Genomic DNA, 52,936 nt, shown 5'->3' on the forward strand with positions numbered 1-52,936 from the left:
AACTCCGCCCGCAGACGGTTCACTTCATGTGCGTCCACACATCCAACATGCTCCTGATCAGCCTCAACGAACAGACCTAACGAAGCACTACTAGGCCGATGGGCTACCAGGCCCCGTTTACCCTGGTCGTCATGCCGCTCGAGATCAGCGCCACCAACCCCGAGCACCCGGTGCTCCTGCTCGCCCTGCCCTGGCACATCCCGCTGGAGGAGTGGCCCGAGGAGCACCTGGTGCCGCTACCGCGCGGCATCTCGCGGCACGTGGTGCGCTACGCGCGCGCCGGGGACGAGGTCGTCGCCGTGAAGGAGCTGGCCCAGCGTCCGGCGCTGCGCGAGTACGAACTGCTGCGCACGCTCGACCGGTTGGGGATCCCCGCTGTGGACCCGCTCGCGGTCGTCACGGGCCGCGAGGACCCCGCGGGGAACCCGCTCGAACCGGTGCTGATCACCCGGCACCTGGGCGGTTCGCAGCCGTACCGTTCGATGTTCGAGACGACGCTGCGGCCGACGACCGTGCACCGGCTGATGGACGCGCTCGCCGTGCTGCTCGTGCGGCTGCATCTCGCCGGCTTCGCCTGGGGCGACTGCTCGCTGTCCAACACCCTCTTCCGCCGGGACGCGGGCGCGTACGCCGCCTACCTGGTGGACGCCGAGACCGGCGAGCTGCACCCGCGGTTGAGCGACGGGCAGCGGGAGTACGACATCGATCTGGCGCGGGTGAACATCGCGGGCGAGATGCTCGACCTGGAGGCGTCGGGCGCGCTGCACCCTTCCATCGACCCGATCGAGTTCGGCACGGAGATCGTGCAGCGGTACACGAACCTGTGGACCGAACTGACCCGCACGTCGGTGTACCCGGCCGGCAAGCACCACTACATGGACCGCCGCATCCGCCGCCTCAACGATCTGGGCTTCGACGTGGCCGAGATGCAGATCTCCCGCTCTCCGCTGGGCGACACCGTCACGTTCGTCCCGAAGGTCGTCGACGCGGGCCACCATCAGCGCCAGCTGCTGCGCCTGACCGGCATGGACGCCGAGGAGAATCAGGCGCGGCGACTCCTTGCCGACCTGGAGAGCTGGATGGCGACGCAGGAGGACGCGGCCGACGCCCGCCCCGAGGTCCTCGCCCACCGCTGGGTCCGTGACGTGTTCCGCCCCACGGTGCGCGCCGTGCGTGACCGGGTATCGACGCCGATGGACCCGGCGGAGCTGTACCACCAACTCCTGGAGCACCGCTGGTACTTGTCGGAGCGCGCCCAGCACGACATCGGTCTCGACGCGGCGGCCGACGACTACGTGCGGAGTGTGCACAAGACCGGACAGTGACCGGGACCGGGCGCGGCCGGTGCCGTGGCCGCTACGTGATGGCGAGTGACGGCACCGACCGCAGCCAGTGACCTCCACCGGCCGCCCGGACGAGTGTGGGCGTTTGCGTCTCACAACGCATTTTCCGGCCACATCGAACGCAATTGGTGGCCCGGCCCCACTCGCACCTGCGTGAACGGCCGCAGAGGCTTGTGGGTTACCCGCAGCGGGAAATTTCAGCCATTTTCGAGTGGCCCGGCACATGTGCCGCAACGCCGCGCCCACATGTGCACGAACGAGGAAACCAGCAGGTGGGCAACCCAACTCCACCCATGATGACGCACCGTCTGATCGTTTTCTTCGGGCAATGTTTATTACCAAAGACCTTAGGACTATTTAGACTGCTCACGCTCAACTCGGCGTGAACAACGAGGGATTACCCACCATGAACAAGACGGCGCTTCGCGCCCTGCTCCGTGAACGGCGCGCCCTCATAGCCCCCGAATCCCACGGCTTCAGCAGACCGACGGGACAAGGGCGCCGCGCCCCCGGCCTCTCCCAGCACCAGGTCGACCAACTCCTGCACCGCACGCTCGGCACGTACCACCGCCTGGAGTCGGGCACATACCCGAACGCCCCGGCGGAACTGCTGCGCGATGTGGCGCGGCTGTTCGGACTGAACGAGCAGGAGTGGGTGCTGCTGTGCCGCTACGCGCTGCTGCAGGACCCGCCGGGACCGCTGTACCCGACGTCGGGCAAGGAGATCCCCGGCGTGTGGCAGGAGGCGGTCGACGGCATCGACCACATCGCGTACGTCTCGGACTCGTCCTGGGACCTGCTGGCCTGCAACCGGGCGTTCACGGAGCTGTTCCCCGACCACCGGCCCCCGGCGAACACCATGCGCTGGATGCTGCTCGACCCGCACGCCCGGCACATGCTGGTGGACTGGCAGAGCGCGTGGGCGCCGCTGCTGCTGCCCCAGCTGCGCGCCGCCCTCGCCGCGCGCCCCGACGACGACACGCTCGCGCAGATCGAGAAGGAAGTACTGGCGGACCCCGAGGCCGCCCCGATCTACCGTTCGGGCGGTTCGGCCATGCACCCCGACGGCGACGAACGGCCGCTGCTGCACGCGCGGCTGGGCCCCGGCTGGGCGACGATGTGCGCCGCGCAGCCGCTCACCACGCCGGGCGCGCGGCTGATGATCCTGGTCTTCCACCCGGGCGTGCACCGCGCGCACCCCAGGAAGCCCGCCCTGCGCGCAGGCTGATTTCCGCCCCTCGCGTCACACCTCCCGTGTCAGAAGAGTCAAGGCGTCGTAAATTGAGCGGGCCCCCCACAGCCACCTCAGCCCCGTGGGAGACACCCATGCCCGCCTACGTCTCGATGCCGCACACCGTTCTCGGTGCCCACAAGGTGACCACCGACGAGATCGCGGACGACATACGCGCACGCCACCCGGGACACCCCCGGATCGCCGCCGCGGTGCGCGCCGTCCAGGGGTGCGGCGTGCGCACCCGCTACTTCGCCCGGCCGCTCGACTCCCCCACCGTCGCGGGCGAGGCGGGCATCGCCGAGCGGGCCCGGACCGCGTTCGCGGACGCGCTCGAACTCGCCGAGCAGGCCGCCGCATCGGCCATCGAGGCGGCCGGGCTGAGAGCGGCGGACCTGGACGGCATCGTCACCACGCACTCCACCGGCTGGGCAGCGCCCAACCTGGACGTGCACCTCATGACCCGGCTCGGCCTGCGCCCCACGGCCCGCTCCCTCGCCCACACCACGCTGGCCTGCACCGGGGGCACCAAGTCGCTGATCCGGGCGGCGGACATGGTGGCGGCCCGCCCGGGCGGCAAGGTGCTCGTGGTCGCCGCCGAGGTGATCTCCGCCGTCTACCACCACAGCGACACCGGCATCGACGCGATGATCTACAAGGCGCTGTTCGGCGACTCGGCCGGTGCGGCCGTGGTCAGCGACGAGCCGCTCGGTTCCGGTTTCGCGTGCGAGGACGACTTCGAGCACGTGCTGCCGGGCACCGCTGGACAGCTGGGTGGCCGGATCACCGCCGACGGCCTGCACTTCGACGCCACCAAGCAGGGCCGCGCCGCCTTCACCGAGACCCTGCCGAGCCTCACCGGCTGGCTCGGCGCGCGCCCCACCGGCTTCGCCGTGATCCATCCGGGCAGCCCCCGGATCATCGCGGACACGGCCACGGCCCTGGGCCTGACCGCGCACGACACCCGCCACTCCACGGCCACGCTCACCGACGAGGGGAACCTGGGCGGCGTGAGCGTCCTCCGCGTCCTCGAACGCACCCACCAGGACCCGCCCCCCGCCGGCAGCCGCGGAACGATGGTCGCGTACGGCCCCGGCTTCACGACCGCCGCGCTGCACGGGCACTGGCACGCCTGACGGCCCGGTCGGCCACCTCTCACAAAAATGTCCCACCGGGACGTGTGTCCCATTGAGACATTCGGGTGTACGGTCGAAGACATGAAGGCGAACGAGGCCACCAGCCCCCGGCCCGCCGGCGACCGCCGGCAGGCCAAGGCCCTCCGGACGCGCGAGGCGCTCACGGAGGCCGCCGTCGAGCTGGTGCTCGAGCGCGGGCTCGGGGACGTGACCGTGGAGGCCATCGCCGACCGCGCGGACGTCACCCGCCGCACCTTCAGCCGGCACTTCGCGGGCAAGGAGGACGCGGCCCTGGACTTCACGCGGGCCGACGGCGCGGCCATCAACGCGGCGCTGCGCGCCCGCCCCGCCGCCGAGCCCCCGCTGCTCGCCTACCGGCGCGCGGTCGCGGACTACCTCGCCGACCGGGAGACCCCCGGCTGGCACCACCGCCCGCGGCTGCGCGAGCTGTACGCGGTCGTGGACACGGAGCCCGCCCTGTTCGCCGCGTACGAACGGATCCGGGTCGACGCCCAGGACGAGTCCGTACGCATCATCGCCGACCGGCTCGGCACCGACCCGGCCCGGGACCCCCGTCCCGAGGCCGTCGTCGGCGCCGCCGCCGGAGTGCTGACCGCCGCGCTGCGCACGTGGGCGCGCGGCGCTGGCACGGACGCCGAAGACCTCGCCGAACTGGTGGCGCGGGCCTACGACGCCCTCATCGAGGAGGCCGCCCGCGCGGCGGCCCCCGACGTCGCTACCAGAAAGTGAATCGCACCATGAGCACCACCCCCACCACCGGCAACGTGACCGACTACGCCGCCGAGTTCGCCGGGAAGACCGCCCTCGTCACCGGCTCCGCCTCCGGCATCGGCCTGGCCACCGCCCGCCGCCTGGGCCGCGGCGGCGCGAACGTCGTCATCGCCGACTACAACGAGAAGGGCGCCCAGGAGGCCGCAGAGACGCTGAAGGCGGAGGGCCTGAAGGCCGCCGCGGTCGCCGTCGACGTGACCGACCCGGCCTCCGTCGAGGCGGCCGTCCGCTTCTCCGTCGACACCTTCGGCGGGCTCGACCTGGCCGTGAACAACGCCGGCATCGGCGGCGCGAGCGCGCCCACCGGCGAGTACGACATCGATGTCTACAACCGCGTGGTGCGAACGAACCTCGACGGCGTGTTCTTCAGCATGCGCTACGAGATTCCCGCCATCGAGGCCGCGGGCAACGGCGGCGCCATCGTGAACGTCGCCTCGATCCTCGGCTCGGTCGGCTTCGCAGGCTCCCCCGCGTACGTCGCCGCGAAGCACGGCGTGGTCGGCCTGACGAAGACGGCCGCCGCCGAGTACGCCGCGAAGGGCATCCGCGTCAACGCGGTCGGCCCGGGCTTCATCGAGACCCCGCTCCTCAAGGAGATGGACAAGGCCGCCCACGACGGTCTCGTCGCACTGCACCCGGCGGGCCGCCTGGGCACCTCCGAGGAGGTCGCCGAGCTGATCGTCTTCCTGCTCTCGGACCGGGCCTCGTTCATCGCGGGCAGCTACCACCTCGTGGACGGCGCATACACGGCGGTCTGACCCGCCACGCCGCATACGCCACTTGTGTCACACCTCCACTCATGGAACGGTCTGCGACGGGTACCGGGCAGGGAACCCGGACCGTCCCGACGTGGAGGGCGCGGCGAACGCAATGGCAGGGCAGGCACGCGAGTCGTACTTCGACAACGTCAAATTCCTGACGATCGTCCTCGTGGCCTGCGGGCACGCGTGGGAGCCGCTGACCTACGGCTCCCGTGCGGTGACGGCGGCGTATCTCGCCGTCTACGCCTTCCACATGCCGGCGTTCGCTCTGGTGTCGGGGTATTTCTCCCGCAGCTTCGACATGGCGCCGCACCGCCTGCGGCGCCTGGTGACCGGCGTCGTCGTGCCGTACGTCGTCTTCGAGGTGGCGTACACGCTGTTCTACCGGTGGGCACAGGACGATCCGGGCTATCCGGTCAGCCTGCTGGACCCCTGGTATCTGATGTGGTTCCTGGTGGCCCTGTTCGTCTGGCGGCTCTCGACGCCGCTGTGGCTGCAGTTGCGCCACCCGGTACTCGTGTCGCTGGCCGTGGGCACGGCCGTGTCGATGTGGCCCGGCGCGGGCGGCGACCTGGCGCTCCAACGGGTGCTGCAGTTCCTGCCGTTCTTCGTGGTGGGCCTGGTGCTGCGGCCCGAGCACTTCGCGCTCGTGCGCACGTGGCGCGTGCGGTGGGTGGCGCTGGGCGTCACGGGCGCGGCCCTGCTCGCCGCGTACTGGGCGGCGCCGTGGTTCGACGCGGGCTGGTTCTACCACCGGGGCAGCGTGCAGGGGCGGGGCGTGCCGGGGTGGGCGGGACTGTTCGCGACGCCCGCCCTGTTCGCCCTCGCGCTCGCGCTGACCGCGTGCTTCCTGGCGTGGGCGCCGGGCCGCAAACTGTGGTTCACGGCCCTGGGCACCGGGACGATCTACGCGTATCTGCTGCACGGTTTCGTCATCAAGTCCTCCCGGTTCTGGGGCTGGTACGACCACCCGTGGCTGCACAGCCCGCTCGGCGAGCTGGCCGTGACAGCGGCGGCCGTCGCGCTCATCACCGCACTGTGCACGGAACCCGTGCGGCGGGTGTTCCGCTACGTCGTCGAGCCCCGCATGGACTGGGCGTTCCGGCGGCCGGCGGAGCGACGGTCCCTGCCCGAACAGACGGCGCCCCGCGAGAAGGTCACCTCCGGCGGCGGCTGACGGTCTGCGCCGAGGCGAGCAGGTGGTGCATGCGTTCGGTGAGCGACCCCAGGTCGTCGGCGGGCCGGTGGAAGGCGAGCCGCACGTCGGCCTGGCCGCGCACCCGCTCCAGACGCAGCGTCAGCCCGTGCCGGTCGACCGCGAGCGGCTGGACCCGGACGACGCCGTGCAGGCTGTCGGGGGCGATGAGCCGGGTGAGCTGCTCGACGGCCTCGGGGTGGGCGTCGGCGAGATGGGTGAGCAGGCGCGGCTCGGCGAGCGCGAGCGGATCGGGCGCGGCGGCGGCGAGTTCGTCGAGCTCGATGCCGGTGCGCCCCGCCCGGGTCTGCAGGACCGCCCGTTCGGGCCGCAGCACCAGCTCGTCGCCGTCCGGGACCAGCTCGCCCGACAGCCACACCCGGGCGCGCACCCGGTCGCGTACGGGGACTGGCGCCGCGTCGGCGAACTCCAGGAGCGTGGTGGGCCGTCCGTGCGGTGAGCAGAGCACGGCGGCCGCCAGCACGCTGTCGGGCGGCGGCACGATGCGGACCGTGCCGTCGTCGTCGACGCAATGCGCCCCGACGAGGTCGTCCTGCCCCACATCGGTGGTGACGCCGCAGGTCCATGCGGCGGCGAGCACGGAGCGTGCGTGGGCCGCCGTGCTGGGCACGGCGGCAGCGATCTGTCGGACACCCATCCCGAACCTCCATTAGGTAAGCCTTGCCTAACTTATCGGAGGTGATCGCCGACGGTCCACCCCACCCCGCCTCCCTCTTCCTGTGTCGCCCACCGGCGAGGGCCGCCCGGTGCGATTGACTCGACGGGTGCGCAGATTCGTCGTGTTCCTCGCCGCCGTCGCCGGAGCGCTCGCCGCCCTGGCCCTGTCCCTGCTGCTCTCCCCGTGGTGGTGGTTCGCCGCCGCCCCGCTCCTCGCGCTCGCGGTGCTCGGCGTGTGGGACCTGACCCAGTCGCGCCACTCCGTGCTGCGCAACTATCCGGTCCTCGGGCATCTGCGGTTCCTGATGGAGTCGCTGCGCCCCGAGATGCAGCAGTACTTCGTCGAGCGCGACTACGACGGCCGGCCCTACGACCGCGACGTGCGCAGCATCGTGTACGAGCGGGCGAAGGCGGTGGAGGCGGAGGAGCCGTTCGGTACCGAGCGCGACGTGTACGCCTCGGGTCACGAGTTCCTGGTGCCCTCGCTGCGCCCCGTCGACCCGCCCGAGCGGCCGGCCACCGTCCGCGTCGGCGGCCCCGACTGCACCAGGCCGTACGACATGGCGCTGCTCAACGTGTCGGCGATGAGCTTCGGCGCCCTGTCCAGCCACGCGATCCGCGCGCTCAACAAGGGCGCGGCGCTCGAGGGTTTCGCGCACGACACCGGAGAGGGCGGCCTGTCCGACCACCATCTGGCGCACGGCGGCGATCTGGTGTGGGAGATCGGCACCGGCTACTTCGGCTGCCGCACGAGCGAGGGCCGCTTCGACCGCGCCGAGTTCGCCGACAAGGCGGCGCACGAGCACGTCAAGTGCGTCTCCCTGAAACTGTCCCAGGGCGCGAAGCCGGGCATCGGCGGCGTCCTGCCCGGCGGCAAGGTCAACGCGGAGATCGCGCGCGTACGGGACGTACCGGAAGGGCAGACGGTGGTGTCGCCGCCGTACCACCGGGAGTTCGCGACGCCGCGTCAAATGGTGTTGTTCCTGGCGGAGTTGCGGCGGCTCGCGGGCGGCAAGCCGGTCGGGTTCAAGCTGTGCGTGGGCTCGCGCTCGCAGTTCCTCGCCGTGTGCAAGGCGATGGTCGCGGAGGACGTGACGCCCGACTTCGTGATCGTGGACGGATCGGAGGGCGGCACGGGCGCGGCACCCCTGGAATTCGCCGACCACCTGGGCACTCCGCTCACCGAGGGGCTGATCACGGTCCACAACGCGCTCGTCGGCACCGGGCTGCGCGACATCGTCCGGGTCGGGGCGAGCGGCAAGGTCGCCACCGGCGCCGACATCGTCAAACGCCTCGTCCAGGGCGCCGACTTCACGAACGCGGCGCGCGCCATGATGTTCGCGGTCGGCTGCATCCAGGCCCAGCGCTGCCACACCAACACCTGCCCGGTGGGCGTCACGACGCAAGATCCACGCCGTGTGCGTGCCCTGAACGTCGCCGACAAGGCCGAACGCGTACGCCACTACCAGGGGTCGACCGTGCGCAGTGCGGCGCAGATCATGGCCGCGATGGGCGTACAGGATCCGCGCGAACTGCGCCCGTCGCAGCTCATGCGGCGCACCACGGCGGACATGCCCGTCTCCTACGCGCACCTCCACGACTGGCTGGAGCCGGGCCAGTTGACCGAGCGGCCGCCCGCGACCTGGGCGGCGGACTGGGCGGCCGCGGATCCCGACCGCTTCTGAGGGCCGCCCTTCCCGCGCGCGCCATCGAACAACGCCAACTCCACGCGAACGGGGGGTGAATATGCCAACCGCCCACGCGGCGCGATACGGGGCGGCATCATGCCGACATGGACGGTAGTACTGCGCTCCTACGGGAGCTCTTCACGTCGGATGAGTACGCCGCGGTACGCAGTCATGCGGACCACCTGGGCGTGACACTGGCCGAGTACGTACGCTCCTCAGCCGCCGAACGGGCCCTGGAGCGGCTCCATTTGACGCGGGCCCTGGAGTCCCGTGCACCACATCTGGGCACGCTGCCGATACCACAGGTGGAGCGCTCCCACGGCTCCGACGGGGCGCCCTCGTCCTCCTCCCCCGCCATCGACCGGTTCCTCGACACGCTGGCGCACCCGCACCCCACCGAAAGCGGCTGACCCCGCGTGAAGCGGCGGGTGCGGGGCACCCGGTGCACGAGGTCAGGGGTGAGCCCGCGGCAGCGCGGGAATGGGGACCGTCACCGACGGAACGAGCCACGCACAATCGATCACGAGAGGGAGTGGTTGTCATGCGTGCGTCGAGGGGCGCCGACCGGCGTGCCGCGCGCGTGGAATTCCTGATGCCGCAGGGGTCGGGCGCCGCCCGCTGGGCCCGGCGGCTGACCCGCCGGTTTCTCGCCGGACATACGGGCGAGGGGGCGACGGACGCCGAGCTGGTGGTGTCGGAGCTGGTCGCCAACGCCACCGAGGCGCGGAGCCACAGCTGCCGGATGAGCCTGTGCCTGCAGTCGGGTGAGCTGACCGTGGCCGTGCACGACGACGCGCCCGGACTCCCCCGCCTCGTACCGGATTCGCAGACGGCCGAGTCCGGGCGGGGCATCGCACTGGTGCAGGCGCTCGCCCGCCGCTGGAGCGTGCGCGCCGATCCGAGGGGCGGAAAGACGGTCTTCGCGGTGCTGACGCCCTGCTGAACGGCACCCCGGCCGGGGCGACGGTGAGTCGCCGCCCCGGTCGGGACAGGGGATCAGTGCCCGCGCGCGATCCATTCGTCGAGGTTCGGCGCCTCCGCGCCGATCGTCGTGCTGTCACCGTGTCCGGTGCGCACGACGGTCTCGCCCGGCAGCGTGAGCAGCCGGTCCTTGATCGACTCCACGATGGTCGGGAAGTCGCTGAAGGTCCGCCCGGTCGCGCCGGGACCGCCCTGGAAGAGCGTGTCCCCGGTGAACACCGTGCCGAGCGCGGGAGCGTACAGGCTGACCGCGCCGTGGCAGTGCCCCGGCGTGTGCAGCACCGTCAGCTCGACGCCCGCGACGGCGATCTTCTGCCCGTCGGCCAGTTCCCCGTCCGGGGCGCGGTCCGGGTGCGTGCGCTTCCACAGCTCGGTGTCGGCCGGGTGCAGCAGAATCGGCGCCCCGGTGCGCGCGGCGAGCGCGGGCGCGGCGTCGATGTGGTCGTCGTGGGCGTGGGTGCACACGATCGCGACGAGCCGGCGCTCGCCGAGTGCCTCGGCGATGGCGTCGGCGTCGTGCCCGGCGTCGATGACGATCGCCTCGCGGTCGTCCCCGACGATCCACACGTTGTTGTCGACGTCCCACGTGCCCCCGTCGAGGGAGAACGTGCCGGACGTGACGAGGTGGTCCACGCGTGCCGTGTTCTCGCTCATCAGAACACCACCACCGAACGCAGCACGTCGCCGTGGTGCATCCGCTCGAACGCCTTCTCCACGTCGTCCAGGGCGATCGTCTCGGTCACGAACGCGTCCAGGTCGAGGCGCCCCTGCAGATACAGGTCGATCAGCATCGGGAAGTCCCGCGAGGGCAGACAGTCGCCGTACCAGGACGACTTGAGCGCGCCACCACGCCCGAACACGTCCAGCAGCGGCAGTTCGAGCTTCATCTCCGGAGTCGGCACGCCGACGAGGACGACCGTGCCCGCCAGGTCGCGCGCGTAGAAGGCCTGCTCGTACGTCTCCGGGCGGCCGACCGCCTCGATGACGACGTCCGCGCCGAAGCCGCCGGTCAGCTGGCGTACGGCCTCGATCGGGTCGGTGGAGCGGGAGTTGACGGTGTGGGTGGCGCCCAGCTCGCGCGCGGTGGCGAGCTTCTTGTCGTCGATGTCAACGGCGATGATCTTCGCGGCGCCGGCGAGGCGGGCGCCGACGACGGAGGCGTTGCCCACGCCGCCGCAGCCGATGACGGCGACGGAGTCGCCACGGCCCACATTGCCCGTGTTGATGGCGGCGCCGAGCCCGGCCATCACACCGCAGCCCAGCAGGCCCGCGGCGGCCGGCGAGGCGGCCGGGTCCACCTTGGTGCACTGCCCGGCGGCCACGAGGGTCTTCTCGGCGAAGGCCCCGATGCCCAGCGCCGGCGACAGCTCGGTGCCGTCGGCCAGGGTCATCTTCTGCTTCGCGTTGTGGGTGTTGAAGCAGTACTGGGCGCGTCCGCGCTGACAGGCGCGGCACTGCCCGCACACCGCACGCCAGTTGAGAATCACGAAGTCACCGGGGGCCACCTCGCTCACCCCGTCACCCACCGATTCGACGACACCCGCCGCCTCGTGACCGAGCAGGAACGGGAACTCGTCGTTGATCCCGCCCTCCCGGTAGTGCAGATCGGTGTGGCAGACCCCGCACGCCTGGATCTTCACGACGGCCTCGCCCGGACCCGGGTCCGGCACCGTGATCGTCGCGATCTCCACGGGGGCACCCTTGGCCCGCGCGATCACGCCCTGCACCTGCTGTGCCATGACGGTCAGCCCTCTTTCTCAATCGCGGCAACTTCACGCTTTGTTACCCGCCCATCCTCGCTCACCGGTCGAGCGGAGAACAGCACCGGTGCCCAGGTCGGGGCGCTCTACTGTGTTCCCGTGCACGTTCGAACCCAGGCGGCGGCCGGCCTCCTTCCCGTCAATGGAACTCTCGCGGCGGTGCTCGTCGTTCTCCTGGTGATCGCGGCAGCGATCACGGCGGTGTACCGCCTGTCCCCGGACGGGTCGCGGCGCCGGTCCCGCGACATCGCCGTCGCGGGCGTGCGGGCGGCGGTGCAGTTGGCTGTGGTGTCGCTCCTGATCGGCTGGGTGGTGCGGCACGGGGCGGCGCTGCTGGCCTTCCTGCTGCTCATGCTGGCGGTGGCGGCGCGTACGGCGGGCCGCCGGCTCACCCCGAACCGGACCTGGATCTGGGCCGCCCTGCCGATCGCGGCGCCGGTGACCCCGCTCGTCGCGGCGCTGATCGCCTGTGGCCTGCTCCCGCTCCGCGGCATCGCCGTGATCCCGGTGACGGGCATCCTCATCGGCGGCGGGCTGACGGCGACGGTACTGGCGGGGCGCCGCGCCCTCGACGAGCTGACCGCGCGCAAGGGCGAGGTCGAGGCGTGTCTGGCGCTCGGCCTGCTCCCCCACGAGGCCCGCCTGGAGATCGCCCGCCCCACCGCCTCCGACGCCCTCCTGCCCGGCCTCGACCAGACGCGGACGGTGGGCCTGGTGACGCTCCCGGGCGCCTTCGTCGGCATGCTCCTCGGTGGGGCGTCACCGGTGACCGCCGGGGCGGTGCAACTCTTCGTCCTGGTGGCGCTGCTGGCCGTCCAGGCGATCGCGGTGGCGACGACGGTGGAGCTGGTGGCGCGGGGGCGGCTGCACCGCGAGCCGTCGGGGGCGTAGGGGTGACCGCCGCAGCGCCTGTAGCCGGGGGTGGGCGTGGAACGGTGCGGCATACTCGCCCCCATGAACCCCGGCACCACTCCCGTACCGCCCGGCACTTCAGTGGATGTCCGGCACAACGGTCACGCGCATCTGGTGGTCGTCCACCCGCCGTTCGCCGCCCCGCTCACGCCGGGCGAGCGGCCGCGGGCCACTGCCCACGACCCCGAAGCGGCGCGGGCGGCAGTGCTGTCCCTTTCGATGGTCGCGTCGGTGCGCCGCGAGGACACCCCGGCCCGGCTCGCGCTTCCGGGGAGCCCCGCCCTGCGGGAGCACCTGGACGAGGTGAGCGTGGCCGTGTGGGGCTCCACGGTGAAGATCACCGACCCGGCGCTCGTCGAGGACGGGCTGGGCGGGGCCCTGGACGACGAGTTCCAGGCGCAGCGGAAGCGGTTCCCCGACGCGCGGATCGTCGCTGTCTGCGAACGCGACTTCGGCGCGGCGTACTTGAAGGTCCTCGCGGCGGTGCCGGGCGCCCCGGACCTGCTGATCGAGGGCTTCGGCGACCTGGACACCATCGGCGACCCGCGAGCCACGCTGGCCGCGGCGGGCGTCGATTCCGGAGAGGCCGCCGCGGCGTATTTCGAGGACGACACGGACGACGAAGACGACGAGGACGGCGGAGCGATCGCGGACTTCCACGCGTTCCTCCACACGCTCACCGGCGGCGCCCTGAGCGTCTACGCGCACGAGGAGCGCTACGAGTCGACGTTCCTGGTCGAGCGGACCGAGCAGGGTGAGAACAGCATCGACGCGGTCTGGTTCCCGTAGACCGGTCCGAAAGCGAAGACCCTAGTCGTCCATGACGGCCAGGAGGCTGGACAGGACACGCAGGCAGGTGTCGATGTCGGCCTCGGTGAGGTCTCCGTCGGCCCCGCGCAGCGTTTCCCGCTCGCGGTCGAGCACGGCGCCGATGACGCTGCGGCCCTCCTCGGTCAGCCGGATCAGCGAGGACCTCTTGTGGGCGGGGTTGGGGACGGCCTCGACGAGCCCGCGCGCCGCGGCGTCGTTCACCATCCGCTGCACGAACTGGCGGCTCAGCGCCTGAAAGCGCCCCATCTGCGGGACCGTCATGCGGCCCCGGCCGTGCAGCATGCTGAGCACGGCCCGCACCCCCACCGACAGCCCTTCGGCGGCGACGTCCCGCTCGACTCTCGCGTACGCGCGCCGGTACAGCGGCCCCACGAGGTCGAACACCTCGGAGAGCCGGTCCGTCACGTTCGCGGGCGCCGGATCGCGGCCTGTCTTCTCGCTCACCCGGCCATCATGGCATGACACCCCAGTTGCCATTCTGCTTGTGAGCGCATGCCTGACATGACACCCTGGTTGTCATGTCAGACCTCTTCTGGATCGACGCAGGCAAAGACACCGGCTGCCCCCTGGTTCTGCTGCACGGCGGCTTCCTCGACCACCACATGTGGGACGACCAGATTCCGCACCTGACATCGGACCACCGTGTCATCGCGCCCGACGCCCGGGGCCACGGCCGGTCCCCCAACGCCACGGGACCGTTCCGGCACACCGACGATCTCGCCGCGCTGCTGCGCCACTTGGACACCGGCCCGGCGACCCTGGTGGGCGTCTCGATGGGCGCGAGCATCGCGATCGACACCGCGCTCGAGCACCCGGAACTGGTCGCCGGCGTGGTCACCAGCGGCGCCGGCACCAGCGAGCCGTACTTCACGGACCCCTGGACGACCGGGATCTGGGCCACCTGGCAGTCGGCGATGGCCGCGGGCGACGTGGCCGCCGCGGTCGAGGCGTTCACCGCTTTCGCGTCGGGACCGCACCGTACGCTCGACGACCTCGACCCCCAAGTCGTCGAACGGCTGCGCGCGATGACGTGGAGCACGATGTCGAAACACACGGCGGAGGAACCCGACTGGAGCGTCCCGCTCCAGGACACGTGGGCCCGCGCCGCCGGACTCACGGTCCCGGTCCGCGCCATCAACGGCGCCCTCGACTCCCCCGACCACATCGGCATGGCGGAGCGCCTGACCGGCAGCATCGCCGACGGGCGCGCGGTGTCGATCCCCGACGCCGCGCACTACCCGAACATGGAGAACCCGGAGGCCTTCAACGGGGCGCTCGCGGACGCCTTGCGCTCCATGTGACACCCGCACGCCGCCTCCCTCCGGCGCGCGCGCCGCACCGCGAGCCACCGCACACCCGCGGCGAGGCCCGCCACGCCTCCCGAGATGGCCAGCCCGAGCAGCGCGCCGGTGAACGGCCCACCGGCGGCGATCCCGCCGAGCACCCCGACCCCCGTCGAGTACGAGGCCCAGACCCCTTCGGCGATACCCGAGGCAACCAGGAACCGGCTCAACCGGAAGTCGACGAGCCCGGCCGCGACCGCGCCGACGAATCGCCCTGTGGGCAGGAACCGGATGCCGATGACGAACGGGATCCCGTGCCGGCGCACCCGCACGGCAGCCCAGTCGAGGAGCGCGGCACGCCGTCGCTTGCGCCGCAGCCGACGCAGCACCGGCCCGCCGAAACGGCGCGTGGACCGGTACACCAGCAGGTCCCCGAGGACGGCGGCGCCCGACACCACCAGCAGTACGACCGCGAGTTCGAGACGGCCGTCGGCCGCCATGGCCCCGGCGCCGACGAGCAGCCACGAGTTCGGCACCAGTGGAGGCACGACGCACAGGACCAGCAGGCCGTACATCAGGTAGTCGGGCATACCTACAGATAACGGGAGGGAAGTGAACAAAACTAGAGGAGTTGGCGTATCTCGGGGAAACCTCTGGGAGCTCCCCCTAAGGGACTCGGGGGCGTGTTTCCGCAGCCCGAACCGCCGACGGATCGAGGTCACCACGATGCCCGCAACCGACGCCCCGCGCCCTGGGGCTGCCCTCCGTATCCGGGCTGGGGCTATCCCCCGTCGCCCTCGACCTCGTATTCGTGCGCCCGTCCACCGCGCCACTGGATGATTGACGCGTCCCCGGACACCAGTTGATCGGCATCGTCGAGCCCGGCCCGACGCAGGAATTCGATCAGGTCGTGGTCGCCCCGGGCAAGTCCGAAGTCCACACCGCCGACGGTGACCCGCCGTCCTCCGCTCGACGCCGACGGCCGGTGCACGACTATCAGGCGCGGCGTCACACCCGCCCCCGCGCCCGCCGGCGCAGCTCCGCCTTCTGCGTCGGGGTGAGCTTCTCGCCCGCCAGCACCCGGGAAAGATGCAGCAGACGCCGCCGCAGAGCGGTACGACCGGGCCGATCGGCGAGCTGCCGGTAGGTCGCGTCCCACTCCCGCTGTGTCTGCACCAGGTCCTCAGTGATCGTGTTCCGCATGAGACCGATTAGAGCGCGTGTTCGATTTCCCGCGCAAGCTGACACACGGGGCAGGGGTTATGTGTGTCGTCCTGTGAGCCTCGCCCCCGGATCTCAAGGCAGTTGACAACCTCGCGGGTCACGTCACCCCTTAGGCGCGTGACCAACGCGAGTGCCCGGCGTTGTCTCGATCATGAACCTTCGTCGCATCACCACCGCGCTCGGCACCACCGCAGCGGCGGCTCTCGTCGCCCTGTCCGTTCCCACCTCCGCTTACGCAGCCGAAGGCATCCTCGAGGTCAATGGCGTGGCCCACGAGAACCCGAGCGGCTGCTACCCGATGGACTGGTTCCCGTCCTCCATCACCAACAACACCGACGCCATCGCGGAGGTGCACTCGGGCCCCGACTGTGCCGGCCAGGTCGAGTGGCTGGTCTATCCCGGCGAGACGTACCACACCGAGACCGCGCAGAGCGTCTTCGTTCTCTGAGGCACAGGCACAGCCGGAGCCGGGGCGCGGTCGCCTCGCTGTCGGAGTCCCGGCGTACGCTCCGCAGCATGACCATTTACGACGCAGTGCAGATCGACAACCTTCAGGGCGGCGCCGCCGACCTCTCCCAGTACCAGGGCAAGGCCGTCCTGATCGTCAACGTTGCCTCCAAGTGCGGGCTCACGCCGCAGTACACCGCCCTGGAGGAGCTCCAGAAGCAGTACGCGGCGCGCGGGTTCACGGTTCTCGGCGTGCCCTGCAACCAGTTCATGGGGCAGGAGCCCGGTACCGCCGACGAGATCTCCGAGTTCTGCTCGGCGACGTACGGCGTCACGTTCCCGATGACGGAGAAGGTCGACGTCAACGGCGAGGCGCGGCACGCGCTGTACGCGAACCTCGTGGACACGGCGGACGCCGAGGGCCACACCGGCGACATCCGCTGGAACTTCGAGAAGTTCCTGGTGGGTCGCTCCGGTGACGTCGTCGCCCGCTTCTCGCCGCAGACGACTCCGGACGCCCCGGAGGTCGTGGCGGCCATCGAGCGGGAGCTGTCGGCGGAGAGCTGAGGGTCTGTCAGCCAACGGCCGGCTCAGTCCGTGACGGGCAGGCACTCGGCGAGCAGGTCGACGACGTCCCGCCAGGCTCGCCGCGCGTGCAGCGGGTGGTAGCCGACCCCGGGGCGCACGACGTGCTCGACCGTTGGGTGATGGAAGGCGTGCAGGGCGCCGCCGTAGACCGCGAGGCGCCAGTCGACGCCCGCGGCCTGCATCTCGGCGGTGAACGCGTCCCGTTGCGCGGGCGGCATGATCGGGTCCTCCGACCCGACCCCGGCCCACACCGGGCAGCGGATGTGCGCCGCCTCGCCGGGTCGGCCCGTGGTCAGTGCGTTGACCGTCGCGATCGCGCGCAGGTCGACGCCGTCGCGCCCGAGTTCCAGCGCGATCGCGCCCCCGGTGCCGTAGCCGACGGCGGCGATCCGCTCCGGGTCGGCGCGCGGTTCGGCGCGGAGCACGTCGAGGGCCGCGTGGCCGATGCCTCGCATCCGGTCGGGGTCGGCGAGCAGTGGCATGCAGCGGGCCAGCATCTCCTCGGGGTCGCCCAGATAGCGCCCGCCGTGGAGGTCGAAGGCCAGCGCCACGTATCCCAGCTCGGCGAGCGCGTCGGCCCGGCGGCGCTCGACGTCGCTGAGCCCCACCCCTTCGGGACCGACCAGGACCGCGGGCCGGCGGTCGACACCGGCCGGGAGCGCGAGGTGCCCGATCATGGTCAGGCCGTCGGCCGCGTATTCGATCGTGCGCGTGGTGACCGTGCGGGTGGTGGGCGTGTGCCGTGTATCCGTCGTCATGCGCCTGGACTGTAGTGATCGTCGAGTCCGGCCGGGCCGGTGTTCTGCCTCGGGCAGAAGGCGGTTCTGCCGGGGCACGGAGACGACCCGGCCGGTGCCCGTCCCGCTGCGGCCCCACTCCGCCCGTAGCACCATGGCTGCATGCTGTTCGCCCGGCTCGCTCAGGTGTCCCAGGACGTCGCCGCCGCCTCCGCGCGGTCGCGCAAGATCGCGCTGCTCGCCGAACTGTTCCGGGACGCCGAGCCGGACGACGTGCCGATCGTCATCCCGTATCTCGCGGGGCGGCTGCCCCAGGGGCGGCTCGGTGTCGGCTGGCGGGTGCTGAGCGAGCGGGTCGAGGCGGCGCCGGAGCCCCGGCTCACCGTGCAGGACGTCGACGCGCTGATGACCGAGCTCGGGGACGTGTCCGGCGCCGGGTCTCAGGCCGAGCGCAAGCGGCTCGTCGGGGAGCTGATGGGGGCCGCCACCGAGGACGAGCAGCGGTTTCTGTTCGGGCTCGTGACCGGTGAGGTACGGCAGGGCGCCCTGGATGCAGTCGCCACGGAAGGGCTCGCGCAGGCGACCGGGGCCGCCCCCGCCGACGTACGGCGTGCCGTGATGCTCGCCGGTGGGTTGCAGGAGGTCGCGCAGGCGCTGCTCGCACGCGGACCCGAAGCGCTCGAGGACTTTCGGCTCACCGTCGGCCGGCCCGTGCTGCCGATGCTCGCGCACAGTGCCGCAGGCGTCGGCGAGGCGATCGACAAGTTGGGCACCTGCGCCGTGGAGGAGAAGCTCGACGGCATTCGCGTACAGGTCCACCGGGACGGCGATGCCGTGCGCGTCTACACCCGGACGCTCGACGACATCACCGACCGGCTGCCCGAAGTGACCGGCGCCGTCCGGGAGTTCCCCGGCGAGCGGTTCGTCCTCGACGGTGAGGTCATCGCGCTCGGCGAGGACGGGCGGCCGCGCGCGTTCCAGGACGTGGCGGGGCGCGTCGGGTCGCGGGTCGATGTCGCGCGGGCCGCGGAGGCGCTGCCGGTCTCCCCCGTCTTCTTCGATGTGCTGTACGCCGACGGGCGGGATCTGCTGGACCTGCCGTTCGCCAGGCGGCACGAGCAGCTGGCCCTGCTCGTCCCGGAGCCGATGCGGGTGCGGCGCCTCGTGGTCGAGGACGACGGCACGGACGGCGCAGACCGCCGGGACGCCGCCGAGGCGTTCTTCGCCGACACCCTCGCGCGCGGCCATGAGGGGGTCGTGCTCAAAGGGCTGGAGGCCCCGTACAGCGCGGGCCGCCGGGGCGCGTCCTGGTTGAAGGTCAAGCCCGTGCACACCCTGGACCTGGTCGTGCTCGCCGCCGAGTGGGGTCACGGGCGCCGCACCGGAAAGCTGTCCAACCTGCACCTGGGCGCGCGCAACGCCGACGGCACGTACGCGATGCTCGGCAAGACGTTCAAGGGGCTCACCGACGCGCTGCTGGCCTGGCAGACGGAGCGGCTGCTCGAGCTCGCCGTCAATGACGACGGCCATGTCGTGACCGTGCGCCCCGAGTTGGTCGTGGAGATCGCCTACGACGGGCTGCAGCGCTCGACGCGCTACCCGGCGGGCGTGACGCTCCGTTTCGCGCGCGTGGTGCGGTACCGGGAGGACAAAACGGCCGGGCAGGCGGACACGGTGGAGGCGCTGCTCGCCGCGCACCCGCCCCTCGACGTCTGACCGTTTCTTTGCCAAAGCTTGGCGCGTATAGGGTGACGGACATCCATCTAAAGTTGCATCTGCCACCTATTGGCCGCCGGGACAGCGGCCACGCACGGACAAGGGGAGAGACGTGCCCGCTTCACGCCTGAGCAGGACACCATTGCCGGGGATCGGCTACCGCTATGACCTCACGACCCGCGAGCAGCGCCAGCTGTCGGTCGTCGCCCATCGGGACGGGGGCCGCACCCTCAGCGCGTACCGGGCGGACGACCCGGACGCCTGCGACCTGTCGCTGAAGCTGACGTCGGGGGAAGCGGCGTATCTCATCGACGCGTTGACGCCCTCGCACCACAGCCCGAACCTGTTGCACACCACCGATCTGGGCCTGGTCGCCGAGCGCATCGAGGTGCCGGGGACCTCGATCTGGAACGGGCGGCTGCTCGGCGAGACGAAGATGCGCACCGATACCGGCGCTTCGATCGTGGCCGTGCTGCGCCGCGCCGACGCGATTCCGTCGCCGACGCCGGACTTCCGGCTCGCGGGCGGCGACACGGTCATCGTCATCGGTACGCGGGAGGGCGTCGACGCGGCGGCCACGATTCTGGGCCGGGAGTGACCGTATGCACAGTGCTCTTTTTCTGATCGAATTCGGTGCCATCACGCTGGCGCTCGGGCTGCTCGGGCGGCTCGCGGGGCGGCTGCGGTTCTCACCCATCCCGCTGTATCTGCTGGCTGGGCTCGCGTTCGGCGAGGGCGGTCTGCTGCCGCTCGGCGCGAGCGAGGAGTTCGTCGCCATCGGCTCCGAAATAGGCGTGATCCTGCTGCTGTTGATGCTCGGTCTCGAGTACACGGCCAGCGATCTCGTCACCAACCTGAAGACGCAATATCCGGCCGGCCTCGTCGACATGACGTTCAACGCGCTGCCTGGTGCCATCGCCGCCCTGCTCATGGGCTGGGGTCCGGTGGCCGCCGTGGTGCTCGCGGGTGTCACCTGGATCTCGTCCTCGGGCGTGATCGCCAAGGTGCTCGGGGACCTGGGCCGGCTCGGCAACCGCGAGACGCCGGTGATCCTCAGCATCCTGGTGCTCGAGGACCTGGCGATGGCCGTGTACCTGCCCATCATCACCGCGCTGCTCGCCGGTGTCGGCTGGGCGGCCGGCGGGCTCACGCTCGCCATCGCGCTCGGCGCCGCGGGTCTGGTGCTGTTCATCGCGGTGCGCTACGGGCGGCACATCTCGAAGTTCGTCTCCAGCGACGACCCGGAGAAGCTGCTCCTCGTGGTGCTCGGCCTGACCATTCTGGTCGCGGGTCTCGCGCAGCAGCTCCAGGTGTCCGCCGCCGTGGGCGCGTTCCTCGTGGGCATCGCGCTGTCCGGTGAGGTCGCCGAGAACACGCATACGCTGCTGTCCCCGCTGCGCGACCTGTTCGCGGCCGTCTTCTTCGTCTTCTTCGGCCTGCACACCGACCCGGCGAGCATTCCGCCGGTGCTGCTGCCCGCGCTGCTGCTCGCCGTGGTGACGGCCTGCACGAAGATCGCGTCGGGGTACTGGGCGGCGCGCCGCGCCGGGATCTCCGTCAAGGGGCGCTGGCGGGCCGGTGGCGCGCTGGTGGCGCGCGGCGAGTTCTCCATCGTGATCGCGGGCCTCGCCGTCACCTCCGGCATCGAGCCGCGGCTCGGCCCGCTGGCCACCGCGTACGTGCTGATCCTGGTGATCGTGGGCCCGCTGACCGCCCGTTTCGTCCAGCCCCTCGCGCAGCGGCTGTTCCCGCAGCGCACGGCGGTGGCCGCGGGCGCGGGCGCGGTTCCCGAGCCGCGTGCGGCCGAGCAGTCCGCGCCGGCGGAGAAGCCGGACGAGAAGCCCGACGACAAGCCGGCCGCCGTGGACGAGCACAGCCGTTGACGAGCCGCCGCTGACACCCGGCGCACGCCGCCGGTACCCGGCACCCGACGGGGCCGTTCTCCAGTCACGGAGAACGGCCCCGTTCTCTCTCCAGTCGCCCGTCATGACCAGGGCGCTTAGCGTGGTGGGCGAAGTCGATCGGGGGGTCCGGTGGTTTGGAGGCCACGATGGATCGCTCGTCCGACACGTCCGCGGCAGGCGCCGAACCCGGTATACAGAGCGTCCCTCCCGATGGCGGAGCGACGCCGTACGCGGGCGGGGGCAAGCATGAGCACCGGTGGCTGATCCTGGCCGTGATCGGCCTGGCACAGCTGATGGTCGTCCTCGACGCCACCATCGTGAACATCGCGCTGCCGTCCGCTCAGAAGGACCTCGGGTTCTCCGACGGCAACCGGCAGTGGATCGTGACCGCGTACTCCCTGGCGTTCGGCAGTCTGCTGCTGCTCGGCGGGCGGATCGCCGACCTGGTCGGCCGCAAGACCGTCTTCCTCACGGGTCTGGTCGGGTTCGCGGTGGCCTCCGCGCTGGGCGGCGCCGCGAGCAGCTTCGAGATGCTCGTCGCGGCGCGCGCCCTGCAGGGCGCGTTCGGCGCGCTGCTCGCGCCTGCCGCGCTCTCCCTGCTGACGACGACGTTCACCGACCCCAAGGAGCGGGCCAAGGCCTTCGGCATCTACGGCGCCATCGCAGGTGCGGGCGGCGCGGTCGGGCTGCTGCTGGGTGGTGTGCTGACCGAGTACCTGGACTGGCGCTGGTGCCTGTTCGTGAACCTGTTCTTCGCCGCCTTCGCGTTCCTGGGCGGCCTGCGCCTGCTGCACGGCGGACGCCCCGTGGACCGGCCGAAGCTGGACGTGCCCGGCACGATCCTGGTGTCGGCGGGCCTGTTCTGCATCGTGTACGGGTTCTCGAACGCGGAGACGCACGACTGGGGCGACTTCCTGACGTGGGGCTTCCTGGTGATCGGCGTGATCCTGCTGGTCGCGTTCGCCCGGTTCGAGATGCGGGCCGAGCATCCGCTGCTGCCGCTGCGCGTGCCCCTGGACCGGGACCGCGGCGCGTCGTACCTCGCGATGTTCATCGCCGGTGCCGGCATGTTCGGCGTCTTCCTCTTCCTGACGTACTACCTGCAGCAGATCCTGGAGTTCTCGCCGGTGCAGACCGGTGTGGCGTTCCTGCCGATGGTCGCCTGCATGATCTTCTCGTCGATGGTCACGCAGAACTCCCTCGCGCCGAAGTACGGGCCGAAGCCGATCGTGCCGCTGGGCATGGCCCTGGCGGTGGGGGCGATGATCTGGCTGACCTTCCTCGACATCGACAGCACGTACGCCGGCCATGTGCTGCTGCCGACGATGGTGATGGGCCTCGGCATGGGCATGATCTTCGCGACGGCCATGAACCTCGCCACCTCCGGTGTCGCGACGCACGACGCCGGGGTCGCCTCCGCGATGGTCAACACCAGTCAGCAGGTGGGCGGTTCCATCGGCACGGCGCTGCTGAACACGCTGGCCACGACCGCCGCGACCAGTTACCTCGTGGGCAAGCGGCCCACCCCGCTGGTGCGCGCGGAGGCCGCGATCGAGAGCTATTCGACCGCCTACTGGTGGTCGGCGGCCTTCTTCGGCATCGGCTTCGTCGTCACGCTGCTCCTGTACCGGCCGGGGGCGCCGAAGGTGATGTCCGGCGAGGGTGCCGCGCACATGTGACATGCCGCCTCGGTTCGCGCGGCCCAGTCACCGGGCATACCCCCTGAGCACAGTCCGCCCCGCGGGCAGGTGGCGGCGCGGGCGGCTGCGCCGTGCGGGGCGGACGAGACAGGGGCGAGGGGGCCGTCATGCGTGGCGTGCCGTACGAGGCGTACCAGGTGGACAGCGAGCGGCTGGCGACGGCGTTCGTGGAAGTGGCCGACGCCGCCGTACGAGGTGGTGCGCAGGCCCTCGGCGCGCTCGTCGGCAGCTGTGTGTCGCTGCTCGGGGTGGCGTCCGCGGTGGCGGTGCTGGAGCCGCCCGCGGCCCGGGTCGAGGTCGCGGCGTCCGACCCGCGCTGCCTGCGCCTGGAGCGGGCCGCGCTGATGTGGGGCGAGGGCCCCGGCCTGGACTGCCGCAGCTCCGCCACGGCGATCAAGGGCGTGCCGCTCGCGCATCCGTACGCGCGCGCCAACTGGCCTTCGTACACGGAGATGGCCCGCGGTCTCGGTTTCGCGTGCGTGGTGGCGGTGCCGCTGCGGGCCTCGGGGCGGGCGGTGGGTTCGCTGAGCCTGCTGTCGGAGCGGTCGGGGCCGCTCGGGCCGTTGCAGCTGCGTCTGGGGCAGCATCTCGCGGACGCGACGGCGTTGGGGGTCGTGCCGAGGGTGCGGGGCTGAGCGGAGAGCCTCGACCCGGCTCCGGTTCCGGAGGCGGGCATCCGGTTGCCGCACCGAGACTTGACGCATGGCTGACGGAACGAGGCGAACGAAGCGCAGCGCGGGCCTGCTTCTCTTCCGGCGTACGTCGGAGGGGGTCGAGGTGCTGCTGGGACACATGGGCGGCCCGTTCTGGGCGCGCAAGGACGCGGGGGCGTGGGGTGTGCCGAAGGGCGAGTACGAGGGGGACGAGACGGCGTGGGAGGCGGCGCGGCGCGAGTTCCAGGAGGAGCTGGGGCTGCCGCCGCCCGAGGGGGCCGCGCTGCCGCTGGGCGAGACGGTGCAGTCCGGGGGCAAGCATGTGACGGTGTGGGCGGTGGAGGCGGACCTGGATCCGGCGGAGATGGTGCCGGGGACGTTCACGATGGAGTGGCCGCGCGGTTCCGGTCGTACGGCGGAGTTCCCCGAGCTGGACCGGGTGGCGTGGTTCGCCCTGGACCCGGCGCGGACCAGGATCGTGAAGTCGCAGACGGTGTTCCTGGACCGGCTCGCGGCGCAGGTGTCCTGAGCCGCGAGCCGGTGGCCCCCCTTCACCTACGGGCAGGGCCGGTGGTTCGTCAGGCGTCCGCCACCGGTGCGAGCTCGTCGATCAGCGCGCGGACGCGTTGTTCGATCTCGTCGCGGATGGGGCGGACGGCGTCGACGCCCTGGCCTGCCGGGTCCTGGAGTCGCCAGTCCAGGTAGCGCTTGCCGGGGAAGACCGGGCAGGCGTCGCCGCAGCCCATGGTGATGACGACGTCCGAGGCCTGGACGGAGTCGGCGGTGAGCACCTTGGGCACCTCGGCGGAGATGTCGATGCCGACCTCGGCGAGTGCTTCGACGACGGCCGGGTTGACCGTGTCGGCGGGGGCCGAGCCGGCCGAGCGCACCTGGACGCGGTCACCGGCGAGGTGGCTGAGGAAGGCGGCCGCCATCTGCGAGCGCCCGGCGTTGTGCACGCAGACGAACAGCACCGAGGGCCGCTGCGCAATGTCAGACACGGGACACCTCTTCCTGCGGTACGGCGTCCGCGGTGGTGGTCGGGGCCGGGAAGTAGCGGCGGGCCCACAACGCCACGTAGACCAGGCCGATCAGCACGGGCACCTCGATGAGCGGGCCGACCACTCCGGCGAGCGCCTGTCCGGAGGCGGCGCCGAAGGTGGCGATGGACACCGCGATGGCCAGCTCGAAGTTGTTGCCGGCGGCGGTGAAGGCGAGCGTGGTCGCGCGGGGGTAGTCGAGGCCGACGGCCCTGCCCAGCGCCATCGACCCGGCCCACATGAGCGCGAAGTAGACGAGCAGCGGCAGCGCGATGCGGACCACGTCGACGGGCCGGCTGGTGATGGCCTCGCCCTGGAGCGCGAAGAGGATGACGATGGTGAACAGCAGTCCGTACAGGGCGAACGGGCCGATGCGCGGGATCAGCTTCGCCTCGTACCAGGTGCGGCCCTTGACCTTCTCGCCGATGCGGCGGGTCAGGTATCCGGCCGCGAGCGGGATGCCCAGGAAGATGAGCACGCTGCGGGCGATCTCCCAGACCGACACGTCCAGGCTGGTCTGTTCCAGGCCGAGCCAGCCCGGCAGGACCTGGAGGTAGAACCAGCCGAGCGCGGAGAACGCGAACACCTGGAACACGGAGTTGAGCGCGACGAGCACGGCGGCGGCCTCGCGGTGCCCGCAGGCGAGGTCGTTCCAGATGATGACCATGGCGATGCAGCGTGCGAGGCCGACGATGATCAGGCCGGTGCGGTACTCGGGCAGGTCCGGCAGGAACAGCCAGGCCAGGGCGAACATCAGGGCCGGGCCGGCGATCCAGTTCAGCAGCAGCGAGGGGAGCAGCATGCGCCGGTCGCGGGTGACGGTGTCGAGGCGGTCGTAACGGACCTTGGCGAGGACCGGGTACATCATCACGAGCAGGCCCAGCGCGATCGGCAGGGACACGCCGCTGACGGTGACCGTCGCGAGTGCGTCCCCGAGCCCCGGGATGAGGCGGCCGAGTCCGAGGCCGACGGCCATCGCGGCGAGGATCCACAGGGCCAGGTAGCGGTCCAGGAACGACAGGCGTCCGGCCACACTCCGTTCGGGTGCGTCGATGCTCACGAAGCGGCACCGGCCGTCTCGCCGCGGTCGGGCAGCGGGGTGCCGGACGGGCGGGTCAGGATGCCGGCCAGGCGGTCGGTCATCTCCGGCAGCAGCCAGTAGTAGACCCACGTGCCGCGCCGCTCGCAGTCGATCAGGCCGGCCTGCCGCAGCAGTTTGAGGTGATGCGAGATGGTCGGCTGCGACAGCTCGAAGGCAGGCGTCAGATCGCAGACGCACACGTCCCCGCCGTCCCGCGAGGCGATCATCGACAGCAGCCGCAGCCGCACCGGGTCGCCCAGCGCCTTGAAGACCTTCGCCAGGTCGACGGCCTGTTCCTCGTCCAACGGGGCGCTCAGCAACCCCGGGCAGCAGGAGTCGGCCCCGCTCTCCTGCCCCAACACCACAAGTTCTTGCTTCGACATCCCTCTATGTTGACAGCCTTCGATCCAAGGCACAATGTTGCATCGACAGACATCAATACACCTCCGTACAAGCGAATGGGGAGACCCACCATGTCCCGTGCACAGCTCGCCCTGCGTGTCAGCGACCTGGAGGCGTCGATCGCCTTCTATTCGAAGCTCTTCGGCACCGAACCGGCCAAGCGGCGCGAGGGCTACGCCAACTTCGCCGTCGCCGAGCCTCCGCTGAAGCTCGTCCTCATCGAGGGCGACCCCGGGCAGGAGACCCGCCTCGACCACCTTGGCGTCGAGGTCGAGTCGACCGACCAGGTCACCGCGGCCACGGACCGGCTCAAGGACGCCGGACTCGCGACGTTCGAGGAGAACGACACCTCCTGTTGCTACGCCCTCCAGGACAAGGTGTGGGTGCACGGCCCCGGCCGGGAGCCCTGGGAGGTGTACGTGGTCAAGGCCGACGCCGACACCCTCGGCAAGAGCGAGAACAAGAGCGAGAAGACGAGTGAGAGCGCGCAGGCGGGCTGCGTCTGCGGACAGTGATCGAACAGGCCGACGTCTGACGGGCCCGCCCGCGGGTACCCGCCGACCCCCCCGCGGCCCGCGTTGCGCACGTGCGTGGCTCGCGGGAAGGTCGAAGGAACCGCGCAGAGGAGGTCGGCAGCATGCCCATCGCGACGGTCAACCCGGCGAACGGCGAGACCCTCAAGACGTACGAGGCCCTGTCCCCGGAGGAGATCGAACGCAGGCTCGCCGTCGCGGCGCGCGCCTTCGACTCGTACCGGACGACGACGTTCTTCGACCGGGCGAGGCTGCTGCAGCGGGCCGCGGACCTGCTGGAGGCGGACGCGCCGGACATCGCCAAGGTGATGACGACGGAGATGGGCAAGCCGGTCGCGGCCGCCCGCGCCGAGGCGTTGAAGTGCGTGAAGACGATGCGCTGGTACGCGGAGCACGCGGCGGAACTGCTCGCGGACGAGCATCCGGCGGAGTCCGACGTGAAGGACTCGGGCGCGGCGCGGGCGCACGTGCGCTACCGGCCGCTCGGCCCGGTGCTCGCGGTGATGCCGTGGAACTTCCCGCTGTGGCAGGTCGTACGGTTCGCGGCGCCCGCCCTGATGGCGGGGAACGTGGGCCTGCTCAAGCACGCGTCGAACGTGCCGCAGACGGCCCTCTACCTGGAGGACCTGTTCCGCCGGGCCGGGTTCCCCGAGGGCTGTTTCCAGACGCTGCTGATCGGTTCGGGCGCGGTGGAGGGCATCCTGCGCGACGAGCGGGTGGTCGCGGCGACGCTCACCGGCAGCGAACCGGCCGGCCGCTCGGTCGCGTCGATCGCTGGCGACGAAGTGAAGAAGACGGTCCTGGAGCTGGGCGGCAGCGACCCGTACGTGGTGCTGCCGTCGGCGGACGTGGCGAAGGCCGCCAAGACGGCCGTCACGGCGCGCGTGCAGAACAACGGCCAGTCGTGCATCGCGGCCAAGCGGTTCATCGTGCACGAGTCGGTGTTCGAGGAGTTCCGCGAGGCGTTCGTGTCGGGCATGCGGGCGCTGCGGGTGGGCGATCCGCTCGACGAGGACACGGACGTCGGCCCGCTCTCCAGCGAGCAGGGGCGCGGAGATCTGGAGGAGCTGGTCGACGACGCCGTGGAGAGCGGCGCGACCGTGCTGTGCGGCGGACAGCGGCCCAAGGACTTCGCGGACCGCGGCTGGTTCTACGAGCCGACGGTCATCGCCGATGTGACGCCCGAGATGCGTATCCACCAGGAGGAGACGTTCGGCCCGGTGGCGACCCTGTACCGGGTGGCGGACCTGGACGAGGCGATCGCGGTCGCCAACGACACGCCCTTCGGGCTGAGTTCGAACCTGTGGACCCGCGACGAGGACGACATCGAGCGCTTCGTCCGCGACAGCCAGGCGGGCGGCGTCTTCGTCAACGGCATGACGGCCTCGCACCCGGCGCTCCCCTTCGGCGGCGCGAAGCGCTCCGGCTACGGGCGCGAGCTGTCGGACCACGGCATCAAGGAGTTCTGCAACATCACGACGGTGTGGATCGGAGCCTGAGAGCGGTGCGCGGGCGCCGCGACGGGATGATCCCGGCCCCCGCGCACAGGCCGTGCAGCAGGTCGCTGCCGGACGTGTGACCGACGGCGAGCAGATCGGCGACCGGTGCGGAGAGGTCCGCGCCGGTCGCCGCCGCGTGCAGCACCGCCGCGGCCTGCGGGACGCAGTATCCGTCGGCGGCGTGCCGCAGGAGCGCGGCGGAGACGGGGGCGGTGCGGGTGGCGGCCCCGTGGGCGGTTTCGCGGAGGACGGGCAGCCACGGGGGCGACCGCTCCGGCAGGCGGGCGACGAGCAGGAGGCCGCACAAGTAATCGTCGCCGGACGGGGTGGCTCCGGGGCCAAGGCCCAACAGGGCACAGGCGGCCCGGTGTTGGTGGTCGCGGCCCGGGCGCGTCAGGGCGTGGACCAGTGCGGTCGCGGCGTGGCGGATCTCGGGGGTCAAGGGGCGGGGCAGGCGGAGTGCTGAGAGGCGTTCCAGGGCCGGCCCCGGTGGAGTGTCCTGGGCGCGGGGCGGCTGCCAGGTGTCGCGTGCGGTCAGACTCATGTCGCCGACGGCGAGGTGACCGCCCCCGACCCGGCCCGCGTCGCCGACCGCTGTGCCGTCGAACGGCCGCTCCCCCGCCGCACGCGGCAGGACGACGGCCGTCGGCACCCGCACGGCCCCGGGTGCGATCACGGCGAGCGGGGTGTCATCGCCGTACGGCAGCAGATACAGCGCCTGCCGGGCGACGGCGAGGACCCTGACCGGGCGGGGCGGCCCGGTCAGGATGTCTCGGGCGAGGGTGCTCACGGTGCAGGAGAGGCGGGCGGGGCTCATGGCCTCGAAGGCCTCGAAGCAGCGGGATCCGGCACCCCGAAAGAAGCGGCGGGCCCCGGCACAGCGAACGCCTCCAACGCCTTGCGGAAGCACTCCAGCGGCGCGTGCGCCAGGCCCGCGCCGATCTGCCCGATGCCGGGTTCGCGGTGCGCGATGCCCGTCGTGACGACCGGTTCGATACCCGTGTCGAGGACCGCCCGTACGTCGATGCCGACCGGTGAGCCGATGCCGCCGAGGGCCGGCAGGCGGTAGGCCTCGTGCCGGGCCAGCGTGATGCGGGCCATGTCGCGGCTGGTGCGCAGCGCCTCTTGCACGGTGCCACCGACGAAGCCGGTGATGGCGGGGGCCGCGGCGAGGGCGAAGCCGCCGAGGCCGTTGGTCTCCGTGATGGCGCTGTCGCCGATGTCGGGGTTGGCGTCCTCGGGCCCGTATCCGGCGAAGTACAGGCCCCGCACCTCGGCGGCGGGCGCCGTGAACCAGGCGTCGCCGAGGCCGCTGACGCGGATGCCGACCTCGACGCCGTTGCGGGCGAACGCCGTGACGAGCGTGGAGTGGGCGACGCCGTGGGCGGCCGAGGTGGCGAGTTTGGCGGCGGCCATCGAGAAGTTGAGGAACCAGTAGTGGTTGTCGGCGAGGAAGTCGAGCACGTCCGGCCCGTTCGGCACGCGGGCCAGCGGCGCCGCGAGGTCCCGCAACAGCAGCGCGGAGGCCGCGGTGTTGCGGCTGTGGCACTCGTCGCCCATCTGGAGCGCCTGGGCGACGACGGAGCGCAGGTCCACGCCGTCGGGCCGGTCGGCGAGGGCGGCGCGCAGGGCGGGGGCGAGCACGTCGGCCATCCAGCGCAGCCGGTCCATCACGTCGTCGCCGAGCGCCCCGTAGCGCAGACAGCGGCCCGCTCCTTCGTTGAGGTTGGCGTAGGCGCGCCGTCCGGTGGCCGGGTCCTCGACGACGAGCACGGGCATGGACGGGGAGGTGATGCCTCCCATGGGCCCCACGGCCTCGTGGTGGTGGCAGGGTTCGAAGCGCAACGCGCCCGTGTCCGGCAGGAGTTGGGCCTGTTCCGGGGTGTCGGCCCAGCCTTCGAGGAGCGCGGCGCCGATGACACCGGCGCGCATCGGGCCGCACATGTCGTCCCAGTCGACGGGCGGTCCGGCGTGCAGCAGGACGCGTTCGCCGGTGGCACGGTCGTCGAGGACCGGCAGGACGTCGCGGGCGGTGCGTACGTCGCGCCACACGGGTCGCACCGCGAGCAGCCGGTCGACGGCGGTGCGGTTGGCGGCCTCGACGGCTTCGTGGCCGGTGAGTTCGGCGAGCTTCCAGGCGAGGTCGGGGTCGCCGCCCGCCGGGGGCCGCCAGTCGAGGCTGGTGACGTGTGCTCCGGCGGTACGTGGCACGTCGGCGAAGTCGGCGACGCCCACGGCGGCGATGCGGGGCGCTGTGTCACCGGCGCGGAGCAGATCGGGTGCGAGGTGCGGGGTCATGTGTGGCCTCCTGAACGGGGGTTGGGGCGGACGGAGCGGGCTCGGCGAACGGGCCGGGGCACCGGGGTGTCACGGCTTCGTCGCCACGGTCAGCGCCGGACGCGCCCTGTCGGCATCAACTCGCCCTCGTCCCTGCGCGGTTCGTCTCCCGAACCCGCCAACGACACCGCCCACTCCGCCGCATCCGTACTGGTCGGCGCCAACAACGCACCCGCCTTCTCCAGGTGTGCCCGCACCGCGTCCGCGTCCTGCGGGTCGCCGTCGGTGCCGACGACGAAGGCGATGACCGGAGGGCGTCCCCGCTCCCCCGCCCGCTCGATTTCCGCCGCGAGTGCCCCGGCCGGATCGGCGCCCGCGCCGTGCCCGAGCACGACGTCGAGGACCACCACCGCGGTGTCCGGGTCGGACAGTGCGGCGCGCAGGTGGGCGGCGCGCACCGTCGGGTCGATCATCGGGTGCGGGCGGCCCGCGGTGTAGGCGTCGTCGCCGAGGTCCAATACGAGGTGCCGTTCCGGCAGGTCGATCGCGCGTCCGGGCACGTACGGGCCGGCCTCCGTGGCGGCGTCGGGCAGCAACTGCCGTGCCTCGTACGCGAAGGTGCCGCCCGCGTACAGGGCGCGCAGGTATCGGCCGGAGCCGGGTGTCACCGTCGGGGGCGTCCACGGTGGCGCCGGCACCCCGCCGAGCGTTCGTACCACTTCCCTGGCCGCGTCGCGCAGCGTACCGACGACGGTGACGGACCGTGCGGCGCCCGCCGGATCACCTGTAGGCCTCTCGGTGCCGAGGAACGCGGCGACGACCGGCTTGCCGGCGTGCCCCGCGCGGGCGATCACCCGCTCGGCGACATCGGGCGCGGGCGGCTTCGCCACCAGCACGATCAACGCGCAGCCGGGGTCGGCGGCCAGCAGGTCGAGCGCGTCGAGCGTGGTGCGTGCGCCGACCTCAGCGCCGAGGTCGCGGCCGCCGGTCCCGATCATCTGCCGGACCCCTTCGCCTGCGGCGTCCAGCAGGCACGACACCTGCTGAAGTCCCGTTCCCGATGCGCCGATCAGGCCGATGCGGCCGGGGCGCAGGACGTTCGCGAAGCCGAGGGGTACGCCGTCCAGGACGCCGGTGCCGCAGTCGGGTCCCATGGCGAGCAGGCCGCGGCGGTGGGCCTCCTCCTTGATGCGGATCTCCTGGTCGAGGGGGACGTTGTCGCTGAACACGAAGGCGTGCATGCCGCGGCGCAGCGCCTTGAGCGCTTCGGCCGCGGCGTACGGGCCGGGGGTGGAGATGAGCGCGAGGGCGGTCGCCGGGTCCGCCTCGCCGAGTGCGCGCGGCACCGAGGCGTCGAGTTGGGCGCTCTCCGATGCGGCGGGTTGTTCGAGCAGCGCGGACACCTCGCCCAGCGCGTGGTCGATGGCGTCGGCGGTGCCGCGCAGCGCGACGATCAAGTCGGCGGGGCGTGCGGCGCGCCCCTCGTCGGTGAGGAGTCGGGCGTCGGCGAGCAGCCGCAGGTTGGGTTCGGTCGCCATGACGAGGCTGGCGGCCGTGATGCCGGGCAGCCCGGTGAGGTACTGGGCCGCGCGCATCAGGGCGACGGAGTCGGCGTAGGCGTCGCACCGCACGGAGTTCGACGTGTGGGTTTCCGGGGCGGGGTGGCCGTCGGTGGCGGGCGGGGTGGGCTCCATGGCATCGACGCTACGGCCGGCATCCGGTCGCGGTCTTCGGCGAGCGGTGCCAGCGCGCGGGCGTGGATCACCGGCAGCGGCTGACAGTGACCGGGCCACCGTGCGCGCACCAGCATGGTCGGGGACACCCGCACACCGGCATCCGCACACCGGCACTCGCACACCGAAGCCCGCGCACCCGCACCCTGGCGCCCGCACACCGACGTATCCGCAGCAGGCAACCGAAAGGTGTCCCTCATGCCCGTCCCCCCGCCTCCCCCTCCGGACCCCCGCGCCCGTGCCCGGCGGGCCGCCGCTGCCACCGAGGACTTCGCCGACGAGCGGCTGCCGCCGGGCAGTGCGCGCCCCACCCTGTCGATCATGCTGGTGCGGATGGGGTTCACGGTCTCGGCGACGGATCTCCTCTACGGCATGTCGCTCGGCCTGTTCTTCCCCTTCTGGACCGCCCTGTTGATCGCGCTCGGCTCGTCCCTCGTCGTGAGCGCGGTGTCGATCCTGTGCGGGCTCATCGGCCGCCGGGAGCGGATCACCACGGCGCTCGGGCTGCGGGCCGCGTTCGGGCGCGGCGGCAGCCGGATCCCGTCGTTCGTGATCGCGCTGCTGTCCGCCGGGTTCGTCGGCTACAGCACGGGCATCACGGCCGGGGTGCTGCCCGGTGGGCGCGACCCGTGGCTGGGTCTCGTGTACTGCGTGGTGCTCAGCGCCGCGTACACCGCCGTGTCGATCGCCGGGTTCAGCAAGGGGCTGACCTGGGTGGGCCGGATCAGTGTGCCGCTGATGCTGGCGACGGTGCTGGTCGCGGTCGTGGCGACGGTGGAGCACGCGGGCGGGCTCGGCGCGGTCGTCGGCAGTGAGCCGGTGCGGGCCGGGGAGGCGACGGCGCTCGGCCTGTTCGCCCTCGGGATCAACAAGTGGATGACGGGGGCGACCGTCACCCCGGACATCACCCGGTTCGCGCGCAGCGACACCGCCGTGTGGACGACCACCATCGCCGAGTTCATCGTCGGCAATCTCGGCTTCAACCTGCTCGGGATCATCTTGGGCCTGGGGGTCGGCGAGTCCGACATGGGCACGGCGTTCGGCATCGTCGGGGTCGGGGCGCTCGCCACCGTCGCCATCTTCGTGCAGGGCTTTCCGCACGAGGTCAACAACATGTACGCGGCGTCGCTCGCGGGACGGTCGGCGTTCGACGTGCCGCGCATCGCCGTGAACGTCGTCGCGGGCATCCTCGCGTGCGGGCTCGCGTACTACGGACTGACCGCCGGCATCCTCGACGCCTTCCTCACGTACCTCGGCTATCTGGGCTATGCCATCCCGCTGATCCCGGGGATTCTGCTCGCCGACTACTTCCTGGTGCGGCGCGGCAGCTACGACCTGTCCGAGGCGGCGGTGGCGGCCGTCAACTGGCGTGCGGTGGCGGCGTTCGCGGTGGGGCTCGGCATCAATCTCGTCCTCGGGTTCGTGCTGGAGGACGAGCTGTGGCATGTGCTGCCGCTGACCGGGGCGCTGCTGTATCTGCTGTTCTCGATCCCCCAGCTGCGCCGCCGCGGGAAGCCCACGGTGGGCCCCGGGGCCCGTCCCGCCGGGGTCAGTGAGAGCGCGCGCTGAGCAGCCGGTGGGCGTGGACGGCGAGTTCCGTCTGGAGCCGGCGCATCGGGTCCTTGTCCGGTGCGCCGGTGAGCCGTTCGATCTGCTTGAGGCGGTAGCGCAGGGTGTTGTAGTGCACGTGGAGTTCCTCGGCGGCCTCGACGCCGTTGCGGTCGTGGCGCAGATACACGGTGAGGCTGTGCACGAGGCTGCCGTCGTGCCCGGCGTCGTAGTGCAGCAGCGGCCCGAGGGCGTCGTCGACCAGCGCCTGGAGTTCACCCGCGGGCAGCTGGTCGAGCAGCCGGTACACACCGCTCTCCTCGTGGAGCCGGACGAACGACCGTACCGGTCCCTCCAGTTCACGGCCCAGCGCGAGCGCGCTGAGTGCCTCGCTGTGACTGAGGTGCAGTTCGGCGAAGTCGGCGCGGACCGTGCCTGCGGCGACGGCGACGGCCCGCCCCGGGCAGGCGGCGGCGACGGCGCGGCGCAACTCCTCGCAGCGGGCACGGAGTTCGCCGCCGTCAGGAGCCACCAGCGCGGTGAGGCCGCCCGGGGTTCCCCAGGCCGGGGTGTGGGCGCCGAGGGCGGTGCGGGCCGCGGCGAGCAGGCGTTCCTCGGTGAGGCGAACATCACCGCTGGCGGGCGTCGCCGCGGCCTCGACGACGACGGCGGCGCGCGGCCGCTCCAGGTCCCAGCCGAGCGCCGCGGCCCGGCGCGCCGACTCGGCGCGGTCGCGCGGCGGGTGGGAGACGAGTTCGGTCAACAGCAGGGTGCGGTACCGGCGTTCGCGCTCGGCCAGCACGCGCTCCTGCACGGCGAGCATCCCGGCCAGGCTGGCCACATGGTCTGCGGCGGTGCTCCACTCCTCGTCGGGCGCGCAGCCGGGCCCGGCCCACAGGGCGACCTCGCCGCCGCTGCGGTGACCGACGGCGATCGGCCGGGTCACGGACGCGGGGGCACCGTCGGGCACGTCCCCCGCCGCCGCGAGGAGGGCGCCGTCCGGCCCGCGGATCGCCGCGGCGCAGCCGGTCTCCGCCGCCAGCAGGACGACGAGTTCACCGTAGGAGCCGCCCCCGAGGACGGCCTGTGAGAGCCGGTCGCGCACCGCCTGCGAACGCTCCAGGCTGAGCGCCTGCCGATTGAGTACGGTGCCGATGACCTCGGAGAGGATGTCGTTGAGCATCACGTCGCCGGGCAACTCGACGATGGGGAAGCCCAGTTCGTCGGCGCGGCGCAGCATCGGGGCGGGCAGCCTCGGCAGGTAGGGGCCGACCTTCACGCCGAGGGCCGCGAGGCCGCGGGCGGCGAGCTCGGGCACCAGGCCGGTGAGCGCCTGCTCGTCGTCGCGCACGGCGTAGGCGGTGGTGAGCAGGAATTCGCCGCCGCGCATCCAGCGGATGATGTCCGGCACTTCCATGATGTTGGCGACCCTGATGCCGCGCCGCGCACCCGCTCCTCCGGCCGCGAGGCGGGCGCCCGCGAGCGCGGGCAGCTCCAGCGCCTGGGCCACGGTCAGGGCCGCGGTGCCGGCGGGGCGAGGTGCCGTCACGGTGCGCGGAACAGGGGTCACGCAGCTCACTATGGGCGCCGCCGCGGGGGCTGTAAACGCTCGTGACACAAGGTTGTATACGATTCCTGGATCCGGTGACGGCGCCACGGACGACCCCACGGACCACCCCCACCCGGCTGCCCCTGAAGCACTGTCAGCGAGCGTCAACGCCCCCGCGCACACGCTGGCACCGACTGCCCATGACCCCCGCGGCCACCGTTCCTATCGTCCTGACATGCCTCCAGGAACCGCGCCCCCACCAGCCGCTTCCCCTGTACGGCCGCCGACCGTGACGCGTCCGGCCGCCCCTGTCACGGTCCTCGCCATCGGCGGCAACGCGCTCCTCAACGGCGGCCCGCGTGCCACCATCGCGGAACAGTTCGCCGCCGCCCGCCAGTTGGCGCGCCCGGTGTCCGAGCTCGTCCGTGCGGGGCACCGCGTGGTCGTCACGCACGGCAACGGGCCGCAGGTCGGCTTCATCAAGCGGCGCGCCGACCTCGCGGCCGAGCTCGCGCCCGAACTTCCGCTGCTGGACCTCGACATGTGCGTCGCCGACTCGCAGGGCAGCATCGGCTACATCCTCGTGCGCGGCCTGTCGGACGCCCTGCCGCCCGGCTCCCGGCCGGTGGCGCTGCTCACGCACACCGTCGTCGACCCGGACGACCCGGCGTTCGCCCGGCCCACCAAGCCCATCGGCTCCCCCTACGAGCGCGCGGAGGCGCAGCGGCTCGCCGCCCGGCACGGGTGGACCGTCGCCGACGACGCGGGGCGCGGCTGGCGCCGCGTCGTCCCCTCGCCCGCGCCGCTCGCCGTGGTCGAACTGGACGCCATCGCGGCCCTGTTGGACGCGGGGCACGTCGTGGTGGCGGGCGGGGGCGGCGGCATCCCCGTCACCCGGGGTCCGGACGGCGCGCTGTGCGGGGTGGAGGCGGTCGTCGACAAGGACGCGACGTCCGCGCTGCTCGCCTCGGCGCTCGGCGCGGAGGAGCTGATCGTGACGACCGGCGTCGAGCGGATCGCCCTCGACTGGGGCACTCCGCACCATCGCGACCTCGACCGGATGGACGCGGCGCAGGCCCGCGAGCAGCTGGCGGCGGGTCAGTTCCCCGAGGGCAGCATGGGGCCGAAGGTGCGCTCGGCCCTGGACTTCCTCGCGGCCGGCGGCCACCGCGTGCTGATCACGTCGCCGGGCACGCTGAGCGAGGCGCTGCGCGGCACGACGGGCACGCGCATCGTGCCGACGGCCCGGACTGTGCGGTCGGTCAACGGTGAGGCCAATGGCAACACGACTGCTTCGGAGCCGTAACACGCCGTCAGCAAGATCATCCCTGCCGCCGACTCCCCTTCACCCACCGCGTGTTCTCCTCCCCACCCCCTCACGGCCGAAGGACCCCATATGACGCTGACCTCCGCCGCCCCCTCCCCCGACGCCCTGCCCGTCGACGGCCGCCACCACCTGACCACCACGCCCGACACCGCCCGCTGGGGCGTGCTCCCCCGCGCGGACAGCGCCCCAGTGCTGAAGGTCGACGACGGTGACACGGTCACCCTCGACCTCGTCTCCCACGAGGGGATCCTGCCGGACCAGGGACGCGACCCGGTGGAGTTCTTCGGCGGCTACGGAGTGCCGGCCCACCAAGTGCCGCGCGACGCGCAGGAGATCGCGGCCTCCGACCTCGGCCGCGAACTGGAGGGTCTGATCGGCCCGCACATCGTCACGGGCCCCGTCGCGGTGCGCGGCGCGCACCCCGGTGACCTGCTGTGTGTGCGCACCCTGAGCCTGCACCGGCGCGCCCACTACGGCATCGTGTCCAACCGGCACACCCGAGGCTCGCTGCCCGACGAACTCCCGGACCCGGACACCGAGTTCACCGGACCCGACACCAAACGCGCCCGAGAGGGCACGGTCTCCTCGTTCTGCACGGTCGAGCGCGACGGCGACGGCGCCGAGTTCGGCGTGCTGCGCTGCACGCCGACGCTGAACGCGCGCTTCCCGCTGGGTCCGTTCGTCGGGATCATGGGCGTGACGGACGACAGCCCGGACACCCTCAGTTCGGTGCCGCCGGGCCCCTTCGGCGGCAACCTCGACATCAAGCACCTGACCTGCGGCTCGTCCCTGTATCTGCCCGTGAGGACCGAGGGCGCGGGCTTCTACGCGGGTGACCCGCACTTCGCGCAGGGCAACGGAGAGGTCGCGCTCACCGCTCTGGAGGCGCCGCTGCGGGCCACCGTCCAGTTGTCCGTGGTGCGCGGCGAGGCGGCGCGCCGGGTGACCGGGCTGCTCGCGGAGCCGTTCGCCGAGACCCGTACGCACTGGATCCCGTTCGGGCTCGACGCCGACCTCGACGAGGCGATGCGCAAGGCCGTCCGCGCCGCCCTCGCCTTCCTCACGGCACGCACCGGCATGGACCGGGCCACCGCGTACGCGTATCTCAGCGCGGCGGCCGACTTCGAGGTCTCCCAGGTGGTCGACCAGATCAAGGGCGTCCACTGCCTGATCCGCAAGGCGGACTTCCCCGCCGGGACGTAACACGTAGCCACCGATCCACCCCAGGTCGCGCCCGCACGCACCGCACCCGCACCCGCCCGTCACGCATCTCTCGACCGAAGGAGAACCACCGTGACCGCTCTGCTGCTGCGCCACGCGCGTGTGGAGGACTCGCCCGACCAGACCGACATCCGCGTCCGCGGCGGACGGATCGAGGCCATCGGCCCCGGTCTCGCTCCGCCGGACGACGCCGGCGCCGAGGTCCTCGACTGCGCGGGCCGCGTCGTCGTGCCCGGCCTGATCGAGGCGCACCTGCACCCGGACAAGGCCCTGCTCGACGGACTGACCCCGGAGGGCACCGGCTCCCTCGCGGACGCCATCAGGATCACCGCACGGCTCAAGGCCGGGTTCACCCACGCCGAGGTACGCGCGCGTGCCGAGCAGGTCCTTCGTATGTGCGTCCTGAACGGCACCACCACGATCCGCACCCACCCCGACGTCGACCCGGTGGCGGGCCTGACCGGCCTCAACGTCCTGCTGGAGCTGCGCGAGAAGTGGGCGGCCCTGGTCACCCTCCAGGTCGTCGCGTTCCCCCAGGAGGGCATCCTCAAGTCGCCCGGCACGGAGAAGCTGCTCCGTGAGGCGCTCGACTCGGGCGCCGATGCCGTCGGGGGCTGCACCTACAACGAGGCGTCCCTCGCCGACTGCCACCGGCACGTCGAACTGGTCCTCGACCTCGCGGCGGAGTACGGCATTCCGGCCGACATGCACGCCGACTTCGGCGACGACCACGGCGACAGCCGCTTCGCGCTCGCCGAGTTCATCGCCGCCCGCACCGCCGAGCGCGGCCTGCAGGGGCGGGTGACCCTCGGCCACGCCACCTCGCTGGCCGGCCGTCCGCCCGCCGAGCGGAGCGCCGCCCTCGCCGCGCTCGCGGCGGCCGGTGTCGCCGTCGTGCCGCTGCCCGCCACGGACCTCTTCCTCGGCGGTCGCGGCGACGACACGGCGCCGCGCCGGGGCCTGGCCCCCGTGCGCGAACTCTGGGACGCGGACGTCCTCACCGCCTGCGCCACCAACAACATCCGCAACGCCTTCACCCCGTACGGCACCGGCGACGTCCTGGAGACCGCACTGCTGCTCGCCCGGATCGCGCACCTGTCCGGCCCGGCCGATCTGCGCCGGGTGCTGCGCATGGTGACGTACGACGCCGCGCGCGTGATCGGCATTCCGGAGGCGGACTACGGGGTGCGGGAGGGCGCGGTGGCCGACCTCGTCGTCCTGGACACGCGCGACCACGCAACGCTGCTCCTCGACCGGCCCGCGCGCACCGCCGTGGTCAAGGCGGGGCGGGTGGTGGCCCGTTCGACGGTCACCGCGGAACTCGACGGTTCCCTCGTCGCGGGCGAGGTGGCCTGACATGGCCGAGGCGACGACAGGGACGAGCACGACCGCCCCGGTGACTCCTGTGACCCGGGAGCGGATTCCCCACGAGATCGTGGCATCGGTGCTCGCCGCGACGACCGCGTTCGTGGGCGGCACCGCGCTGCATCTGCCACCTTGGGCGATCTTCATCTCGTGGGCGGGCATGTTCCTCATGGGCGGCCCGAGCCTCGCCGGCGCCCGCAAGATGTGGTGCGCGATGCCGGTGGGTTCCACGTACGCGCTGCTCATCGTGCTTCTGGAGACCAACGCGGGCACGGCCTTCGGGGAGAGCCAGCTGGCCAAGAACGCGTTCGGGGCGCTGTGCATCCTCGTCCTGAACAGCGCGCTCATGTACACGGGGCGGGTGCGGTTCTTCTCGCTGATCCCCGGCATGTTCTTCGGGTTCGCGAGCTACTTCGCGACGTTCTTCGGCGGGTTCGGCTTCGACGCCGGCAATCCGTGGGCGGCCTGGGTGTGCGTGGTCGCCATGAACGCGCTCGGCCCTGTGTACGCCTGGCTGTCGAACGCGCTGACCTTCCCGGTGGAGATCAAGTCGCCTTCCTGAGCCGCCCTGTTCACCCTGGTGTCACTCCGTGTTCGGGGCGCGGGCCGAACGTGTGCGCTGTACACCTTCACAGCGCCGCAGGAGGCCCCATGTCCCCGCTCGTCCCCGGTAAGCGTCGCATCCTCGGACGTTCCGTCGCGGCGGGGGTTCCGCTCGCCGCACTCGTGGCGATCGGGATGCCCCCGGCCGCCACCGGCGCGCCCACCGGATCCGGCGCGGCCGAGGTCACCGGCAGCGCGACGCTCGGGGACATACCGCTCGGCACATTCAGCAACGCGCTGCTGCCGGGCACGGTCGGCGACGACCGGGGCGTGGACCTCGGCGGCATCGGCTCCGACCTCTACCCGGCGGGCCGCGAGGGCGAGTTCTGGACGGTGACCGACCGCGGCCCGAACGGCCAGATCAAGGTCGACGGCACGAAGCGCCGCACGTTCCCCGTGCCCGGCTTCGACCCGGCCATCGTGAAGATCCGCGTCACCCGCGAGCAGGTGAAGGTCCTCGACGCGATCCCGCTCACCACGACGTCCGGCAAGCCCGTCACCGGCCTCTCGAACCAGGAATCCCGCGACGAGAAGCCGTACTCGTACGACGCCAAGAGCCCCCTCGCGTACAACCCGAACGGTCTCGACACCGAGGGCATCGTGCGCGCCGCGGACGGCAGCTTCTGGCTCGTCGACGAGTACGGCCCCTCGCTCGTGCACGTGTCCGCGGACGGCCAGGTCCTCGCCCGGCACGTGCCCAAGGGTCTGGGTCTCCAGGGCGCGGACTACCCGGTCGTCGAGTCGCTGCCGTCCGTGCTGCTGCACCGCAAGGTCAACCGGGGCTTCGAGGGGCTCGCCCAGCTGCCGGGCGGTGACCTGGTCCTGGCGGTGCAGAGCCCGCTGTCGCTGCCCGACGAGGACGCGGGCGAGGCCTCGCGGACGACGCGGCTGCTGCGGTTCTCGCCCAAGAGCCAGGCGGTCACGGCGGAGTACGCGTACCGCTTCGACCCGGTGGACGTGGTGGACCCCGGCGAGGACGACCCCTCCGAGCTGAAGATCTCCTCCGTCGTCGCGGTCGGCGGCGACCGGCTGCTCGTCGAGGAGCGCACCGACAAGGCCGCCCGCCTTCAGGAGGTGCGGCTCACGCGCGGCGCCGACATCCTGGGCGGGCGCTGGGACGACGACACCACGTCCCCGTCCCTCGAGCAGCTGGCCGACCCGGCGGCGCACGGCGTCCCGGTCCTCGACAAGCGCCTCGTGGTGGACCTGAACAAGGTCGACGGCATCCCGGACAAGATCGAGGGCATCGCGCTCGCGGGCCGCGACACCCTCGCCCTCATCAACGACAACGACTTCGGGATGACCGACGGCGCCGGGGCGTTCGACGCGGACGGCCGGCTCGTGGACAGCGGCGTCGAGACGAAGGTGACGCGCGTGAAGCTGCCGAAGGGCGCCCTGTAGGCGCACACCGAGCCGGGAGGGTCACCCACCCAGCTCGCTGGGCAGCTCGCTCGGAAGTCCGCTGGGCAGCTCCGAGGGCAGGTCACTCGGCAGTCCGCTGGGGAGCTCGCTCGGCAGCTTGCTGGGAAGCTCACTCGGAAGCCTGCTCGGGATGCCGGGCGAGCGCGAGGGCGTGGCCTGTTCACTGCTCTCCTCCGGCGACTTCTCGTCGCCGCCGGAGGAACTCTCCCGGGTCGCCACCAGGACGACGGCCCCCACGATCACCACGAGAGCGACGAGCGTCGCGATCACCAGGAACATGCGCCGGTCGGGGGGGCGCGGGCCCCCGCGCGGCGGGGCCCCCCAGACCCCCACCCGCCCGCCGCCCCCCCCTACCCCCACGCGCGCGACGCGCGCCGCTAACCCCCCCACCCCCCGCGGGTGGGTGCCCCGGGCCCCCGCGGGCGGCGGCGCACCGAAGCCGCCGGGCGGTGGCGCGTCGTTCGGCGGCGGGGGCGGCTGCGGCGGCATCGGCGGTAAGGACACCCCTCCAGAATTGCCGCATCGGGCCCAACACGCGAGCCCCTGCGGCAAGTTGACCGACCGGACGCCGCACGTCCGGTCGGTCCGCCTTCTTCTACGCGGCCGGGGTCAGGCGCGCACGCCCAGCAGGTGGTCCATCGCCAGCTGGTCGAGACGCTCGAACGCCATGCCGCGCTCGGCGGCGGCGTCCACGTCGAACTCCTCGAAGGCGCTCTTGTCGGCGAGCAGCCCGGCCAGGCCGTCGGCGGCGGTCGGCTTGGCCAGCTCGTCCAGACGGGAGGCGGCCAGGGCGGCCTGGACCTCGGCGTCGTCACGGAAGGCCGCGGCCCGGTCCTTGAGGATCAGGTAGTTGCGCATGCAGCCCGCGGCCGAGGCCCACACACCCTCGAAGTCCTCGGTCCGCGGCGGCTTGAAGTCGAAGTGCCGCGGGCCCTCGTAACCGGCCTGCTCCAAGAGGTCGACGAGCCAGAACGCGGCGCGCAGGTCACCGGCACCGAAGCGCAGGTCCTGGTCGTACTTGATGCCGGACTGGCCGTTGAGGTCGATGTGGAACAGCTTGCCCGCCCACAGCGCCTGGGCGATGCCGTGCGGGAAGTTGAGGCCCGCCATCTGCTCGTGGCCGACCTCGGGGTTCACCCCGTACAGCTCGGGGCGCTCCAGGCGCTCGATGAACGCGAGGGCGTGGCCGACGGTGGGCAGCAGGATGTCGCCGCGCGGCTCGTTCGGCTTGGGCTCGATGGCGAACTTGAGGTCGTAGCCCTGCTCGGTGACGTACTCGCCGAGCAGGTCGAAGGCCTCCTTCATGCGGTCGAGGGCGTCACGGACGTCCTTGGCGCCGCCGGACTCGGCGCCCTCGCGGCCGCCCCAGGCGACGTAGGTCTGGGCGCCGAGCTCGGCGGCGAGGTCGATGTTGCGGATGACCTTGCGCAGGGCGTAGCGGCGCACGTCACGGTCGTTGGCGGTGAAGCCGCCGTCCTTGAAGACCGGGTGCGTGAACAGGTTCGTGGTGGCCATCGGGACGACCATGCCGGTGGCGTCGAGGGCCTCACGGAACCGCTTGATGTGCGATTCGCGCTCGGACTCGGAGGCCCCGAACGGGATCAGGTCGTCGTCGTGGAAGGTCACACCGTGGGCGCCGAGCTCGGACAGGCGCCGCACGGACTCCACCGGGTCGAGCGCCGGCCGGGTGGCGTCGCCGAACGGGTCGCGGCCCTGCCAGCCGACGGTCCACAGACCGAAGGTGAACTTGTCGTCAGGGGTGGGCTGGTACGTCATCTTGCGGCTCCCTCGCCGACTATTTCGTCATGGCGCTTTACAAATTAGTATGCGGGGACGCCGCTGGGAAGAGCCGACCGCACCACAGCCACAGATTTCGTTTTCGCACCGCGAGATCCACGAGATTCACGAGATTCCGGGAGAGCCGCATGTCCGCTGCCGAAGGACCCCTCGTCGTAGGGGTCGACAGTTCCACGCAGTCCACGAAGGTCCTGGTCGTCGATGTCGCGACGGGCGCGACCGTGGCGAGCGGGCAGGCGCCGCACACCGTGACCTCGGGCGCGGGCCGCGAGAGCGATCCCGAGGAGTGGTACCGGGCGCTGCGCGAGGCGCTGGCCCAGTGCGGGGACGCGGCCCGGCGCGCCGCCGCGGTCTCGGTCGGCGGGCAGCAGCACGGCCTTGTCACGCTGGACGCGCGGGGGCGACCCGTGCGGCCCGCCCTGCTGTGGAACGACGTGCGTTCCGCGCCGCAGGCGGCCCGCCTGGTGGACGAACTGGGCGGGGCGAAAGCGTGGGCGGAGCGGTTCGGCAGCGTGCCGGGCGCGTCGTTCACGGTCTCGAAGTGGGCGTGGCTCGCGGAGCACGAACCGGAGGCGGTGCGCGCCACGGCCGCGGTGCGGCTGCCGCACGACTACCTCACCGGCCGCCTGACCGGTGACGGCACGACGGACCGGGGCGACGCGTCCGGTACGGGGTGGTGGGCATCGGCGACCGAGGCGTACGACGAGGACGTACTGGGGCGGGTCGGGCTCGATCCGGCGCTGCTGCCGAGGGTGGTCGCGCCGGGCGAGGTCGCGGGCACGGTGCGCGCAGGAGATGAACTCCCCTTCTCCGAGGGCACGTTGGTGGCGGCCGGTACCGGTGACAACGCGGCCGCCGCGCTCGGCCTCGGCCTGCTGCCGGGGACTCCCGTGCTGAGCCTGGGCACTTCGGGCACGGTGTACGCGGTGTCGCGCAACCGGCCGAGCGACCCCTCCGGCACCGTCGCCGGTTTCGCGGACGCGCGCGGCGACTGGCTGCCGCTTGCCTGCACGCTGAACTGCACGCTCGCGGTGGACCGGATCGCGGCACTGCTCGGCCTCGACCGGGAGGCGGTCGAGGCGGGCGGCACGGCGACGATCCTCCCGTACCTGGACGGCGAGCGGACGCCCAACCTGCCCGACGCCTCCGGCCTGTTGACGGGGCTGCGGCACGACACGACCGGCGGCCAGTTGCTGCAGGCGGCGTACGACGGGGCGGTGCACGCGCTGCTCGGCGCCCTCGACCGGGTGCTCGACGCCGACGCCGACCCCTCGGCTCCGCTGCTGCTCATCGGCGGCGGGGCGCGAGGCACGGCCTGGCAGGAGACGGTGCGGCGGCTTTCGGGGCGGGCGGTGCAGGTGCCCGAGGCCGGTGAACTGGTGGCGCTCGGCGCGGCGGCGCAGGCCGCGGGCGTGCTGACCGGCGAGGACCCGGGGGCGGTGGCCCGGCGCTGGGACACGGCGCGCGGTCCGCTGCTCGAGCCGGTGGAGCGGCGGGACGAGGCGACGCTGGAGCGGATCTCGGGGGTGCTCGCGGGGGCGGGGGCGCTGCTCGGGAACGATCCCGGGAACGCCGTCGGGGGCGAGTGAGGTCCACTCCACACGCGTAGGCCCACCTCCGGCAGACCCCGCCCCACCGCCCCTGGGAGCATGAGCGCATGACCGCACCACTGCACCGGCCGCGACCGGGCACGTCCGACACCCAGCAGGCCATGCGCCGCCGCAACCTGTCCCGCGTCATGCACGCGGTCGCCGCGGAGGGTCCGCTCTCGCGGGCCGCGGTGGCTCAGCACATCGGCCTGACCCGGGCGGCCGTGTCCACGCTCGTCGACGAGTTGATCCGGGCGGGGCTCCTGGAGGAGCTGGGGCCGCAGCGCCCGGGCGGCGTCGGCCGGCCGGGTTCCGCGCTCGCCGTCAGCGGACAGGGGCCCGCGGGGCTCGGCGCGGAGGTGGGCGTCGACCATCTCGCGGTGTGCGCGGTCGACCTGCGGGGCGAGGTGCGCGCGCGGGCCCACCGCCGGGTGAGCAACCGGGGGCGCGCCCCGAAGCCCGTACTGGACGAACTCGCCGAGCTGGTACGGGAGGTGACCGGCGAGGCGGCTGCGGCCGGGCTGAAGCCGGCCGGGCTCGCGATCGCCGTGCCGGGCCTGGTCGCGCGCGGCACCACGACCGTCGTGCGCGCCCCCAACCTCGACTGGCACGACACGGACGTCGCGTCGCTGCTCCCCCACGACGTACCGGTCACCGTCGAGAACGAGGCGAACTTCGGCGCCCTCGCCGAACTGTGGCTCGCCGAGGACTCCCCCGCCGACTTCCTCCATGTGTCGGCGGAGATCGGCATCGGCGCGGCGTTCGTGGTGGACGGCCACCTGCTGCGCGGGACACGGGGGTTCGCCGGGGAACTGGGACATGTTCCGGTGCGCCCGGAGGGGCCCGCGTGCCCGTGCGGCGGGCGCGGCTGCCTCGAGCAGTACGCGGGCGAGGAGGCGGTGCTGCGCGCCGCGGGCATCGAGCCGGGGCCCGACCGGGTGTCACTGCTGGCCGAGCGGGCCGCCGAGGGCGACACGGCGACGCGCCGGGCGCTGCGCTCGGCGGGCACCGCTCTCGGCATCGCGCTGACCGGCGCGGTCAACCTGGTGGACCCGCGCGCGGTGGTCCTCGGCGGCGCGCTGTCCCGGCTTTCGCCCTGGCTTCTGCCGTCCCTGGAGCGGGAGTTGACCCGTCGCACGGCGTCGCCGGAGGACGGTGTCATCGCGTCCGGGCTCGGCTCGGACGGGCCGCTGCTGGGGGCGGCGCACTCGGTGGTGCGGGCGGTGCTGGACGATCCGATGGGGGCGGTCGCGGCCTGAGGGCAGGGGCCGGCGGGGCTTGGCGGGGTCGGCTCCGGGCGCCAGTGGGTGGGACCCGTGACGTGCGGTTGTTCACATTGCGCCGGTTGTCCACAGATCTTCCGTGCCCCCTTCCGCCCCAACCGGCGGGCACCGTAACGTAATTCACGCGAGATTCCAGTGTCGGGGGACATCATGAAGAACATCGGGTCAGCATCGAGGCCGGTCCAGGTCTACGCGTGTTCCTTGGTGGGCACATCGCTGATGTCCGGCGTCGTCCACCGCATACGAAACGCACCGCGAGCCGCGCACACGACCGCGTGACAGCGCGGCGTTCCCGCCCCACTGAGCTCCGCCCCACCGGTGACCGAGAGGCAGGATTGACATGGACCGAGCAGACGGATCATTCCCGAGCCGCCGACGACTGCTCCAACTAGGCGCGCTTGCCGCGGCGCCCACCGCACTGCTGGCCACTGGCCGGGCCGACGCCCTGCCGCTGGCGACGGTGGACTACCCGAAGGCCGAGTCCGTTCCAGCGAGCAAGTCCAACTACACGGTGGCGAACCGCCCGCTGACATACCCGGTCGAGTTCGTGATCGTGCACGTCACGCAGGTGGACTACGCGACCACGCTCGACATCTTCAAGAACCCGGCCAAGCAGGTCTCCGCGCACTACGTCGTACGTTCCTCCGACGGGCACATCGCCCAGATGGTGCGGGAGAAGAACGTCGCCTGGCACGCGGGGAACTGGGACTACAACACGCGCAGCATCGGCATCGAGCACGAAGGGTGGGTCGACAAACCCGAGTACTTCACCGCGGCGATGTACCGGGAGTCGGCGGCGCTGACCGCGTCGATCTGCACGCGCTACGGCATTCCGAAGACCCGCGAGCGGATCATCGGCCACGTCGAGGTGCCCGGCGCGGACCACACCGATCCGGGCCCCAACTGGGACTGGGACCGGTACCTCCGGCTGGTCGCCGCCGCCTGATCCGGGCGGGCGCGGCCGGTCTCCACACCCGTGAGTGGCATGTGCCGAATCGTCCGATCCGTGTTCCGCTCCTTGTCGGCCCGCGCCCCCGGGGTGACGATGGTCGCGCCACCGCACCGTCGCGAAGGATCCCGCCTGGAGGCCGCGTTGACCGATCAGTGGGTCGCCCTGGAGCCGGGCACGGACCCGTCCGAGCGGGTCCGTGCGCTGCGTCGCGCGCACGAGCGGTTCACCGCGGCGGGCACCGTGGTCCGTCCGGTGCGCCCGGTCGTCGCCGCGTCCTGGCGCCGCTCGGCGGGTGCGCACGTCAGCCCGGACGCCTCGGCGTCGGTGGAGATGCCGGAGGGCGATCTCGGCAGCTACCGGGCGGAGCATCCGCTGGCCCGCGTCATGCCGCTGTTCCGCGAGCTGATGGGCACGTTCGCGGCGGACGGCGAGCATCTGCTCGCGGTGTGCGACGCGCACGGCAGGCTGCTGTGGGTGGAGGGACACACCGGCACGCGGCAGGCGGCTGGCCGGATGAACTTCGTGCCGGGCGCCCGCTGGTCGGAGTCGGCGATGGGGACGAACGCGCCGGGGACGGCCGTCGCCGTCGACCGCCCGGTGCAGGTCTTCGCGGCCGAGCACTTCATCCGCAAGGTCCAGCCGTGGACCTGCGCGGCGGCCCCCGTGCACGACCCGCACACCGGACGGCTGCTCGGCGCCGTCGACATCACCGGCGGGGACCGTCTCGCGCACCCGCACAGCCTGGCGTTCGTCCAGGCGGTGGCGCGCGCGGCGGAGTCCCAGCTCGCCCTCCTTGCGCCGCCGCCCGCGGCCGAACCGGCGCTGCGCCTGACCGCGCTCGGCCGCGACGACGCCCTCCTCCTCACACCGGCGGGCCACAAGCTGCGCCTCAGCCGCCGCCACAGCGAGCTCCTGGTCCTCCTCGCCCGCCACCCGGAGGGCCTGACCGGCGACGAACTGATGTGTTTCCTGTACGAGGACGAGTCCGTGACACCGGTGACGCTGCGGGCCGAACTGGCGAGGCTGCGCCGCGTGCTCGGCCCCGACGTACTGCGCTCCCGCCCCTACCGGCTGGCGGCGCCGGTCGACTCGGACCTCACCACGGTCGAGCGCCGCCTCGCCTCGGGAGCGGTCACGGCGGCGGCCTCCGCGTACACCGGCCCGCTCCTCCCCACCTCGCAGGCGCCCGCCGTGGCCCGTATCCGGCACCGCCTCGCCGACGAGCTCCGGGCCGCGCTCATCGCCCGCGGCGACCCCGACCTGCTCGCCGACTGGGTGCACGCGCCCTGGGGCGAGGACGACCTGGACGTCTGGCGCGCGCTCGCGGCGGTCCGCCCGACGCCGCCGGTCCTGGCCCGCCTCGCCGCGCTCGACGACGAACTGCGCTCCCCGGCCCCGTACGCAACGTAGCTGCAACGTCCGGAGTCCTAGCCTCCCCGGCGAACGCTGCCCAAAGGCGGGCAGCCGCACAGGAGGCAAGCCAACATGACCCGCTACGCAGCGCCCGGCACCCAGGGCTCCGTCGTCTCCTACCAGGCCCGCTACGACCACTTCATCGGCGGCGAGTACGCGCCGCCCGCCCGCGGCCAGTACTTCGAGAACCCGAGCCCGGTCAACGGGCAGCCGTTCACCGAGATCGCCCGCGGCACGGCCGAGGACGTCGAACGCGCCCTCGACGCCGCGCACGCCGCCGCGCCCTCCTGGGGCCGCACCGCCCCCGGCGCCCGCGCGGACATCCTCCTCAAGATCGCCGACCGCATGGAACAGAACCTCGAACTCCTCGCGGTCGCGGAGAGCTGGGAGAACGGCAAGCCGGTCCGCGAGACCCTGGCCGCCGACATCCCCCTCGCCATCGACCACTTCCGCTACTTCGCGGGCGCGGTCCGCGCGCAGGAGGGCAGCCTCTCCGAGATCGACGACGACACGGTCGCCTACCACTTCCACGAGCCGCTCGGCGTCGTCGCACAGATCATCCCGTGGAACTTCCCGATCCTGATGGCGACATGGAAGCTCGCCCCGGCCCTCGCGGCAGGCAACGCGGTGGTCATCAAGCCGGCCGAGCAGACCCCGGCGTCGATCCACGTCTGGCTGGACCTGGTCAAGGACCTGATCCCGGCGGGCGTCGTGAACGTCGTGAACGGCTTCGGCGTGGAGGCGGGCAAACCACTGGCCTCCTCGTCCCGCGTCGCGAAGGTCGCCTTCACGGGCGAGACCACGACGGGCCGCCTGATCATGCAGTACGCCTCGGAGAACATCAAGCCGGTCACGCTCGAACTGGGCGGCAAGAGCCCGAACATCTTCTTCGACGACGTCTGGGCCAAGGACGACGACTTCCGCGACAAGGCCCTCGAGGGCTTCACGATGTTCGCCCTCAACCAGGGCGAGGTCTGCACCTGCCCGTCCCGCGCGCTCATCCAGCAGGGCCACTACAGCGAGTTCCTCGAAGCGGCCGTCGCCCGCACCGAGGCCATCACGCCCGGCCACCCCCTCGACACCGACACGATGATCGGCGCCCAGGCCTCCAACGACCAGCTCCAGAAGATCCTCTCGTACCTGGACATCGGCCAGCAGGAGGGCGCGAAGGTCCTCACGGGCGGCAACCGCATCGAGTACGACGGCGAGTTGGCGGGCGGCTACTACGTCCAGCCCACCATCTTCGAGGGCCAGAACCGCATGCGGATCTTCCAGGAGGAGATCTTCGGCCCCGTCGTCTCGGTCGCCTCCTTCGCCGACTACGACGACGCCATCAAGATCGCCAACGACACGCTGTACGGCCTCGGCGCCGGGGTGTGGACCCGCGACATCAACACGGCGTACCGGGCGGGCCGTTCGATCCAGGCGGGCCGCGTGTGGACCAACTGCTACCACGCGTACCCGGCGCACGCGGCGTTCGGCGGCTACAAGCAGTCGGGCATCGGCCGCGAGAACCACAAGATGATGCTGGACCACTACCAGCAGACGAAGAACCTGCTGGTGTCATACAGCGCTCAGAAGCTTGGGTTCTTCTAGAGCCTCGAGTCGGGCTGCCTGGAGGTGCCTTCACGCTCCAGGCAGCCCGACACCGGAGTCATCAGGATCCGCCCAGGCCCGCCTGCCTGGCCCGGACGATCGCTTCCGCGCGGCTCGCCGCCTGGAGCTTGGCAAGGATGTTGGACAGGTGGTTGCGCACGGTCTTCGGGCTCAGGGTCAGCCGCCGGGAGATCGCCAGGTTGTCGAGGCCCCGAGCGACGAGGTCGAGCAACTCTCGCTCACGCGCGGTGAGTTCGGGGAGTGGAGTGGGAGCGGCGCCCGGGGTGTGCAGGCCGGTCAAGTAGGCCATCGCGCGCGAGGCGACGGCCGGTCCGAGGACAGCTCCGCCGTTCGCCACGGTCCGCACCGCCCGGTCGATCTCGGCGGGCGCGGCCCCCTTGAGCAGGTATCCCCGTGCGCCCGCCCGCATCGCCGCGAAGACCGAGTCGTCGTCGTCCAGCATCGTGACGACCAGAACGGCGGTGCCGGGGTGCGCACGCAGGATCTCGCGGGTGGCGTCGACACCGGACCGGGCCCGGTCACCCAGGTGGAGATCCATCAGGACGACGTCGGGCCGGTGCTCCCCGGCGGCGTCAAGGGCACCCTCGGCGGACTCGGCCTCGGCCACCACCCGCAGTCCCGGCAGCGAGCCGAGCAGCGCGGCCATCCCCATACGGAACACGGGGTGGTCGTCGACGACAAGGAGGGTGGTGGGCGGGCCGTCGGCCATTTCGTCCGGAATGGCAGGAACAGCAGGAACAGCAGGAACAGCAGGATTACGGTCACTCGCCACGGTCGGCCTCCGCGTCCTTGCTCGTGCCCGTGCCCGTACGGGCCTCAGGTGCCGCGTCCGGGACGCGGAGGGTGAGCCGGGTGCCCCGGCCGCCCGTCCCCGGGCCCCAGGCGACCGTCCCACCCACCCCCTCGGCCCGTTCACGCACGGAGGCGGTGCCCACACCGGGCCGGTCGGTGACGCCGTCCATCCCGCGCCCGTCGTCCTCGACGGTCACCAGGAGGCCGCCGCCGCTTCCCTCCGTACCGGCGTCCGTACCTACGAGGTCGACCACGCAGGTACGGGCCCCGGAGTGGCGGGCGACGTTGCGGGTGGCCTCGGCGACGATCGCGTAGACCGCGCCCGCGACCTCCGTGGCAGGTTCGCGGACATCCTCGGCGGACCGGACGACGACCGCGAGGCCGTCCGCCTCGTAGCGCATGACCAGCTCGCGCAGGGAGGCGGTCAGGCCGAGTTCGGCGAGCACGGGTGGGACCAGGCCGCGGGCCAGGACCCGTACCTCCTCGACGCGGGCATCGACCTCGGAGCGCAGGCGTACGAGGAGGGCGTCGGCGGCTTCGGGTGGCAGGTTGCGGACGGCCGCGAGGCCCAGGCCGATGCCGGCGAGGGCAGGGCCGAGCTGGTCGTGCAACTCACGGCGCAGGAGCCTGCGTTCGTCGTCGCGGGCTGCGGCGAGTCGGCCTCGGGACTCGCGCAGGGCGGCGGTGACTGCGGCCAGATGGACGGCGCTCGCGACCACCTGGGCGACCTCGGTGAGCGCGGTCAGCGCCCGTCGGTCCAGGCGTTCTCCAGGGCGCGGCCAGGTGTGCAGGGCGCCCGCGTACTGTCCGCGCACGATCAGGGGGACGCCGGCGAGGTCGGGGCCGGGGCCCGGTTCGCCCACTGTCACCAGGGTGGTCCCGGTCGCGTCGAGGACCCGTACGGCACCCAGGTTGAAGGAGGCGGCGATGCTCTCCGCCATGCCTGTCAGGGTTTCCTGCGGGGTGCCCGCGCTGCCCAGGTGGCGGCCGACGCGGCTGAGCGCGGGCGTCACGCCCTCACCGTGCACCAGGCGGTCGACTCGGCGCTGGAGCCAGCCGCGCGCAGGCTGCACCAGTGCGGCCGGCACCGCCGTGGCGACGACCCGGGTGAACGCCCCCTCGGCGGGCGTGACCAGGCCGAGGACGGCGACGACCAGGAAGTGTCCGGCGACCAGCATGCCGGTGAGCAGTGACCAGACCAGGGTGCGGCTGACCGCGAGGTCGATGCCCCACAGCCGCTGCCGCAACACCGCGACCAGTACGGCGGCGGGGAAGAACGCCTGAGAGGCGAGGTGAGTGAGCGGGGTGAGCAGTTCCATGCGGAGGCCGCCGCCCTGCGGCCACACCACCAGCGGCACGAACGTCAGCGTGATCAGCAGAGTGCCGATCGCGAGCCAGCCGAGCCCCCGCGCCTGCGGATCGCGCCACCGGCGGACGGCGGCGTACGCGGCTGCGGCCAGCCCCAGGAGGATGGCGGCTCCGGTCAGCCAGGTGTTGACGGGTTCGGCAAGCCGCGCCCATGTCGTGTCACGGACCGGCAGCGGCGCGTACGAGCCGGGGGCGTCCGGCCACGGCCACGGGTCCGTCAGCCGGGTGGCGAGCGTCGCCGCGATCACCAGTCCCCCGGCCGCCAGCGCGAGCCGGGCCGGGCGCGGCCGCCGGGCATCGGACACCAGGTACGGCACGACGAGCATCAGCGACAGGGTGCCCGGCACCCACGCCGTGCTCTGCAGGACCGTCCACGAGGGCGGGACGACGTCCATCGGGTAAGCGGCGGCGAGCTGGGAGACGACCGCCGCGATCCCGCCGCCGACGCCGGTCAGCGCGACCAGCCAGCCCACCGGGTGCAGCCGCCGGCGCAGCACGACGGCGCCGACCAGGCCGTAGACGACCGCGTCGGCGGTGTCGACGACGAAGTACCACTGCACCGGCGACCACACCGCGTCCGACCGGGCGAGCAGGACGAGACCGGTGGCGGCGAGACCCCAGGCGAGGGCGAGGACACAGAAGGCGGCGAGGCGGCGGACGAGGTCTCGGTCGCCGTGGCCCGGCTGTCCGTCGGCCGGTGGCGCCGTGCCGGACTCCCTTGCCCCGTCCGCCTGTTCCTCACGATCCGAAGGGCCTTGTCCCGGCACCGCTCGTCGCGGGTCTCCCGCTTCCCGGCCCGGTCGTCCCGGCGTCGCCGCCGTCACTGGTTCCATGGCCCCCGCCCCTCCCACGGATTCCCCCACGGCGGGATGTTCCCAGTACGGGGGCGGGCTGTCATCGGATCGGGCGACCGTGGCCCGGGGGGCCGGCGGGGTTCCCGGGCCCCCCGCCCCGGGGGGCGGCGC

Annotated in this window: 52 protein-coding genes; 33 read left to right on the forward strand and 19 right to left on the reverse strand. The window is 72.4% G+C overall.

The annotated features are described in order from the left end of the window. The first annotated feature begins 131 nt into the window (after window positions 1-131). The 6 genes from ACFV9W_RS34280 (at window position 132) to ACFV9W_RS34305 (ending at window position 6,440) form a co-directional block, all read left to right on the forward strand. Window positions 132-1,325 carry a DUF4032 domain-containing protein gene (locus tag ACFV9W_RS34280; protein ID WP_385769066.1) on the forward strand — a complete coding sequence of 398 codons (1,194 nt, stop codon included), beginning with the start codon at window positions 132-134 and terminating at the stop codon, window positions 1,323-1,325. 424 nt (window positions 1,326-1,749) lie between these two features. Continuing rightward, complete coding sequence (locus tag ACFV9W_RS34285) at window positions 1,750-2,571, forward strand: helix-turn-helix transcriptional regulator (protein ID WP_385769068.1); 822 nt, start codon at window positions 1,750-1,752, stop codon at window positions 2,569-2,571. A gap of 98 nt (window positions 2,572-2,669) precedes the next feature. Continuing rightward, on the forward strand, window positions 2,670-3,710 hold the full coding sequence (locus tag ACFV9W_RS34290; protein ID WP_385769070.1) for a PhlD: 1,041 nt from the start codon (window positions 2,670-2,672) through the stop codon (window positions 3,708-3,710). An 81-nt stretch (window positions 3,711-3,791) separates the two neighbouring features. After that, the gene (locus ACFV9W_RS34295) at window positions 3,792-4,460 is read left to right on the forward strand and encodes a TetR family transcriptional regulator (protein WP_385769072.1); all 669 of its coding nucleotides are present in this window, start codon (window positions 3,792-3,794) and stop codon (window positions 4,458-4,460) included. A gap of 8 nt (window positions 4,461-4,468) precedes the next feature. Beyond that, window positions 4,469-5,260: an SDR family NAD(P)-dependent oxidoreductase gene (locus tag ACFV9W_RS34300; protein WP_385769074.1), complete on the forward strand. Its 792-nt coding sequence runs from the start codon at window positions 4,469-4,471 to the stop codon at window positions 5,258-5,260. A 112-nt stretch (window positions 5,261-5,372) separates the two neighbouring features. Continuing rightward, entirely contained in the window at window positions 5,373-6,440 is a 1,068-nt protein-coding gene (locus ACFV9W_RS34305; protein WP_385769076.1) for an acyltransferase family protein, read from the forward strand. On the opposite strand, the gene ACFV9W_RS34310 is transcribed toward ACFV9W_RS34305, so the two are convergent. Then, the gene (locus ACFV9W_RS34310; protein ID WP_385769078.1) at window positions 6,421-7,116 is read right to left on the reverse strand and encodes a DUF2470 domain-containing protein; all 696 of its coding nucleotides are present in this window, start codon (window positions 7,114-7,116) and stop codon (window positions 6,421-6,423) included. The genes ACFV9W_RS34305 and ACFV9W_RS34310 overlap by 20 nt on opposite strands. 127 nt (window positions 7,117-7,243) lie before the next feature. On the opposite strand from ACFV9W_RS34310, the gene ACFV9W_RS34315 reads away from it, so the two are divergent. The 3 genes from ACFV9W_RS34315 (at window position 7,244) to ACFV9W_RS34325 (ending at window position 9,767) form a co-directional block, all read left to right on the forward strand. Next, entirely contained in the window at window positions 7,244-8,821 is a 1,578-nt protein-coding gene (locus ACFV9W_RS34315) for an FMN-binding glutamate synthase family protein (protein WP_385769080.1), read from the forward strand. A gap of 107 nt (window positions 8,822-8,928) precedes the next feature. Continuing rightward, on the forward strand, window positions 8,929-9,234 hold the full coding sequence (locus ACFV9W_RS34320; protein WP_385769082.1) for a hypothetical protein: 306 nt from the start codon (window positions 8,929-8,931) through the stop codon (window positions 9,232-9,234). 131 nt (window positions 9,235-9,365) lie between these two features. Further along, window positions 9,366-9,767, forward strand: a complete 402-nt coding sequence (locus tag ACFV9W_RS34325; RefSeq protein ID WP_385769084.1) for an ATP-binding protein — start codon at window positions 9,366-9,368, stop codon at window positions 9,765-9,767. A 53-nt stretch (window positions 9,768-9,820) separates the two neighbouring features. Here ACFV9W_RS34325 and ACFV9W_RS34330 read toward each other — a convergent pair whose 3' ends face one another. Both ACFV9W_RS34330 and ACFV9W_RS34335 read right to left on the reverse strand, forming a co-directional pair. Then, window positions 9,821-10,459, reverse strand: coding sequence for an MBL fold metallo-hydrolase (locus tag ACFV9W_RS34330; RefSeq protein WP_385769086.1), 639 nt, complete (start codon window positions 10,457-10,459; stop codon window positions 9,821-9,823). After that, window positions 10,459-11,544 carry an S-(hydroxymethyl)mycothiol dehydrogenase gene (locus ACFV9W_RS34335; RefSeq protein ID WP_385769088.1) on the reverse strand — a complete coding sequence of 362 codons (1,086 nt, stop codon included), beginning with the start codon at window positions 11,542-11,544 and terminating at the stop codon, window positions 10,459-10,461. The genes ACFV9W_RS34330 and ACFV9W_RS34335 overlap by 1 nt, the downstream gene beginning before the upstream one ends. Window positions 11,545-11,664: 120 nt before the next feature. On the opposite strand from ACFV9W_RS34335, the gene ACFV9W_RS34340 reads away from it, so the two are divergent. After that, complete coding sequence (locus ACFV9W_RS34340; RefSeq protein WP_385769090.1) at window positions 11,665-12,456, forward strand: ABC transporter permease; 792 nt, start codon at window positions 11,665-11,667, stop codon at window positions 12,454-12,456. Between the two features lie 63 nt (window positions 12,457-12,519). Continuing rightward, on the forward strand, window positions 12,520-13,266 hold the full coding sequence (locus ACFV9W_RS34345; protein WP_385769092.1) for a DUF6333 family protein: 747 nt from the start codon (window positions 12,520-12,522) through the stop codon (window positions 13,264-13,266). 21 nt (window positions 13,267-13,287) lie between these two features. Here the strand turns inward: ACFV9W_RS34345 and ACFV9W_RS34350 are convergent, their stop codons facing one another. After that, the gene (locus ACFV9W_RS34350; protein WP_385769094.1) at window positions 13,288-13,752 is read right to left on the reverse strand and encodes a MarR family winged helix-turn-helix transcriptional regulator; all 465 of its coding nucleotides are present in this window, start codon (window positions 13,750-13,752) and stop codon (window positions 13,288-13,290) included. 74 nt (window positions 13,753-13,826) lie between these two features. Here ACFV9W_RS34350 and ACFV9W_RS34355 point away from each other — a divergent pair, with 74 nt between their 5' ends. Further along, window positions 13,827-14,609, forward strand: a complete 783-nt coding sequence (locus tag ACFV9W_RS34355; RefSeq protein ID WP_385769096.1) for an alpha/beta fold hydrolase — start codon at window positions 13,827-13,829, stop codon at window positions 14,607-14,609. Here ACFV9W_RS34355 and ACFV9W_RS34360 read toward each other — a convergent pair. From ACFV9W_RS34360 to ACFV9W_RS34370, 3 genes are all read right to left on the reverse strand, one after another. Then, window positions 14,543-15,181: a DedA family protein gene (locus ACFV9W_RS34360; protein ID WP_385769098.1), complete on the reverse strand. Its 639-nt coding sequence runs from the start codon at window positions 15,179-15,181 to the stop codon at window positions 14,543-14,545. The genes ACFV9W_RS34355 and ACFV9W_RS34360 overlap by 67 nt on opposite strands. A gap of 191 nt (window positions 15,182-15,372) precedes the next feature. Continuing rightward, complete coding sequence (locus ACFV9W_RS34365) at window positions 15,373-15,531, reverse strand: hypothetical protein (protein ID WP_385769100.1); 159 nt, start codon at window positions 15,529-15,531, stop codon at window positions 15,373-15,375. Window positions 15,532-15,599: 68 nt separating this feature from the next. After that, window positions 15,600-15,794 carry a hypothetical protein gene (locus ACFV9W_RS34370; RefSeq protein WP_385769102.1) on the reverse strand — a complete coding sequence of 65 codons (195 nt, stop codon included), beginning with the start codon at window positions 15,792-15,794 and terminating at the stop codon, window positions 15,600-15,602. A 172-nt stretch (window positions 15,795-15,966) separates the two neighbouring features. Between ACFV9W_RS34370 and ACFV9W_RS34375 the strand changes: the two genes are divergently transcribed. Together ACFV9W_RS34375 and ACFV9W_RS34380 are read left to right on the forward strand one after the other, a co-directional pair. Beyond that, a complete protein-coding gene (locus tag ACFV9W_RS34375) occupies window positions 15,967-16,263 on the forward strand; it encodes a hypothetical protein (RefSeq protein ID WP_385769104.1) in 297 nt (98 codons plus the stop codon). Between the two features lie 68 nt (window positions 16,264-16,331). After that, the gene (locus tag ACFV9W_RS34380) at window positions 16,332-16,829 is read left to right on the forward strand and encodes a glutathione peroxidase (protein ID WP_385769106.1); all 498 of its coding nucleotides are present in this window, start codon (window positions 16,332-16,334) and stop codon (window positions 16,827-16,829) included. A 23-nt stretch (window positions 16,830-16,852) separates the two neighbouring features. On the opposite strand, the gene ACFV9W_RS34385 is transcribed toward ACFV9W_RS34380, so the two are convergent. Further along, window positions 16,853-17,608: a dienelactone hydrolase family protein gene (locus tag ACFV9W_RS34385; RefSeq protein WP_385769108.1), complete on the reverse strand. Its 756-nt coding sequence runs from the start codon at window positions 17,606-17,608 to the stop codon at window positions 16,853-16,855. Between the two features lie 141 nt (window positions 17,609-17,749). Between ACFV9W_RS34385 and ACFV9W_RS34390 the strand changes: the two genes are divergently transcribed. The 6 genes from ACFV9W_RS34390 to ACFV9W_RS34415 all read left to right on the forward strand — a co-directional run bounded on the left by ACFV9W_RS34390 (window position 17,750) and on the right by ACFV9W_RS34415 (window position 24,089). Further along, entirely contained in the window at window positions 17,750-19,303 is a 1,554-nt protein-coding gene (locus ACFV9W_RS34390; RefSeq protein ID WP_385769110.1) for an ATP-dependent DNA ligase, read from the forward strand. 112 nt (window positions 19,304-19,415) lie between these two features. Further along, on the forward strand, window positions 19,416-19,901 hold the full coding sequence (locus tag ACFV9W_RS34395; RefSeq protein ID WP_326022440.1) for a TrkA C-terminal domain-containing protein: 486 nt from the start codon (window positions 19,416-19,418) through the stop codon (window positions 19,899-19,901). Between the two features lie 4 nt (window positions 19,902-19,905). Continuing rightward, entirely contained in the window at window positions 19,906-21,186 is a 1,281-nt protein-coding gene (locus tag ACFV9W_RS34400) for a cation:proton antiporter (protein ID WP_385769113.1), read from the forward strand. A 167-nt stretch (window positions 21,187-21,353) separates the two neighbouring features. Next, entirely contained in the window at window positions 21,354-22,886 is a 1,533-nt protein-coding gene (locus tag ACFV9W_RS34405) for an MFS transporter (RefSeq protein WP_385769115.1), read from the forward strand. A gap of 128 nt (window positions 22,887-23,014) precedes the next feature. Continuing rightward, window positions 23,015-23,542: a GAF domain-containing protein gene (locus tag ACFV9W_RS34410; protein WP_385769117.1), complete on the forward strand. Its 528-nt coding sequence runs from the start codon at window positions 23,015-23,017 to the stop codon at window positions 23,540-23,542. 67 nt (window positions 23,543-23,609) lie between these two features. After that, entirely contained in the window at window positions 23,610-24,089 is a 480-nt protein-coding gene (locus ACFV9W_RS34415; RefSeq protein WP_385769119.1) for an NUDIX domain-containing protein, read from the forward strand. Between the two features lie 49 nt (window positions 24,090-24,138). Here ACFV9W_RS34415 and ACFV9W_RS34420 read toward each other — a convergent pair whose 3' ends face one another. From ACFV9W_RS34420 to ACFV9W_RS34430, 3 genes are read right to left on the reverse strand one after another with little or no spacing between them, the layout of a single operon-like run. Continuing rightward, window positions 24,139-24,561 (reverse strand): arsenate reductase ArsC, encoded by a 423-nt coding sequence (locus ACFV9W_RS34420; protein WP_385769121.1) that lies wholly within the window; start codon window positions 24,559-24,561, stop codon window positions 24,139-24,141. Next, entirely contained in the window at window positions 24,554-25,654 is a 1,101-nt protein-coding gene (gene arsB, locus ACFV9W_RS34425; RefSeq protein ID WP_385769166.1) for an ACR3 family arsenite efflux transporter, read from the reverse strand. The genes ACFV9W_RS34420 and arsB overlap by 8 nt, the downstream gene beginning before the upstream one ends. Window positions 25,655-25,656: 2 nt before the next feature. Further along, on the reverse strand, window positions 25,657-26,064 hold the full coding sequence (locus tag ACFV9W_RS34430) for an ArsR/SmtB family transcription factor (protein ID WP_385769123.1): 408 nt from the start codon (window positions 26,062-26,064) through the stop codon (window positions 25,657-25,659). A gap of 90 nt (window positions 26,065-26,154) precedes the next feature. Here ACFV9W_RS34430 and ACFV9W_RS34435 point away from each other — a divergent pair, with 90 nt between their 5' ends. Then, entirely contained in the window at window positions 26,155-26,598 is a 444-nt protein-coding gene (locus ACFV9W_RS34435; RefSeq protein ID WP_385769125.1) for an ArsI/CadI family heavy metal resistance metalloenzyme, read from the forward strand. Window positions 26,599-26,720: 122 nt separating this feature from the next. Next, window positions 26,721-28,115 (forward strand): NADP-dependent succinic semialdehyde dehydrogenase, encoded by a 1,395-nt coding sequence (locus ACFV9W_RS34440; RefSeq protein WP_385769127.1) that lies wholly within the window; start codon window positions 26,721-26,723, stop codon window positions 28,113-28,115. Here the strand turns inward: ACFV9W_RS34440 and ACFV9W_RS34445 are convergent. The 3 genes from ACFV9W_RS34445 to ACFV9W_RS34455 form a co-directional block, all read right to left on the reverse strand. Next, window positions 28,090-28,932, reverse strand: a complete 843-nt coding sequence (locus ACFV9W_RS34445; RefSeq protein ID WP_385769129.1) for a DUF2877 domain-containing protein — start codon at window positions 28,930-28,932, stop codon at window positions 28,090-28,092. The genes ACFV9W_RS34440 and ACFV9W_RS34445 overlap by 26 nt on opposite strands. Next, window positions 28,929-30,413, reverse strand: coding sequence for a DUF1116 domain-containing protein (locus tag ACFV9W_RS34450; protein ID WP_385769131.1), 1,485 nt, complete (start codon window positions 30,411-30,413; stop codon window positions 28,929-28,931). Before ACFV9W_RS34450 ends, ACFV9W_RS34445 begins: the two co-directional genes overlap by 4 nt. Window positions 30,414-30,502: 89 nt before the next feature. Next, window positions 30,503-32,086 (reverse strand): transcriptional regulator, encoded by a 1,584-nt coding sequence (locus tag ACFV9W_RS34455; RefSeq protein WP_385769133.1) that lies wholly within the window; start codon window positions 32,084-32,086, stop codon window positions 30,503-30,505. A 237-nt stretch (window positions 32,087-32,323) separates the two neighbouring features. Here ACFV9W_RS34455 and ACFV9W_RS34460 point away from each other — a divergent pair, with 237 nt between their 5' ends. Beyond that, window positions 32,324-33,694, forward strand: coding sequence for a purine-cytosine permease family protein (locus ACFV9W_RS34460; protein ID WP_385769135.1), 1,371 nt, complete (start codon window positions 32,324-32,326; stop codon window positions 33,692-33,694). On the opposite strand, the gene ACFV9W_RS34465 is transcribed toward ACFV9W_RS34460, so the two are convergent. Further along, window positions 33,675-35,243 carry a PucR family transcriptional regulator gene (locus ACFV9W_RS34465; protein WP_385769136.1) on the reverse strand — a complete coding sequence of 523 codons (1,569 nt, stop codon included), beginning with the start codon at window positions 35,241-35,243 and terminating at the stop codon, window positions 33,675-33,677. The genes ACFV9W_RS34460 and ACFV9W_RS34465 overlap by 20 nt on opposite strands. A gap of 268 nt (window positions 35,244-35,511) precedes the next feature. On the opposite strand from ACFV9W_RS34465, the gene ACFV9W_RS34470 reads away from it, so the two are divergent. The 5 genes from ACFV9W_RS34470 (at window position 35,512) to ACFV9W_RS34490 (ending at window position 41,139) form a co-directional block, all read left to right on the forward strand. Beyond that, entirely contained in the window at window positions 35,512-36,528 is a 1,017-nt protein-coding gene (locus tag ACFV9W_RS34470; RefSeq protein WP_385769138.1) for a carbamate kinase, read from the forward strand. A gap of 90 nt (window positions 36,529-36,618) precedes the next feature. Further along, on the forward strand, window positions 36,619-37,752 hold the full coding sequence (locus ACFV9W_RS34475; protein WP_385769140.1) for an acetamidase/formamidase family protein: 1,134 nt from the start codon (window positions 36,619-36,621) through the stop codon (window positions 37,750-37,752). 90 nt (window positions 37,753-37,842) lie between these two features. After that, entirely contained in the window at window positions 37,843-39,126 is a 1,284-nt protein-coding gene (locus ACFV9W_RS34480; protein WP_385769142.1) for an amidohydrolase family protein, read from the forward strand. Window position 39,127: 1 nt separating this feature from the next. After that, window positions 39,128-39,697 carry a DUF1097 domain-containing protein gene (locus tag ACFV9W_RS34485; protein ID WP_385769144.1) on the forward strand — a complete coding sequence of 190 codons (570 nt, stop codon included), beginning with the start codon at window positions 39,128-39,130 and terminating at the stop codon, window positions 39,695-39,697. An 89-nt stretch (window positions 39,698-39,786) separates the two neighbouring features. Then, window positions 39,787-41,139, forward strand: coding sequence for an esterase-like activity of phytase family protein (locus ACFV9W_RS34490; protein ID WP_385769146.1), 1,353 nt, complete (start codon window positions 39,787-39,789; stop codon window positions 41,137-41,139). Window positions 41,140-41,160: 21 nt separating this feature from the next. Here the strand turns inward: ACFV9W_RS34490 and ACFV9W_RS34495 are convergent, their stop codons facing one another. Together ACFV9W_RS34495 and xylA are read right to left on the reverse strand one after the other, a co-directional pair. Beyond that, window positions 41,161-41,439: a hypothetical protein gene (locus tag ACFV9W_RS34495; RefSeq protein ID WP_385769148.1), complete on the reverse strand. Its 279-nt coding sequence runs from the start codon at window positions 41,437-41,439 to the stop codon at window positions 41,161-41,163. A gap of 330 nt (window positions 41,440-41,769) precedes the next feature. After that, complete coding sequence (gene xylA / locus ACFV9W_RS34500; protein WP_385769150.1) at window positions 41,770-42,936, reverse strand: xylose isomerase; 1,167 nt, start codon at window positions 42,934-42,936, stop codon at window positions 41,770-41,772. A gap of 149 nt (window positions 42,937-43,085) precedes the next feature. Here xylA and xylB point away from each other — a divergent pair, with 149 nt between their 5' ends. The 5 genes from xylB (at window position 43,086) to ACFV9W_RS34525 (ending at window position 49,790) form a co-directional block, all read left to right on the forward strand. Continuing rightward, complete coding sequence (xylB, locus tag ACFV9W_RS34505; RefSeq protein WP_385769152.1) at window positions 43,086-44,546, forward strand: xylulokinase; 1,461 nt, start codon at window positions 43,086-43,088, stop codon at window positions 44,544-44,546. A 68-nt stretch (window positions 44,547-44,614) separates the two neighbouring features. Then, a complete protein-coding gene (locus ACFV9W_RS34510; RefSeq protein ID WP_385769154.1) occupies window positions 44,615-45,805 on the forward strand; it encodes an ROK family protein in 1,191 nt (396 codons plus the stop codon). Window positions 45,806-46,169: 364 nt separating this feature from the next. Further along, on the forward strand, window positions 46,170-46,775 hold the full coding sequence (locus tag ACFV9W_RS34515; protein ID WP_385769156.1) for an N-acetylmuramoyl-L-alanine amidase: 606 nt from the start codon (window positions 46,170-46,172) through the stop codon (window positions 46,773-46,775). A 147-nt stretch (window positions 46,776-46,922) separates the two neighbouring features. Beyond that, window positions 46,923-48,191, forward strand: a complete 1,269-nt coding sequence (locus ACFV9W_RS34520; protein WP_385769158.1) for a GAF domain-containing protein — start codon at window positions 46,923-46,925, stop codon at window positions 48,189-48,191. A 75-nt stretch (window positions 48,192-48,266) separates the two neighbouring features. Further along, entirely contained in the window at window positions 48,267-49,790 is a 1,524-nt protein-coding gene (locus ACFV9W_RS34525; RefSeq protein ID WP_385769160.1) for an aldehyde dehydrogenase family protein, read from the forward strand. A gap of 61 nt (window positions 49,791-49,851) precedes the next feature. Here the strand turns inward: ACFV9W_RS34525 and ACFV9W_RS34530 are convergent, their stop codons facing one another. Continuing rightward, window positions 49,852-50,520, reverse strand: a complete 669-nt coding sequence (locus tag ACFV9W_RS34530) for a response regulator (RefSeq protein ID WP_385769162.1) — start codon at window positions 50,518-50,520, stop codon at window positions 49,852-49,854. Window positions 50,521-50,572: 52 nt separating this feature from the next. Continuing rightward, the gene (locus ACFV9W_RS34535; RefSeq protein WP_385769164.1) at window positions 50,573-52,804 is read right to left on the reverse strand and encodes a sensor histidine kinase; all 2,232 of its coding nucleotides are present in this window, start codon (window positions 52,802-52,804) and stop codon (window positions 50,573-50,575) included. Window positions 52,805-52,936 lie beyond the last annotated feature (132 nt).

The organism is Streptomyces sp. NPDC059897 (assembly GCF_042730865.1).
Classification (GTDB): Bacteria; Actinomycetota; Actinomycetes; order Streptomycetales; family Streptomycetaceae; genus Streptomyces.

Coding starts and splice junctions, on each gene's coding strand:
- ACFV9W_RS34280 (WP_385769066.1), top strand. CDS start 132: ATGCCGCTCGAGATCAGCGCCACCAACCCCGAGCACCCGGTGCTCCTG.
- ACFV9W_RS34285 (WP_385769068.1), top strand. CDS start 1,750: ATGAACAAGACGGCGCTTCGCGCCCTGCTCCGTGAACGGCGCGCCCTC.
- ACFV9W_RS34290 (WP_385769070.1), top strand. CDS start 2,670: ATGCCCGCCTACGTCTCGATGCCGCACACCGTTCTCGGTGCCCACAAG.
- ACFV9W_RS34295 (WP_385769072.1), top strand. CDS start 3,792: ATGAAGGCGAACGAGGCCACCAGCCCCCGGCCCGCCGGCGACCGCCGG.
- ACFV9W_RS34300 (WP_385769074.1), top strand. CDS start 4,469: ATGAGCACCACCCCCACCACCGGCAACGTGACCGACTACGCCGCCGAG.
- ACFV9W_RS34305 (WP_385769076.1), top strand. CDS start 5,373: ATGGCAGGGCAGGCACGCGAGTCGTACTTCGACAACGTCAAATTCCTG.
- ACFV9W_RS34310 (WP_385769078.1), bottom strand. CDS start 7,116: ATGGGTGTCCGACAGATCGCTGCCGCCGTGCCCAGCACGGCGGCCCAC.
- ACFV9W_RS34320 (WP_385769082.1), top strand. CDS start 8,929: ATGGACGGTAGTACTGCGCTCCTACGGGAGCTCTTCACGTCGGATGAG.
- ACFV9W_RS34325 (WP_385769084.1), top strand. CDS start 9,366: ATGCGTGCGTCGAGGGGCGCCGACCGGCGTGCCGCGCGCGTGGAATTC.
- ACFV9W_RS34330 (WP_385769086.1), bottom strand. CDS start 10,459: ATGAGCGAGAACACGGCACGCGTGGACCACCTCGTCACGTCCGGCACG.
- ACFV9W_RS34335 (WP_385769088.1), bottom strand. CDS start 11,544: ATGGCACAGCAGGTGCAGGGCGTGATCGCGCGGGCCAAGGGTGCCCCC.
- ACFV9W_RS34345 (WP_385769092.1), top strand. CDS start 12,520: ATGAACCCCGGCACCACTCCCGTACCGCCCGGCACTTCAGTGGATGTC.
- ACFV9W_RS34355 (WP_385769096.1), top strand. CDS start 13,827: ATGTCAGACCTCTTCTGGATCGACGCAGGCAAAGACACCGGCTGCCCC.
- ACFV9W_RS34360 (WP_385769098.1), bottom strand. CDS start 15,181: ATGCCCGACTACCTGATGTACGGCCTGCTGGTCCTGTGCGTCGTGCCT.
- ACFV9W_RS34370 (WP_385769102.1), bottom strand. CDS start 15,794: ATGCGGAACACGATCACTGAGGACCTGGTGCAGACACAGCGGGAGTGG.
- ACFV9W_RS34375 (WP_385769104.1), top strand. CDS start 15,967: ATGAACCTTCGTCGCATCACCACCGCGCTCGGCACCACCGCAGCGGCG.
- ACFV9W_RS34380 (WP_385769106.1), top strand. CDS start 16,332: ATGACCATTTACGACGCAGTGCAGATCGACAACCTTCAGGGCGGCGCC.
- ACFV9W_RS34385 (WP_385769108.1), bottom strand. CDS start 17,608: ATGACGACGGATACACGGCACACGCCCACCACCCGCACGGTCACCACG.
- ACFV9W_RS34390 (WP_385769110.1), top strand. CDS start 17,750: ATGCTGTTCGCCCGGCTCGCTCAGGTGTCCCAGGACGTCGCCGCCGCC.
- ACFV9W_RS34400 (WP_385769113.1), top strand. CDS start 19,906: ATGCACAGTGCTCTTTTTCTGATCGAATTCGGTGCCATCACGCTGGCG.
- ACFV9W_RS34405 (WP_385769115.1), top strand. CDS start 21,354: ATGGATCGCTCGTCCGACACGTCCGCGGCAGGCGCCGAACCCGGTATA.
- ACFV9W_RS34410 (WP_385769117.1), top strand. CDS start 23,015: ATGCGTGGCGTGCCGTACGAGGCGTACCAGGTGGACAGCGAGCGGCTG.
- ACFV9W_RS34415 (WP_385769119.1), top strand. CDS start 23,610: ATGGCTGACGGAACGAGGCGAACGAAGCGCAGCGCGGGCCTGCTTCTC.
- ACFV9W_RS34430 (WP_385769123.1), bottom strand. CDS start 26,064: ATGTCGAAGCAAGAACTTGTGGTGTTGGGGCAGGAGAGCGGGGCCGAC.
- ACFV9W_RS34435 (WP_385769125.1), top strand. CDS start 26,155: ATGTCCCGTGCACAGCTCGCCCTGCGTGTCAGCGACCTGGAGGCGTCG.
- ACFV9W_RS34440 (WP_385769127.1), top strand. CDS start 26,721: ATGCCCATCGCGACGGTCAACCCGGCGAACGGCGAGACCCTCAAGACG.
- ACFV9W_RS34445 (WP_385769129.1), bottom strand. CDS start 28,932: ATGAGCCCCGCCCGCCTCTCCTGCACCGTGAGCACCCTCGCCCGAGAC.
- ACFV9W_RS34450 (WP_385769131.1), bottom strand. CDS start 30,413: ATGACCCCGCACCTCGCACCCGATCTGCTCCGCGCCGGTGACACAGCG.
- ACFV9W_RS34455 (WP_385769133.1), bottom strand. CDS start 32,086: ATGGAGCCCACCCCGCCCGCCACCGACGGCCACCCCGCCCCGGAAACC.
- ACFV9W_RS34460 (WP_385769135.1), top strand. CDS start 32,324: ATGCCCGTCCCCCCGCCTCCCCCTCCGGACCCCCGCGCCCGTGCCCGG.
- ACFV9W_RS34475 (WP_385769140.1), top strand. CDS start 36,619: ATGACGCTGACCTCCGCCGCCCCCTCCCCCGACGCCCTGCCCGTCGAC.
- ACFV9W_RS34485 (WP_385769144.1), top strand. CDS start 39,128: ATGGCCGAGGCGACGACAGGGACGAGCACGACCGCCCCGGTGACTCCT.
- ACFV9W_RS34490 (WP_385769146.1), top strand. CDS start 39,787: ATGTCCCCGCTCGTCCCCGGTAAGCGTCGCATCCTCGGACGTTCCGTC.
- ACFV9W_RS34495 (WP_385769148.1), bottom strand. CDS start 41,439: ATGTTCCTGGTGATCGCGACGCTCGTCGCTCTCGTGGTGATCGTGGGG.
- xylA (WP_385769150.1), bottom strand. CDS start 42,936: ATGACGTACCAGCCCACCCCTGACGACAAGTTCACCTTCGGTCTGTGG.
- xylB (WP_385769152.1), top strand. CDS start 43,086: ATGTCCGCTGCCGAAGGACCCCTCGTCGTAGGGGTCGACAGTTCCACG.
- ACFV9W_RS34510 (WP_385769154.1), top strand. CDS start 44,615: ATGACCGCACCACTGCACCGGCCGCGACCGGGCACGTCCGACACCCAG.
- ACFV9W_RS34515 (WP_385769156.1), top strand. CDS start 46,170: ATGGACCGAGCAGACGGATCATTCCCGAGCCGCCGACGACTGCTCCAA.
- ACFV9W_RS34525 (WP_385769160.1), top strand. CDS start 48,267: ATGACCCGCTACGCAGCGCCCGGCACCCAGGGCTCCGTCGTCTCCTAC.
- ACFV9W_RS34530 (WP_385769162.1), bottom strand. CDS start 50,520: ATGGCCGACGGCCCGCCCACCACCCTCCTTGTCGTCGACGACCACCCC.
- ACFV9W_RS34535 (WP_385769164.1), bottom strand. CDS start 52,804: ATGGAACCAGTGACGGCGGCGACGCCGGGACGACCGGGCCGGGAAGCG.